The organism is Pseudogulbenkiania sp. FW507-F1 (assembly GCF_058781125.1).
On sequence record NZ_JBYSWM010000029.1, the window covers coordinates 1 to 42,274 of the forward strand.

A 42,274-nucleotide genomic window follows, 5' to 3' on the forward strand; every position below is an offset into this window, starting at 1 on the left:
ACCGCCCACCCAACTCACCCGCCTGCCGCGCCGCTTCCGGCCCGCCGGCACCGCGCTGAAAATGCAAAAAGCCGGCGTTTTCGCCGGCTTTTTCAGGGTGGGTGCCATTTCTGGCGGGTGGGCCGGGCTTCGGCCAACCTGCACCGCGTTCAGCTGCGGTAGTCGGCGTTGATGCGCACGTAGTCGTAGGAGAAGTCGCAGGTCCAGACGGTTGCGCTGGCCTGGCCTTGGGTTGGCTGAGCCGCCCCGTAAGCCCGTTCCCGGACTGTGCGATCGCGAGGGCTTGCCATCGATGCGCGAGGTTCAAATGGTCTGCTTGACCGCCGCCGGGCTCTCCGGGCGATGCCGGTAGCGTTGTGCCAGCACCGCACACACCATCAGCTGCACCTGATGGAACAGCATCAGGGGCAGTACGATTGCGCCTACGGCATGGCCGGCGAACAGCACGTTGGCCATCGGGATACCGCTTGCCAGACTCTTCTTCGAGCCGCAGAAGACGATGGTGATCTCGTCTTCCTTATTGAAACCGAGCTTGCGCGCCGCGGTGCGTGTCGCGAACAGCGCCAGCGCCAGCAACACGCCGTTGACCACCAGCAGCCCGGCCAGCGCCTTCACCGGGGTGTTGTGCCACAGCCCCTGGATGACGGCCTCGCTGAACGCCGTATAGACCACCAGCAGAATCGAGCCCTGATCGACGAAACGCAGCATCGCCTTGTTGCGCTCCACCCAGCCACCGATCCAGCGTCGAGCCACCTGGCCGGCCAGGAAGGGCAGCAGCAATTGCACCATGATGTCGATGATCGAGTGCCACGAGCTGGCGCCGCCGGCGTGCGATACCACCAGCACGCTGACCAGCAGCGGGGTCAGGAAGATGCCGATCAGGCTCGACGCCGATGCGCTGCACACCGCTGCGGGGATATTACCGCGCGCCATCGAGGTGAAGGCGATGGAGGACTGCACCGTGGCCGGCAGCGCGCACAGGAACAGCACGCCCAGATAGAGGTCCGGCGTCACCAGCGGGGACAGGATGGGTTTGAGCGCAAAGCCCATCGCCGGGAACAGGATGAAGGTGCTGGCGAACACCAGCAGGTGCAGCCGCCAGTGCGTTGCCCCGGCGATCACCGCTTCGCGCGACAGCTTCGCTCCATGCAGGAAGAACAGCAGCGCGATCGCCGCATAGGTCACCTTGCCGAAGACCACGGCGGTTTGGCCTTCGCAGGGCAGGAACGTGGCGAGCAGCACGGTGATGACCAGCGCCAGCGTGAAGTTGTCGGGGAGGAAACGGGGTCGTGCCACGGGGTACTCCTGATGATCGCTTGCGAGAGCAAACGCTGCCCTCCATTCATTGGCGTTATTTTTGCTGCCAGCCGATATAGAATTCAAATGGATTTATCTGATCAATTCATTCAATTTCTGCATGAACATCTCTCTGCGCCAATTACGCACCTTCCTTGCCGTTGCTCGGCACCGCAGTTTCAGTCGCGCCGGTGACGCGATCGGCCTGTCGCAACCGGCGGTCAGCCACGCGCTGCGCGAGCTGGAGGGGGAGCTGGGCCTGAAGCTGCTCGACCGTACCACCCGCGACGTGGCATTGACCGAAGCCGGGCAAAACCTGGCCGGCACGCTGGAACGGCTGCTCGACGAACTGGAAGGTTGCCTCGCCGAGACCCGCCAGCTGGGCGAAACCCGCCAGGGACGAGTGCGGGTGGCGGCCAGCCCGACCATTTCGGCCAACCTGATGCCCTCCTGCATCGCCCGCAGCGCCGAACGCTACCCCAAGCTGTCGCTGATGTTGCGCGACCAGGTGCAGCAGCTGGTGCTCGCCAGCGTGCGCAGCGGGGAGGTTGATTTCGGAGTGATCATCGACCCGCTCGGTGCCGACGACCTGTATTGCGAGACCATCCTGCAGGAGCCGTTCTGCCTGGTCTGCCGGGCCGATCACCGCTTCGCCGCCGCCGGGTCGGTCGCCTGGAGCGAACTCGCCGCCGAGCCGCTGGTGCTGCTCGACTACGCCTCGGGCAGCCGGCCGCTCATCGACAAGGCATTCGCCCAGCAGCAGGTGAGCATGCGGGTGGCGCAGGAACTCGGCCATTCCACCACCGTGTACCGCATGATCGAGGCCGGCATCGGCATCAGCGTGCTGCCGATCCTGGCGCTGCCCTTGCCGGAAGCCAGCGATCTGGTGGTGCGGCCGCTCTTCCCCGCCGTCGAGCGCTCGCTGATGCTGGTGCGCCGCAAGAATCGCTCGCTGTCGCCGTTGGCCGAAACGGTATGGGCGCTGATCCGCGAGGTGGCCGCCGAGTTTGCCGCCAGCCGCACCTGGCCGTGAGGCGGCGGGCTCCGTTCTCCGTGCGGATGCAGCCCGTCCCGGGGGACTGGACCCTATTCGTACGGATCCCACAAGCGCTCGGCGGCCCTTTCGCGCCGCGCTACCGCAGCGTGCTCGTCGTCAGCCGAACACCGGCCCGGCTTGATACGGTGGCGCGGAAAGGGCATGCGTGCCCACGGAAAAAACTACACTACAAAACACTTGCCAAATAACTTCACCCCGCGGTTGCAGCTACCGCTTGAATCCGGAGTCCTCTACGTCAATGGCCGCCCCGCCGGAGAGGTGACGCCACGGTCCGCTTTCCCGCCAGGGCGGTGACGGAGGCGTGACCTGGCAACCGACAGGTTTGCCTGCTCCCGGAGCGGCGGGGAGTATTGTGATGATCCACCGGCTCCAGCTTGTGCTTGTCGTACTGATGGTCGCCATCCTCAGTGGCTGCCGTTCGCTGCCACCGGGGTCGGATGTTGCCAAAACCGCCTCCACGGCGCTGGCTCACCCCGAGGAGACCCGGCTTGGCCGGCTGTTTGACCAGGCGGCGCGGGCCCATGCCGGCCACTCCGGTTTTCGCATCATCCCGGTCGGCGCCGACGGCTTTCTGACCCGCATGCAGATGATCAACGCCGCCGAACGCTCTCTCGACCTTCAATACTTCATTTTCCGTGGGGATGAAACGGGCCGGCTGCTGACCGGAGCGGTGCTGCGCGCGGCCGATCGCGGGGTACGCGTACGCGTGCTGATCGACGATGCGGAAACGGAGGCTGGGGACGAGCAGATTACCCGTCTGGCAGCCCATCCTTCGGTCGAGATTCGTCTCTTCAACCCGTTCACGTACCGCGGCCATTCGAAGCTGTTCCGATCCATCGAGTTCATGTTCAACGCCTCCCGCCTCGACTACCGGATGCACAATAAACTGCTGGTCGTGGACAACGCCATGGCGCTGCTTGGCGGGCGCAACATCGGCGATCAATACTTTCAGATCAACCCCGCATCCCAGTTCGCCGACGAGGACGTCTTTGCCGCCGGCCCTATCATCCCCCAGCTCTCGAGGTCTTTCGATGAGTACTGGAACAGCCCGCTGTCGATCCCGGTTGCGGCACTGGCCGGCAAGAAACCCTCGCATGCCGAATTGAATGAGCATCGCGACGCCTTGAACGAGCAGCATCAGGAGTTGAAAGCCAGTGGTGTCGACTACGTCAGGCGGGTCGCCACCGGAGAGCCCTTTGAGGGGATGATCTCCGGCCGCTTGCCGCTGACCTGGGCGCCGGCGCAACTGGTCTACGACAGCCCCGACAAGCGCAAGGTGGTGCAGGGCGCGATGGTAGGGCAGCTGATGCAGCGCCCGGTGGCCAACACGACGCTTGCAGTGCAATCCGAATTGCTGATGGTGACGCCCTACCTGATCCCCGGGAACGAAGGCATGCGCCTGTTCGAACAGCTACGCCAGCGCAACGTCAGGGTGCGGATACTGACCAATTCACTCGAATCGACCACCGTATTGCTGGCTCATTCCGGCTATATGCATTACCGGGTGCCCCTGCTCGAGCAGGGTGTGGAGCTGTACGAGGTGCGATCGTTACTGGGAAACGCCAAAGGCAGCGGCCAGAGCGCGGCGATCTCCCGTTTCGGCAATTATTCGCTGCACGCCAAACTGTTTGTCTTCGACCGCCGGAAGGTGTTCATCGGCTCGATGAATTTCGATCAGCGTTCGATGCATCTCAATACCGAGATAGGCTTGATCATCGACAGCCCCGCCCTCGCCCGGCAGATTGCCCAGCGTTTTGACGCCATGGTGCAGCCGGTCAACTCCTACCGGCTGACACTGCGGCCAAGCGAAACGGGGAAGGCTCCCGGTCTGGTGTGGCACACCGAGGAAAACGGCAAGGCCGTTGAGTACGACGAAGAGCCGGCCCGCAACGCCGAGGAAAGAATCAAGGCCCATACCCTTTCTCTGTTGCCACTGGACAAGGAACTATGAAACCGAGATACGCCGGGGCGGTATTGATGCTGGGGCTGCTATGGCCGCCCGCGGCGCGTGCGGAACCCCCCGCCGCGGTGCAAATGGAAGTGGGTTTTCTGCTCGGCTATATCGAAGGCTCTGGCTGCCAGTTTTATCGCAATGGCTCCTGGCACGACGCCAAAACGGCGCAGGCGCATATACGCGACAAATACCGCTATTTGGTGGCGCGAAACCTGATCGCGACCACCGAGGACTTTATCGAACGGGCCGCCACAGCAAGCAGTCTGAGCGGCCAACCGTACCAGGTGCGGTGCAACGGCGGGGCGACCGTGACAAGCCGGCAATGGTTGCACGAAGAGCTGGTGCGGCTTCGGACCTATCACTAAAACCAAACACTTGCGCTTCGTCAAACAAAGCGGTCCCGCAGCAGGCATCGCCGCCACGTCCACTTCTATAGTGATCTGGACTGCATCGGATTCGGAACCGTTGCTGTCATCCAGAAAATGAGGAGCGCACCTCCATTGGAGCAGTCCATCCAACAGAAAGGAAAAACATGAAGACCAAGAAACTCATGACGACTGCTTTGATCGCCACCGGCCTGGTCTGCACCCTGCCGGCTGTTGCGGCGTCCACGCTGGAAAAGGTGGCCGCGAGCAACAAGATCACCGTGTCATACCGTGAAGCCGCCGTGCCTTTCAGTTATTTGCCGGGCTCGGACAAGGCCGTGGGGTTCTCGGTGGATCTGACCAACGCCATCGTCGACGATGTGCGCAAGAAGCTGAAAAAACCGAACCTCGAAGTGGCCGCCATCCCGGTCACCTCGCAGAACCGCATCCCCTTGCTGGTGGACGGCACCTACGACCTGGAGTGCGGTTCAACCACCAACAACGCGGCGCGCGGCAAGGACGTGGCGTTTGCCATCAGCCACTTCTATGCCGGCACGCGCCTGCTGGCGAAGAAGACCGCCCATATCACGAGCTACGCCGACCTGGCCAAGAAGACCGTGGCCTCGACGGCGGGCAGCACCAACGAGAAGGTCATCCGCCAGTACAGCGCCGACAACCACCTCGACATGCAGTTCGTCCTGGGCAAGGACTACGGCGACGCTTTGCAACTGGTGGAAAACGATCAGGCGGTGGCGCTGGCGCTCGACGATATCTTGCTGTTTGGCCTGAAAGCGAACGCCAAGAACCCGGATTCGCTCGAGGTGGTGGGGGACGCGCTGCAGGTGGAGCCCTACGGCTGCATGCTGCGCAAGGACGATCCCGAGTTCAAGGCGCTGGTGGACGGCACCCTCGCCCGCCTGATGAAATCGGGCGAATTCACGCGGCTCTACCGCAAGTGGTTCGAATCCCCAATCCCCCCCAAAGGCATGAATCTGAACATGCCGATGGGCGCGCAGCTGAAGGCCAACCTCAGCGCGCTCAGCGACAAGCCGGCGCAGTAGCAACGCCCCCGCGACGGGCAAGGCGGCGGGCGGGCACAGCCGGCCACCGCCAGCCCAAACAGCCTGACGTCGCCTCGATCACCCATACACGCGGCCAAGCCGGCCAGCGGAGCAACGACAACTCCTACCATCGCCCTGCCCCGCCACCAAGAGCTGACGGTCAGTCCGACCCCAGTTGCAGCCGGTTGGGCTGGCGCTTTTCGATCGCCCACTTCAACAACGCCGCCGAACGGTAGATGCCGTGCGCGAACTTGCCGTAGGGCAGCGTCGCGAACAGTGCCATCACCACCCCGAGGTGCGCGGCGAGCAGGACCCCCATGGCGCCGCTGTCGCGGCCGGCCAGCACGGCGAGGCCGGTCGCGCTGGTGAGCAGCAGCAAGGCGATGAAGCCGCGGTCCATCGGTTTTTGCGCGGCATCGCCCTGCGCCGGGTGGCGCCGCAAGTTCAGCCACAGCAAGCCGGCCGGACCGATCAGCAAGCCGACCCCGCCGATACTTCCCAGCAACACCGGCAGGCTGGTCAGGGCGTAAGGCGCCGGCATTCCCAGCAGGTAGTGGTAGAGGGTGGCGACGGCGGTGGCGGCAAAACAGGCCAGAAAGCCGTAGAAGGTGAAGTGGTGGAAACGCCGGCGCCACAAAGTGAAGGCATCGTCCGCGTTGTTGCAGCCTTCGCCGTGGCCGCCATCGAGATACTTCAAGCGCAGTACGTCGTGCGTGGCTTCGGCCACGGCCGGGCCGGTGGCCTCTCCCGGCGTAATGCTGCGCCAGAAGCGGCTAACGCCAACGCCGAGCGCGAGTACCGCAAAACCGAACACGGCACCGAACAGCAGTGCGAGCGTGTTGTGCGGGAAGAACGCGTAGAAATCTCCACCCAGGGGCTGGCCCAGCAACTCGGCGCGTGTGCCGAGCAGCAACATCAGGAACAGCGCCAGCCCCCCGGCCAACGCCAGCGCCACGGTCAGCCCGGCACGGCGGTAGAGCGCGCCCAGCGCGGGCGGCCAGGCGTAGTCGCCATAGGTCTGGCCGCGCACCTTGGCCATGGCCTGCGGAACGTTGACGGCGAACTCGTGCGGCGGTGCGTATTGGCAGGCGTGCAGGCAGGCGCCGCAGTTGTGGCACAGGTTGGCGAGGTAATGGATGTCGGCCTTGCCGAACTCGATGCGATGGGTCATGGCCGGGAACACGGCGCAGAATCCCTCGCAATAGCGGCAGGCGTTGCAGATCTGCATGGCGCGGCCGACTTCGTCCTCGTTGTCGGTGAGCGTGGCGCTGGCCGGCGTTGCCTGGTCGAAGCGGCCGGCTTCGCGGATCAAGACATCAAGCTGCTTCATGGTGCGTCCCTTGTCGTGCGGCCCGTGCCGCGTGAGTGCCGGCGATGCGGCCGAAGGCGGTGCCGATGGACATGCCGATACCGGCGAGATAGCCCTGGCCGAGCACGTTGCCGGCCATCATCTCGCCCGCCACGAACAGGTTCGGGCTGGGCCGGCCGCCGAAATGGACCGCGGCGTGCTGGTCGACCTTGAGGCCGAGGTAGGTGAAGGTGATGCCGGGCCGCAGCGCGTAGCCGTAGAACGGCGGGGTGTCGAGCGGCCGCGCCCAGTGCGTCTTGGCCGGGGTGAGGCCGGTGGTGTGGCAGTCGTCGAGCACGGTGTGGTCGAAGCGGCCGACATGGCAGGCGGCGTTGTAGTCGGCCACGGTGCGCACGAAGGCCGTCTCGTCGAGCCCGAGCCGGCGCGCCAGTTCGGGCAGGGTGTCGGCCTTGACGCCGGGGAACACCGGCGGCATGAAGCGGCCGATGGCCTTGGCGTCGATGATGGAGTAGCCGATCTGCCCTGGCTGACGGGCGACCAGGCGTCCCCAGATGGCGTAGCGCTTGGGCCAGAAATCCTCGCCCTCGTCGTAGAAGCGCTCGGCGTGGCGGTTGAGCACGATGCCGAGCGAGACGCAGTCGACGCGGGTGCAGATGCCGCCGTCGTAGAGCGGCGCGCGCGCGTCGATCGCCACGCAGTGCGATTGCGACGGCTCGCCCACGGTGTCGGCGCCGGCGTCGATCATGAACTTGAGCAGCGTGCCCTGGTTGAAGCGCGTGCCGCGGATCAGGAAGTTGTCAGCCGGCCATTCGCCGTTGTCGTTCTGGCCCCAGGCTTCGCGCAGCCATTCGCGGTTGGACTCGAAGCCGCCGGCGGCGAGCACGCAGGCGCGGGCCGGGATGCGTTCCTCCCCGAGGCGGACGGCAACGAAGCGGCCATCCTCAAGCTCCAGCGCATCGACCGCGGCGTCGTAGCGGATCTGCACGCCGAGACGCTCGGCACTGCGGTAGTAGGCGTTCACCAGCGCCTTGCCGCCGCCCATGAAGAAGGCGTTGGTGCGCGCCGTGTGCAGCGCGCCGGACAAGGACGGCTGAAAGTGGACGCCGTGCCGGCGCATCCAGTCGCGGCAGTGGGACGAGGCCTGGATCACCAGCCGCGCCAGCGCCTCATCGGTGAGGCCGCCGGTGACGCGCAGCAGATCCTGCCAGTACTCCTCTTCCGGATAGGCTTCGACCAGCACGTCCTGCGGCGCGTCATGCATGCAGCGCAGATTGCGGGTGTGCTGGGAATTGCCGCCGCGCCATGCGCGCGGGGCGGCTTCGAGCAGCAGCACCGAGGCGCCCGCCTCGCGCGCCATCAGCGCGGCACAGAGGGCGGCGTTACCGCCGCCGATCACAACAACATCGAACATCGATACAGTCTCCCTGGTGATGGAGAGACTGTAGAGAGTGGCGCGAGCGGCCGCCAGACCGGTTGCGGCAAGGGGTGTTTAGCGTTCGTGAAGGGTGGCGCCCGGCCAGCGCCCCTGCTCGACCAGGCCGCGCGCGACCTGCTCCAGCACCACGCGCGCGGCGAGGCCGGCCGGCGACAGCTCGTCGTCGCACAGGCTGACCAGCAGATTGGGGCGGCGCACCGTGGCGTCGTCGATCTCGATCAGGGTCAGCGCTTCGTGCCGCAGCCGGGCGATGGCGGCGCCGGGCTGGAGGGTGGCGCCGTAACCGGCGCGCACCGCGTCCATCAGCAGCGCCAGGCCGTCGATCTCGGCCACGATGTTGAGGTCGAGCCGGCCGTGGGCGGACGCGGCGTCGAGCAGCGCGCGCAGGCCGTGCGGCCCGCTCGGCAGGATCAGCGGCAGCGCGCCCAGCTGGTCGAGCCGCAGCGGGCCGGGCGCCGGCAGGCCCGGCATGTCGGGCGGGGCGATCAGGAACAGGCGCTCCTCGAGCAAGGGCTGCACGCTCCAGCGCTGGGTGCGGTCGACCTGGAACAGGATGGCGAGATCGAGCTGGCGCGCGCCGGTCAGGGTGGCCAGGTTGCCGGACAGGCTCTCGACCAGGTGCAGGCGGATGTCGGGATAACGCTCGCGCATCGCCGCCATGAACGGCAGCCCCAGCAGCGCCGAGGTGCTGGGCGCCATGCCGATGCTGACGTGGCCGGACAGCCGCGCCAGGCGCGCGGCACGCACGGCGTCGTCGGCGTGGCGGATCGCCAGTTGCGCCTGGCGCCAGAAGGCGAGGCCGGCGTCGGTCGGAATCACGCCGGTCGACGTCCGCTGTAGCAGGCGCGTGGCGAGTTCGCCCTCGAGCCGGCTGATCTGCTGGCTCAGCGCCGAGGTGCCGACGCCCAGTTCCAGCGCGGCGCGGCCCATGCTGCCCTGCTCCACCACGCTGACGAAATAACGCAACTGCCGAAGCTCCATCTCTCTCCCATCGCTAAGGTTGGCCGAAGACGGCCGCCTGAAGCATAGGCGCAAAACCGGGGCCAGCGATAGCTCGGCCACGCCGAGCCCCCGGGGCGGGAGCGCGCCGGGGGCATCGTGGCGGCGCGAGCCGGGCATGAGGCCGTAGCAGCGCCGCGGCCACGGCAATGAAAAAGGCCGGCTCCCAGGAGCCGGCCCGCAGACCTCGTATCACTCAGGACTTCAGCGACAGCCCTTCCGCCACCGTGAACCCCTCCAGTTGCGGCTCGGCCTCCTCCGCCACCGCTTCCACCAAGGGGCTTGGCTCGCACAGTTCCGCCAGCAGTTGTTCTCGGTCGCAGGCCTTCTCCCACAGCGCGACCACCAGCGAGCACACGATGTTGCTGATGATGCTGGTCAGCGCGCGGGCTTCGGACATGAAGCGATCGATGCCCAAGAGCAGCGCGATACCGGCCAGGGGGATGTCGTGCACCACCACCAGGGTGGCGGCCAGCGCCACGAAGCCGCTGCCGGTGACGCCGGCCGCGCCCTTGGAGGACAGCAGCATGATGCCGAGCATGATCGCCGTCTGCTGCCAGGAAAGATCGATATTGCAGGCCTGGGCGATGAACAGGCTGGCGAGCGACAGGTAGATCGCGGTGCCGGCCAGGTTGAAGGAGTAGCCGGTGGGCAGGACGAAACCGGCCACGCCCTTGCTGCAGCCCAGTTTCTCCAGCTTCTGCAGCACGCGCGGCAGCACCGGTTCGGTGGAAGACGTCCCCAACACCACCAGCAGTTCCTCACGGAAGTACTTGAGCGTGCGCCACAGGCTGAACCCGCTCAAGCGGCACAGGCCGCCCAACACGACCACCACAAAGCCGATGCAGGCCACGTAGAAGGTCAGGATCAGCTGGCCCAGCGAGGCCAGCGAGTGCACGCCGTACTTGCCGACGGTGAAGGCCATGGCGCCGAAGGCACCGATCGGGGCCACCTTCATCACGAAGTTGAACACGCGGAACAGGATTTGCGACATGTCCTCCAGCCAGGCCAGCAGTCTGTCGCCGCCCTTGCCGCTGGCGGCCGACAGGGCAAAGCCGGTCAGCACCGCCAGCAGCAGCACCGGCAGCACCTCGCCCTGGGTGAAGGCGCCGACGAACGAGTCCGGGATCATGTGCATGAAGAAGTCGACGGCGTTGAGCCCCTTGGCGCTATGGGTGTACTTGGCAATGCCGCTGGTATCGAGCTGGCTGGGGTCGATGTTCATCCCCGCACCCGGACGGATCACGTTCACCGCCGCCAGGCCGAAGCCCAGCGCCAGCAGCGTCAGCACCAGGAACAGGCCGAGCGTCTTGCCCAGGATGCGCCCGAGCTGGCTCTTGTCGCCCAGCGAGGCGATGCCGATGGCGATGGTGCAGAACACCACCGGCGAGATCATCATCTTCACCAGCTTGACGAAGGCGTCGCCCAGCGGCTTGAGCGCGGCGCCCTGGCTCGGGAAGAAGTGACCGAAGGCGATGCCGATCACGACGGCAATGATCACCTGCAGGTACAGGGATTTAAAAATTTTGGCTTGCATGATGTCTCCTCACTCTCTTTCTTGTCGGTTCAGCCGGCTTTTTTCCAGACCGTTCCGGGAATCAGCACCTGGCCGCTGAACAGGGGCCGGGCGGTTCTGACGATGCCGACGCGACGGATCACCGGGGGCTCGCCGGCCGGCGCGGCTTGCAGATCGACCTGCGTTTCCAGCTGGCCGGACGGGTGTTCGATGGCGATGCGGTCGGGCTGATCGGCCCGGCGGCGCACCAGGCGCGAGGCCACCGAGCCGGGGATCAGGCAGGCGGCGGCGACGCACAGGGCGCCGGTCACGGCGTGGGCGGCGTGGCAGGCCCAGGGGGTGAAATAGCGCGAGCTGATGCTGCCGTCACTGGCCGGGGCGGCCAGTACGGCGATCTTCGGCAACACGCTGGCGCTCACATCGCCCAGCCCCATGCGCCGCGCGGCGGCCTGGCGCACGGCTTCGAGGCGGGCCAGCAGTGCGGCGTTGGCATCGAGTTCGGCCTTGCTCTCGTGGCCGCTGATGCCCAGGTCGGCGGCCGCCACCAGCACGATGGGGGTGGAAAAGTCGACGCAGGACACCGCGATGCCATCCACGATGTCGAGCGCCTGCCCGGTGGGCAGCAGCTTGCCGGTCTTGGCGCCGGCGGCGTCCAGGAAGTTGAGCACGATGCCGGCGGCGGCGCCGGGCACGCCGTCGATGTGCACTTCGCCTTCGTAGGTCACTTCGCCGCTCGGCGTCGGCACCAGCGCCTCGATCACCTTGCCGGTGTTGACGTTGAAGATGCGCACCGGCGTCACCGGATCGGCCGCCGGCACCAGCCCCTGCTCGATGGCGAACGGACCGACCCCGGACAGCATGTTGCCGCAGTTGGGGTTGGTATCGACCGCGCGCTGGCTGACCGAGACCTGGGCAAACAGGTAATCGACGTCGATGCCGGGGCGCTGCGAGCGGCTGACGATGGCCACCTTGCTGGTCAGCGAGTCGCCGCCGCCGATGCCGTCGATCTGGCGCAGGTCGGGCGAGCCCATCACCGACAACAGCACGGCGTTGCGCGTCTCCGGATCGGCCGGCAGGTCGTCGGCCAGGAAGAACGGGCCTTTGGAAGTGCCTCCTCGCATCAGGAGGCAGGGAATCGGGGTCAACATGGATTGGCTCCACCACAGGCGTTGAATCAGTGATTGGATTGTGGTGAAAAGCCGCCATAAAGTTAAATGCATTTATTTATTGAATTATTGCATTTTGGTCATTTATTCATTTTAACTGGGTTATCAATACAAATTTTCGCCGTAAAAATCAGAATTTGACGGAAATTGAATGCAGTTACCGGTCTAGCCAACCAGCACGAAGGCCGCATCGCATGCGCAGGCCAACGCCCCGGTCAACCGCTGCAAGGCCTTGCAGCGGTCCCTGAAGCGGGGACGGCCGGCCAGCGCCGGGCGCTCCGCCACGTCACCGCCATCAGGCCGACCTGCTTCGGCCAACCTTGGGCCTTACCTGACCGCCGCGACGAACGCCGCGAACGCCGCCACCAGGCGGTCGACCTCGGCGGGCGTGGTGTCCGGGCACACCAGCATCATGTTGTGGAACGGCGTGATCAGCAGGCCGCGGTTGAGCAGGAACAGGTGCACGATGTGCTCCAGCTCGCTGTCGAGAATCCGCACCGCCTCGCTGCCGTTGCGCGGCGGCACGGCGGCGAACTGGAACTCGGTGCGGGCGCCGATCCGGGTCACGCACCACGGCAGCCGCTGCGCGTCGATGACGCGGCGCAGCCCTTCGGCCAACCTTTCGGCCAGGCCGAACATGTAACGGTAGGCGTCGTCGGTCATCACCTCGGCGAGGTTGGCGCGCATCGCCGCCATCGCCAGCAGGTTGGCGGTGAGCGTGGTGCCGATGCCGCTGTGCCCCGGCGGCGCGTTGCGCTTGGCGGCCTCGGCCTGCCGGGCCAACTCGGCGCTGAAGCCGTACACCGCGCACGGCACCCCGCCCGCCACCGGCTTGCCGACCACCAGCAGGTCCGGCTCAAGGCCGTGGGCGCGGGTGTAGCCGCCGGGGCCGCTGCTGATGGTGTGGGTTTCGTCGATCAGCAGCAGCGTGCCGTAGCGCCGGCACAAGGCCTGCGCCGCCGGCCAGAAGCCCGGTTGCGGCAGCACCATGCCGATGTTGGTCATGGCCGGCTCGGCCAGCAGGCAGGCCACCTCGCCGTCCTGCAGCGCGGCTTCCAGCGCCGCCAGGTCGTTGAATTCCACGCTGCGCGTGTGGCGGGTGATGTCGTAGACCTGGCCCAGCAGGCTGGCGCGCGTCTGCGGCTGGCCGTCCACCAGGTCGACGAACACGTCGTCCACCGTGCCGTGGTAGCAGCCGTTGAAGATCAGCACCTTGCGGCGGCCGCTGATCGCCCGCGCCCAGCGGATGGCGAAGCGGTTGGCGTCCGAGGCCGACAGCGCGAACTGCCAGTACGGCAGGCCGAAGCGGCGCGCCAGCTCCTCGGCCACCCACACCCCGTCCTCGCTCGGCAGCATGGCGGTGTAGCCGCGCTCCGCCTGGCGGGCGATGGCCGCGGCCACCGGTTTGGGGCTGTGGCCGAGCATGGCGCCGGTGTCGCCGAGGCAGAAATCGACGTAGTCGTGGCCGTCCACGTCGCGGAAGCGCGCGCCCTGCGCCGCCGCCACGTACAGCGAGAACGGCGTGGACCAGTCGTCCATCCAGTGCAGCGGCACGCCGAACAGCAGATGATTGGCGGCGGCGGCCGACAGCTCGCAGGAGCGCGGCATGCGGCCGATGAAGGCGTCGCGCTCGGCGGCGTACAGCGCCAGCGCCTTGTCCCAGTTGATGCCGTGACGGGTAGCCATGGGGCCTCCTTGGTCGTGTCTTGAGCGGGTTGCGGCGAACCGTGGCCGCAACCCGAAAATTCATTCGGCGAGGCGGGAGAACCTGTTGACGATCTGGCGAGCGAGAGCGCGCCAAGGCGAAAACCGAGGGGCGCGGAGTTGACATGGAGTCAATGCGCCTCCCTGAATCGAACTCACGCCGTAGCGCCGAAGCGCAGCAAACCGTCAGCAGGTTCTTACACGTGCAGCTGCAGGTGCTCGCGCTCCCAGGCGGTGATGGCGCGGTTGAAGGTTTCGAATTCCTTTTCCTTCACCGCGCAGAACGCCTGCACGAATTCCTCGCCCAGGATCTCGGCCAGCTCCGGGCAGTCCTGCATCCGTTCCACCGCGTCTTCCAGGCTGCGCGGCAGCTCGTAGTCCATGTCGTAGGCGCTGTCGCTCATCGGCGCCGACGGTTCCAGCCGGTGCACCATGCCGAGGTAGCCGCAGGCCAGCGTCGCCGCCATCGCCAGGTAGGGGTTGACGTCCACCCCCGGCAGGCGGTTTTCCAGGCGGCGCGCGGCCGGGCCGGACGGCGGAATGCGGATGCCGCAGGTGCGGTTGTCGTAGCCCCAGCGCACGTTGATCGGCGCCGCGGTGTGGCGGCTCAGGCGGCGGTAGCTGTTGACGTAGGGGGCGAACATCGGCATCGCCTGCGGCAGGTAGTGCTGCATGCCGCCGATGTGCTGGAAGAACAGCGCGCTGGCGCTGCCGTCCGGGTTGGAGAAGAGGTTGTCGCCGCTGTCGCGGTCCACGATGCTCTGGTGGATGTGCATGGCGCTGCCCGGCTCGCCCTCCATCGGCTTGGCCATGAAGGTGGCGAAGATGTTGTGGCGGTAGGCGGTTTCGCGCACCGCGCGCTTGAACAGGAACACCTGGTCGGCCAGTTCCAGAGCGTCGCCGTGGCTGAAGTTGATCTCCATCTGGCAGGCGCCCACTTCGTGGATCAGCGTCTCGACGTTGAGCCTGGCCGCCTGGCAGAACGACGACAGCTCCTGGAAGAACGGGTCGAAATCGTTGACCGCGTCGATGGAGAACGACTGGCGCCCCACCTCGGAGCGGCCGGCGCGCCCCGGCGGCGGCCGCAGCGGCTCGTGCGGGTTGGTGTTCTGGCGGATCAGGTAGAACTCCATCTCCGGTGCCACCACCGGGCGCCAGCCGCGGTTCTCGTACAGCTGCAGCACGCGGCGCAGCACCGCGCGCGGCGAGATGCCCACCGGGCGGCCGTCGAAATCCTCGCAGTCGTGGATCACCACCGCCACCGGCTCGATCGCCCACGGCACCAGGCGGATGGTGGACGGGTCCGGGCGGCACACCATGTCCGGATCGTTGGCGCCGGCAAAGCGCTCGAACTCGGCGAATTCGCCGTTCACGGTGATGGTCAGTACCGCCTTCGACATCTTCATGCTGTCCTCGGCCAGAAACAGGGCCTTGGGCACGATCTTGCCGCGCGCCACGCCGGTCATGTCCGGGATCACGCACTCCACCTCGTGGATGGTGTGCTCGCGGATGAAGCTGGCCAGTGTTTCGTTCATGGTCGTTCTCCTCTGGTACGCGTCCTTTGGTTCCCGTCCTTGCAAACAGAAAACCCCGGCAGAATGCCGTTGGTGCCGCCATCGTAGATTTGATCAAATATCAAAGTCAACATTTGATCAAATTTCCGGTCTCCGTGCCGCACGCTCTGGTATGCTGGCGCGACACAGACCGCCAGCCGCCGACATGAAGACCCGCAACGCCTCCACCCTGCAAGACGAAACCTACGACACGCTGCGCCATTGGCTGATGCTGGGGCGCTGGCTGCCGGGCGAGCGGCTGAAGATCGCGCCGCTGGCCGACGAACTGGGGGTCAGCCCGATGCCGGTGCGCGCCGCGCTGCAGCGCCTGGCGGCGGAAAAGGCGCTGCAGAACGTCCCCAACTGCGGGGTCATGGTGCCGCGGCTGACGGTGACGCAATTCGACGACATCCTGCACAACCGCATCCTGCTGGAAGGCGAGGCGGCGTGGCTGGGGGCGCAAAGGTTGGCCGAAGAACCGCGCCGGGAGCTGGTGGCGCTGTGCCGGGCCATGGACGCGGCGATCGCCGCCGCCGACGTCAAGGCCTATCTCGACGCCAACGAGCGCTTCCATCGGCTGCTCTACGGCGCCGCTGGCTCGCCGCTGCTGCTGTCGCTGATCGAGACGGTATGGCTTTACGTCGGCCCGATCTCCAACCAGCTGCACCAGGACCTGGCGGTGTGGAAGACCATGAACGATGCCCACCACGCCCTGGTCGCGGCGCTGCTGGCGGGCGATGCCGAGGGCGTGCGCGCGGCCATCGCGGAGGATCTGCGCAGCGCCGGCCGCTACCTGCGCCAGCTGTGCGCGGCGGATTCGCCCGCCGGCTGACGCCCGCCGGCGCCGCCGGTTTGGCCCGCGCCCTCCCCCGGCGGCAACTCGAACCGGCGCGACCGCCCTGTCCGCCCCACGTTGCGCTCACCTATACCTACACCATCACGGTGCAATCTGTTTTCGCCCGGCATTGCGCTGCATCAACCCCATGCCGGCCGCGTAGCGCCACAATGAAAAACACCGCCAAGCACATCATCGCGGCCGCCGCCAAGACGCGGCGACCTCCCCTGGCGGCAACCGGATAACAGGTCCAACAGGAGTGCTCACGAGTGGCAAAGTACGGCAACAGGAACCGGCTCTTCATCGCACTCGCCTTGCTGGCGGCCGCGCTCGCCGCCGGCTACGGCTGGGTGAAGCTGCACGGCAACACGCTGCCGGCCGACCTGGCCTCGGGCAACGGCCGCATCGAGGCCACCGAAGTGGACATCGCCACCAAGATTCCCGGGCACCTCACCGAAGTCATGGTCAAGGAAGGCGATCTGGTCAGCGCCAACCAGGTGCTGGCGCGCATGGACACCCAGGAACTGCAGGCCCAGCTACGCCAGGCCCAGGCGCTGGTGCAGCAGGCGCGCGAGGACGCGCGGCAGACCGAGGCGCAGGTGCTCCAGGCCGAGCAGGCCGCGCGACGGATTCAGGCCCAGGTGCGCCAGGCGCAGGAAGCGGCGCGGCGCGCGCAGGCCACCGTCAGCCAGCGCGACAGCGAGCTGGCGTTGTCGCGCCAGACCCTGGCGCGCTCGGTCGAACTGGCCGCCAAAGGCTTCGTCTCCAGCCAGAAACTCGACCAGGACCGCGCCACGCTGCAGAGCGCCGAAGCCGCGCTGCAATCGGCCCGCGCCGGCGCCACCGAAGCCGAGGCCGCCATCGCCGCCACCCAGGCCCAGCAAACCGAGGCCGAGGCCGGCATCGCCGCGGCGCGGGCTCGTGTGACCTCCGCGCAGCAAGCGGTGGCCGTCGCCCAGGCGCGGGTCGAACAGATGCAAGTCAACCTCGACGAGAACACCCTGCGCACCCCCATCGCCGGGCGCGTGCTCTACCGCCTGGTGGAGCCGGGCGCGGTGCTGGCGGCGGGCGGCAAGGTGCTCACCGTGCTCGACCTGACCGACGTCTACATGACCATCTTCCTACCCACCGAACAGGCCGGCCGCGTCACCGTGGGCAGCGACGCCCGCATCGTGCTGGACGCCGCGCCGCAGTACGTCATCCCCGCCAAGGTGTCGTTCGTGGCGCCGCGCTCCCAGTTCACCCCGCGCGAGGTGGAAACCCGCACCGAGCGCGAGAAGCTGATGTTCCGCGTCAAGGTGCGCATCGCCCCGGCCTTGCTGCAGCGCTTCCTGGAGCGGGTCAAGACCGGCCTGCCGGGCGTGGCCTACGTGCCGCTCTCGCCCGAGGCGCAGTGGCCGGAACGGCTGCAGGTCAAGCTGCCGCAATGAACACGCCGTCCAGCGTCGCCCGGGTGGCCGGGCTGACCCACCGCTACGGCAGGACGCTGGCTCTGGACGACGTCGCGCTGGCGATTCCCGAAAACTGCATGGCGGGGCTGATCGGCCCGGACGGCGTCGGCAAATCGACCCTGCTGGCGATCCTGGCCGGCGCGCGCCGCGTCCAGGGCGGCACGGTCGCGGTGCTGGACGCCACCGACATGACGCGCGCGCGCCAGCGCCGCCGGGTGCAGCCGCGCATCGCCTACATGCCGCAGGGGCTCGGCAAGAACCTCTACCCCACCCTGTCGGTGTTCGAGAACGTCGACTACTTCGGCCGCCTGTTCGGCCAGGCGCGCGCGGAACGGGAGGCGCGCATCGACGAGCTGCTGCACAGCACCGGGCTGGCCGAGTTCCGCGACCGCCCGGCGGCCAAGCTCTCCGGCGGCATGAAACAGAAGCTCGGGCTGTGCTGCGCGCTGATCCACGACCCCAGCCTGCTGATCCTGGACGAGCCGACCACCGGGGTCGATCCGCTGTCGCGGCGCCAGTTCTGGCACCTCATCGAGCACATCCGCCGCCGCCGTCCCGGCATGAGCGTGCTGATCGCCACCGCCTACATGGACGAAGCGGAACAGTTCGACTGGCTGGCGGCGATGGACGCCGGGCGGGTGCTGGGCAGCGGACGACCGGACGAGCTGAAAGCCCGGACCGGGCGCGACACGCTGGAAGAAGCCTTCATCGCGCTGCTGCCGGAGGACCGGCGCCGCGCCCACCGCAGCCTGGTCATCCCGCCGCGGCAGCCGCAGGACACCGGCTACGCCATCGAGGCGGAAGGGCTGACGCAGCGCTTCGGCGACTTCACCGCCGTCGACGACGTCAGCTTCCGCATCCGGCGCGGCGAGATTTTCGGCTTCCTCGGCTCCAACGGCTGCGGCAAGACCACCACCATGAAGATGCTGACCGGGCTGCTGCCGCCCAGCGCCGGGGAGGCGCGGCTGTTCGGCAAGCCACTGGATGCGCGCGACCTGGACACGCGCACCCAGGTCGGCTACATGTCGCAGTCGTTCTCGCTGTACAGCGAGCTCACCGTGCAGCAGAACCTGGAACTGCACGCCCGCCTGTTCCAGCTCGCCGCCAGCGCGATTGCGCCGCGCCTCGACGCCCTCTGCCAGCGCTTCGGCCTCGCCCCCTACCTCGCCGAGCGCGCCGGCGCGCTGCCCCTGGGCATCCGCCAGCGCCTGTCGCTGGCAGTGGCGGTGGTGCACGAGCCCGCGCTGCTGATCCTGGACGAGCCGACCTCCGGGGTGGACCCGGTCGCGCGCGACGAATTCTGGCAATTGCTGATCGAACTCGCGCGCGAGCGCGGCGTGACGATTTTCATCTCGACCCACTTCATGAACGAGGCCGAACGCTGCGACCGGGTCTCGCTGATGCACGCCGGCCGGGTGCTAGCGAGCGACACCCCGGCGGCCCTGTGCGCCGCCAGGGGCAGCGCCACGCTGGAAGAGGCCTTCATCGCCTACCTCGAAGAGGCCACGCGCCAGAGCGTGGAGGCCAGCCTGCCGGCGACGGCGGACGAGGCGATGCCGGCCAGCCCGCTGGCGCCCTCCCCGTCCCGTGGCGCCTTCTCGCTCCGACGCATGCTGGGCGTCGCCCTGCGCGAGACGCTGGAGCTGCGCCGCGACCCGATCCGCCTGACCTTCTCCCTGCTCGGCTCGCTGCTGCTGATGTTCGTGCTGGGCTACGGCATCTCGATGGACGTGGAGGGACTGCGTTTCGGCGTGCTGGACCAGGACCAGACGCCGGAGAGCCGCGCCTACGTGCAGAACATCGCCGGCTCGCGCTATTTCGTCGAGCGCCCCGCCGTGCTCGACGCCGCCGACCTCGAGCGGCGCATGCGCTCCGGCGAGCTGTCGCTGGCGCTCGAAATCCCCCCCGGCTTCGGCAAGGATCTGCGCAGTGGCCGCGCCCCGGAGATCGCCGCCTGGGTCGACGGCGCCATGCCCTTCCGCGGCGAAACCATCCGCGGCTACGTGGAAGGGATGCACGCGCACTACCTGCACGATCTGACACAACAGAGCAGCGGCGCCACCGTGACCTCGGCGGCCGACATCCAGGTGCGTTACCGCTACAACCAGGATTACCAGAGCCTGTACGCGATGGTGCCGGCGGTGATGCCGCTGCTGCTGGTGCTGATTCCCTCCATCCTGATGGCGCTGGGCGTGGTGCGCGAGAAGGAGCTGGGCTCCATCACCAACCTCTACGTCACGCCCTTGTCGCGCCTGGAGTTCCTGCTGGGCAAGCAGTTGCCCTACATCGCCCTGGCGATGGGCAGTTTCTTCGGACTGGTGCTGGAGGCGGTGTTCGCCTTCGACGTGCCGCTCAAGGGCAGTTTCCTCGCCTTGAGCAGCGGCGCCCTGCTGTTCGTCAGCGCCACCACCGGGCTCGGCCTGCTCACCTCGACCTTCACCCGCACCCAGATCGCCGCGCTGTTCGGCACCGCCATTCTCACCATGCTGCCGACGGTGCAGTTCTCCGGTTTCACCACCCCGGTGGGCGCGCTGGAAGGGGCCAGCTACTGGATCGGCCAGTGCTTCCCGGCCAGCTATTTCCTCACCATCAGCCGCGGCGTCTTCACCAAGTCGCTGGGTTTTGCCGAGCTGGCGAGCCAGTTCCTCGCGCTGGCGCTGTTCCCGCCGGCGCTCACCACCCTCAGCCTGCTGCTGTTGCGCAAGCAGGAGAAATAGGGTCCGCCATGTCGCTGCGCACGCTCGCCAACATCTACCGCCTGGGGGTCAAGGAACTACGCAGCCTGCTCTCGGACAAGGTGCTGCTGCTACTCATCGTCTGGTCGTTTTCGGGGGCGATCTACGAGGCCGCCACCGGGGTCTCGCAGGAGCTGCACAACGCCCCGGTGGCGGTGGTGGATGGCGACCGCTCGCCGCTGTCGCAGCGCATCGTCGACGCGCTCTATCCGCCCTATTTCAAGAAACCGGCCATAATCACCGAAGCCGAGATCGACCCCGTCATGGACCAGGGCCGCTATTCCTTCGTACTGGTCATTCCACCCGATTTCCAGCGCGACCTGAACGCCGGCCGCCACCCGGAGCTGCAGCTCAACGTCGACGCCACCATCGTCAGCCAGGCCTTCATCGGCTCCAGCTACATCACCAACATCGCCGCCGGCGAGATCGCGGCGTACCTGACGCCCAACCGGCAGAGCGCGCCCGCCATCCGCCTCACCACGCGCGCGCGCTTCAACCCCAACCTCACCGGGGTCTGGTTCGGCGGCGTGATGGAAGCGATCAACAACGTCACCATGCTCACCATCATCCTGGTCGGCGCCGCCTTCCTGCGCGAGCGCGAGCACGGCACGCTCGAGCATCTGCTGGTGATGCCGCTGACGCCGTTCGAGATCATGGCGGCCAAGGTCTGGGCCAACGGGCTGGCGGTGCTGATCGGCGTCACCTTCGCGCTGACGGTGGTGGTGCAACAGGTGCTGCGGGTGCCCATCGCCGGGTCGGTGCCGCTGTTCCTGGCCGGCGCCGCGCTGTACCTGTTCTCGGCGGCCTCGATCGGCATCTTCCTCGGCACGCTGGCGCGCTCGATGCCGCAGCTGGGCCTGCTCATCATCCTCACCATCATCCCGCTGCAACTGCTCTCGGGCGGCGCCACCCCGCGCGAGAGCATGCCGTTGCCGGTGCAGGACATCATGCTGGGCGCGCCGACCACCTACTTCGTCAAGCTGGCCCAGGCCATCCTGTACCGGGGAGCCGGGCTGGACGTGGTGTGGCCGGACCTGCTCGCCATCGCCGCGATCGGCCTGGTGTTTTTCGTCGGTGCGCTGTCCCGCTTTCGCCGGGCCGTCACCCAGACGCAGCGCTGACGGCGCCGTTGTGCCGCGTCACGGCGCCGCCCCGTCGTACAGCAGATAGCGCTCGCGCAACTCGCGGAAACGCTGCAGCGCGGGCTGCCAGTCGGCCTCGATGCGGCGCGGGTCCTCGCCCCGTTGCAGCGCCGCCAGCACCTGGCGCGAACCGACCATGCCCAGCGTCTGGGCGAGTTCGAAGCGTTGCGGGTAGCGCCGCTGCAGCGCGCCGATCAGCTCGATCCCCAGCAGCGGCGCGCGCAGCGCCTGGCGGTCGGTGACGATGAGGCGCACGCCCTGGCAGCGCTCGCCGCGGTAGAGGCTGTCGTCCGGGACGAATTCGGCCGGCTCGAAACGCACCCCGGGGATGGCGCGGGCGTTCAGTTCTTCGGCCAACCCCGCGCCGTCGATCCACGGTGCGCCCAGCCATTCGAAGGGCCGCTCGGTGCCGCGCCCGACGCTGACGTTGGCCCCCTCCAGCAGCGCCACGCCGGGGTAGAGCCGCACCTGGCCCAGCGTGCGCAGGTTGGGCGACGGCGGCAACCACGACAGCCGGGTCTCCTCGAAGCGCATGATGCGGCGGTAGCCCTGCATGGCGATCACCGTGAGCTCGGTGCCCAGCCGTTTCTCGGCGTTGAACAGACGCGCCAGCTCGCCCAGGGTCATGCCATGCTGGATCGGCAGCGGCAAATAGCCGGTGAACGAGGTCAGGTCGTCGTCGAGCAGCGGGCCGTCGACCTGTTCGGCCCCCAGCGGGTTGGGCCGGTCCAGCACGAATACGCGCAGGCCCTGCGCCGCGGCCGCCTCCATGGCGTAGCCCAGGGTGCTGGCGAAGGTGTAGAAGCGCACCCCGGCATCCTGGATGTCGAACACCAGCGCGTCGAGCCCCGCCAGCATGGCGGGCGTCGGGCGCCGCGTCGCACCGTACAGGCTGTACACGGGCAGGCCGGAGAACGGCTCGGTCTGCGACGCGACCTGCCCTTCCTGGTCGCCGTAAACGCCGTGCTCCGGGCTGAAGACCGCCGCCAGCGTCACCCCCGGCGCCCAGCGTAGGCGGTCGAGGGTGCGCCAGCCCCGTCCGTCCACCCCGCTCAGGTTGGTGATCAGGCCGACACGCAGGCCCGCCAGCGGCGCGAACGCCTGCGCTTCGAGCACGTCGATGCCGGTTTCCACCCTGGGGCGCTCGTCGGCCGGAAGGAGCGGCGGCGGCAGCGTGGCGGCAACGGCCAGCACCGGGTCGGCGGCAATGGCGGCGGGCGGCCTGGGCGGCTCCAGGCTGGCCAGCAGCGCCAGCAGCTGGTGCCGCAGCGGCTGGGCGTCGCCGCTGCCCTCCTGATAAACCCGGTTGCTCAGAACGATCAGGAAGCGTTGCGTGACACGGTCGATCCACAGGCCGGTGCCGGTGAAGCCGGTGTGGCCGATCATGCCGACCGGGGCCAGGGCGTCGCGGTTGGCCACCAGCGGCGCCTCCAGCGCCCAGCCGATGCCGCGCCAGTGCGGCGCCTCGGTGGGCGACTGCGGCTGGAACAGCAGCGCCACGCTCTGCGGCCGCAGGATGCGCTGCCAGCCCAAGCGGCCGTCGTTGAGCAGCGCGCGGGCGAAGCGTGCCAGGTCGTCGGCGCTGGAGAACAGGCCGGCGTGCCCGGACACCCCGCCCATGTGCTGCGCCGCCGGATCGTGCACCCGTCCGCGCGCAAGGTTGGCCGAAGCCGGCCGGGTCGGGGCAATGCGCGGCCAGCGCTCCGCCGGCGGCAGAAACCCGGTGTCGCGCATGCCGAGCGGCTGGAAGATATGGCGCTGGCAGTAGACATCCAGCGGCTGGCCGCTGACGCGTTCCACCAGCACGCCCAGCACCTCGAAATTGATGTCGCTGTAGAGCACCTTGCTCCCCGGTTCGGCCACCCGCCGGGTCGCCACGATACGGCGCAGCATCTCCTCCCGGTCCACCCCCTGGCCGCTCAGGTTTAGTCCCACCGGCAGGCCCGAGGTGTGCGCCAGCAACTGCCGCAGCGTGATGGTGTCCTTGCCATGCGAGGCGAACGCCGGCCAGTAGCGGGCGGCCGGGGCATCCAGCGCCAGCCAGTGCCGCTCCACCAGCTGCAGCACCGCGGTGGTGGTGGCGACGGCCTTGGTCAGCGAGGCCAGGTCGAAAATGCTGTCTTCCGTCATGCGCTCGCCTGCCGGCCCGCGCGAGCCGAAGGCCTGGCGGTAGCGCACGCCGCCGGCATCGCCCACCACGACCACCGCCCCCGGCATGCGCCCGGCCAGAATCTGGGCACGCACCGCCGCCTCCAGCGGCGCCCACGACGGCGGCGTCGCCGCGAGCACGGGGGCCAGCCACAGCGCCAGCAGGCACGACAGCCACCACCTCATGGCCGTCCTCCTGGCGCGGGCACCGCTACCGCAGGGGGCGCTGCGGCGCGCAGCTTCAAGCCGGCCTCGCTGTACTGGTTGCGCGGATTCCACAGCATCCAGCCCCCGCTGCCCACCGCCTCGGCGGCGTCGATCTGGGCGCGGATCTCCCTGGCCCCGAAGGGGCGCCGGTCGAAGGCGTAGTCGCGGAAAGACTGCAGCCAGGGACGCAAGCGCACGCCCGGCAAGGCGGTGCGCGCCATCGCCCGGCGCAGCGAGCGCTCGACGATCTCGCCGGGGCTGGCCACCGGGTTGCGGTAGCCGGGGATGCCCCAGGTAAAACCGGACGGGTACAGCATCGGGGAGAGGTAGTCGACCACCGCCCCCAGGCGCTCGATCTGCTGGCCGATGAAGGTATCGTTTTCGTTCCAGCACACGTAGCCGAATACATCGGCCGCCACGAACACGTTGTAGGGCGCCAGGCGCTGGCGCGCCGCCGTCAGGAACCCCTGGATCGCGCCGATCCGGTTGTCGCGGGTGTTGGGACGGGAAAACACCAGCCCGGCCGTATCGGGAAACCGCAGGTAATCGAACTGGATTTCATCGAAGCCGAGGCGGGCCGCGGCCTCGGCGATGTCGAGGTTGTAGCGCCACGCCTCCTGCGAGAACAGGTCGCTCCAGGCCATCCCCTCCCGGTCGTGCCACACGCCGCCCGCCGCATCGTGCACCGCCAGCGCGGGATGCGCCGAGGCGAACGGCTGGTCCTTGAACACCACGATGCGGGCGATCAGGTACACGCCGCGCTGCTGCAGCTGGCGCACCAGCGCCGCCATGTCTCGCACCGGAACCACCTTCTGCGGCCCCAGCCCGGCGCGCTCGGGTATCGGGCTCGGGAACGCGATCTGGCCGCGGTCGCCCTTGACGTCGATAACCAGCGCGTTGAGCTCGGTGCGCTCGATCAGCCGCAGCGCTGCGCCGCGCAGCTTGGTGCTGCCAACGCCGTAAAACGACAGGTAGAGCGCCTTGGGGCGAAAGGGTTGCAGGGCGACTGTCAACGTCGCCGTCCCGGGCGCCACGGCGAGCTGGCGGCGGCGATACCCGGCGGCGCGCAGCGACAGCGAGGCCGCCGGCAGCGCCAGCCGGAAGCGCCCGGCGCCATCGCTCGTCACCACGCCTTGCGCCGTGGTCACGCTCGCCCCCGCCAGCGGCGCCTGGGTGACGGCATCGACCACCACCCCCGCCAGGCCAAGTGCCGGCTCAGCGCCCAGGCAGAGCACGAGCCCCAGCAGCCGGAGCAGGCGCGGCATCATGGCTTTCCCGCGGCGGGAGCCGCTGACGGCGCGGGCTGGCTGTTCTTTTTCAACAGCGCCGCGAAGGTTTTGGCGTCGTAGGCATCCACCATCAGCAGACGAGGCAGCGCCCACAGGGAGTCCCGCCACGTCACCGGCCGCGCCTCGAGCGAGAACGCCGCTAGGTAGCCGGCGGTTCGCGCCTCCTGCATCAACTCGGCGTCGTAGAGGCCGAACGGCCACGCCAGCAGGTCCACCTTGTGCCCCAGCTGCTTTTCTATCACCTGCCTGGGTCGCAGCAGTTGCTGCCGCACCAGTTGCCGATACGCCTCTGGGCTCAGGCGCCGCCGCTCCTGCAGGAAATTCGGATGCCAATAGCTGTGGGACTGGACATCGAACCCGCCGCTTTGCTGCATGCGGCGCAAGTCGTCCCAGGTCAGCGCGTAGCGGGCGTTGGAAATGGCGCTCGGATAGATGAACAGCGTCACCGGCACCCGGTAGCGCTGCACCAGCGGATACATCACCTGATACACCGAGCGATGGCCGTCATCGGCGGTAATCACCACTGCCTTGGCCGGCAAGCCGGCGCGGCGCCCGTAGAGGTAGTCCAGCAGATCATGCAGTGGAATCACCGAGTAGCCCTGGCTGCGCAGCACACGCAGATGGTCCTCGAAGGTGGAGCTGCGCACGGTCATGCTGTCGGTCACGGTGGCGGCGAAACGGTGGTAGACCAGAATCGGCACACGCCATTCCGCCTGGCTCGCCATGGCCGGGCCGGCCAGTGCGGCGAGCACACCGTACCGCCAGACAAGGCGCCGTAGTCGCTGAGTCATGAAAAACCATCCGCATTGTTGGCTCGTCTCGGCGTGCGACAGGCCGACCTGCCGGGTGACGAGCCCGCCGCACAAGCCGACAACCCGCCATGCCCCTGCCCCCTCGGCCGGGACGGCATTTCAGCTATAACGCTTCGCTGCGCAGAAGTACAGCCATGCCCACGCCGCCCCGCACCGGCGGCGGCCACCCCAGCCTATATCAACAGCGCGGGTTTGCGGGTGATCATCTCCCCAGTTCCCCTGCAATGACGTGGCCGTCTCGCCTAAGATTCAGAATGCCCCCGCCCCGATTCACGAGAAAGCCGTTGCCGATGGCGCTAGAAACCGAACTCAAGCTTCGGCTCCCCCCCAACCGGAATGCCGCGTTCCGGCGCTGGATGGCGCAACATGCCGCCGATGCCGCCCCGGTCACCGAGCAGTTGCTCAGCATCTACTACGACACCCCCAGCCTGGCGCTGGCAGAGCGAGATATCGGGCTGCGGCTGCGCCGTGCCGGCGACCGCTGGCTGCAGACGGTGAAGCTGGGCGAACAAGCGGGCGGCGGCCTGCACCGGCGCCAGGAACTGGAAACGGAGGTCAGCGGGGAAGCCCTCGAGCCGGAGCGGATTGCCGAGCGCACGATCCGGCAGCTGTTGACCCGGGAGGACGTCGCCGGCGCGCTCGCGCCGCTGTTCCGAACCGACATCAAGCGCACCCGCTGGATGCTGCGCGACGCCGGGGGCAACATTCTGGAAGTGTGCTTGGACCAGGGCACGATCCGGGGCCAGGCGCGGAGCATGAAACTCAACGAGGTCGAGATCGAGCTGAAACAGGGCCACGTCCAGGCCGTGTTCGATCTGGCGCTGCAGATGGCCGGCACCCTGCCCTTGATCCCCGATCCGCAAAGCAAGGCCGAGCGCGGCTATGCCTTGTGCCGCAACGCCGCGTTGCCGGCCGCGTCGAAGGCGCGGCTGCCGCCCGTGCGGGGCAAACAGACGCCGCATCGCGCCCTCAAGATGATCGTGCAGGAAACCCTGCGCCACCTACAGGCCAACGTGCCAGGCCTGCTCGATCACGACGACATGGAATGCGTCCATCAAGCGCGCGTGGCGTTGCGCCGGCTGCGTTCGGCCCGGAAGGCCTTCGCCCCGCTCACCACCGGCGACGAATGGCAGGGCATCATGACGGACGTGCAGTGGCTGGCCACCCTGTTGGGCCGGGTGCGGGACCTGGACGTGTTCCTGGGCGAGACGCTGCCTGGCATCGAAGCCGCCCTGGCGCCGGATACCGATTTCGCCCCCCTCAAAGCCGCCCTGCAAGGCCAACGCGAACGGTGCCGCCGCGAGGCGCATGCCGCCGTGATCTCGCCCCGCCACGGCCGCTTGCGGCTGCGCCTCCTGGCCTGGCTGAATCAGCCGGCGCCGCGCCCCAAGGGCAAGACGCTGCCACTGCGCGACTTCGCCCGCCGCGCCTTGCAGCAACGCTGGCGGCCGTTTGCCCGCCTCGCCCGCGACTGGGCCGCGCTGAGCCAGGAACAGCGCCACGAGCTGCGCAAGCGCGCCAAGAAACTGCGTTACAGCGCCGAGTTTTTCTCCCCGCTCTACCCACCCAAGCGCGTGGCGCGCTACCTGGAGCGGCTGCAGGCCCTGCAGCAAATCCTCGGCGACATGAACGACAGCGTGGCGGCGCAGGCCCTGCTGGCGCAGACCCTGGCCAAGGATGCCGCACTTCAACATGCCGGCGGACTGGTGGCAGGCTGGCTCGCCCACGGCGCTCACCACGCCGAACAGCGGCTGCCCGGCGTGCTGAAACGGCTGCAAAACACCCCGGTCTTCTGGCGCCGCCCCGACGCCGCCAAGCGGCGGCGCTGACACGGTCCTGCCCCAGCGGACGGCCGCTGCCGACAGGCGCTACGCGGGAGGCTGGCGCAGCGCGTGGCGGGCGTCGTCGCGCAATTGCAGCGAGATACCCACGGCCAGGTCCAGCCGGCGCAGCAGCCACAGGCTGAGGTCATGCACAAACGGATCGGGCAAGGCCGCCGGCTCCGGAAGCAGCGCCTCCGGGATGGTGCTCATGGCCTGGCTGCCCGCCAGGGCATCGCCGATGCTGGCGGCCGCTTGCTGCAAGGCCGGGCGGACCTGCTCCAGGTTGAGGCGCTCGCGCCGCATCAGCAACATGCTCTTGACGGCGGTGAGCTGGGCCAGCAACTGGTAGCTGTGCGCCAGCAAGCGGCCCAGCGGCTCCAGTGCCGGGCGCACCGCGCGCGGTTCGGCGAGCGAGCGCTGGGTGGCCTGAACCAGGGCGGAGAGGCTGTCGTAGGCCTCGCGCCGGGCCAGCCGCCATTCCAGTTCCGGCTCGTTGTCCACCGACTGCAATTGCCCCAGCCCCAGCGCCACGCGGGCGTGGCGCGCCTGGGCCGCCATGGTGCGCGCCACCAGCTTGGGAATCTGGGTACGCTCCCACGAGGGCAGCACGTAGCTGAACGACCAGGCGATGGCGACCCCCAGCAGCGTATCGGCAATGCGCTCGACCACGGCAAACGCCGGGCTGCTACCGGCATTGAGCAGGTGCGCCTGCACCAGGCCCAGCACGGTGGCGGCCACGGCGGTGATGAGATAGCGCTTGATGGCGAAGGCGTGCGCCACCGCCTGCGCCAGCGTCACGACCACCAGCAGCAGCAACGGCGGCGCATGCGTCGCCAGCAAGGCCCCGGCCAGCAGGCACCCGAGCAGGGTTCCCGCCACGCGGCTGTCACGCCGCTCCAGGGTCTGGGCGAAGCTGCCGCGCAGCACCACCACGATGGTGAGCAAAATCCAGTAGTCGTGCGTCCCCCACGGCAGTGCCAGCGACAGCGCGTAGGCGCTGCCGATGGCGAGCGCGGCGCGGATGGCGTGGCGCAGCGGCGGCGCATCCCAGCGCCACAAGGCGGTGAACGGCCGCCACGACCAGGCGGTCGGGCTCACGAACATCCGCCAGGCGGCCCGCACCACGTCGAGGTCGGGCTCGGCCTCGCCGCGCGCCAGCGCGATCAGGCGCAGGGTTTCGTCGTTCATATTGCCGATACGGTTGGCCAGCCCGCGTGCCAGCACCGCCGGCAACGGCGTGGCAACGGCGCCCGGCAACGCCGCCTCCTCCTCCGCCCAATACAGGGCCGCCAGCCGCGGGCGATGGCTGGCAAACAACGCCGGCTGGCGCCGGTAGAGCATGGCATCGGCCAGCGCGTCGATTTCGTCGGCCAGGGCGTTGAGCACCTCGCGCAGCTCGTCCAGCACCAGGGCGTGGCCGGGATGCGTCTTCAGCGTATCGAGATCGAGCTCGCAGGCGAGCAGGTGGTCGCGCATTTCCAGCGCCTGCATCAGCATGCCCGCCAATTGCTGCCGGCGCGCGGTGCGCGGCGATTCGAGCAGGATGTCGCGCGCCGCTTGCAGCTGGTCAGCCAGCGCCGCCTGCTCGCGCAGCAGGCGCCCGATCAGGGGCATGCGTCCGCCCTCCTCGCCACGGCCCGCCGGGGCGAACTGCTGCGCCTGGGTGCGCATCAGCGTGCCCAGCGCCAGCAAGGTTTCGGCCAACATCTGCACGCGGTAGAACGGGTTGAGCAAGGCGTGGGCAAGCGTGGCGTACACCACGTACGCCCCGGCTCCCAGGGCGAAATACAGGGTACTGCTGAGCGCCGTGGCGCTGTGGCTGTGGGCCGGCGCCGCCATCGAGAACACCATCGCGAACATGGCTGAAATCGAGATCGGCAAGCCGCGCTTGCCCCATGCCGCGGCAAGAAAGGCGATGAAGCTGGCCGGCACCAGCAACAGCCCGAGGTAAAGCGGCGAGGTATGCAGCACTTGCACGCCGAAGAACAGCGGCACGCCGATCAGCGCCGCCGGCAACAGATGGAAGAATTTCCCGCGCTTGGGACCGGCCTGGTCGGGCGGAATGCAGACGATGACGCCGACGGACGCGGCGGAGGCGGCAAACGCGCCCAGCGTCAGATGCACCACGCCCGATATCAGCAACAGGCCCAGCGCCGCCGACAAACCGTTGGCCACGTAGTAGCTGAACGCAACGCGCAGGATGGCCTGGTGGCGGCGCAAAAATGATGGAGGGATCTGCATGGTCAATGTCAATCGGCCACCCTGGCGCCGGGTACGACGGCGGAGGACATCCGTCCGGGCAGCGGCAGCGACACCCTCGTCCGGGTTGTTCTTGGTTCGTTGGGTTATACCCTGATTGGATCACGCACAGCAACGGGTCAGGAGAAGGCTGCAAGATCGCCGCCGCGCCCGAGGTCACCCACGGGCGGCGACAAGCATGGGCGACGCCACCTGACGATGCGGTCCGGATGCGGTGCCGGGATGGCGGCCGCGGAGACGTCGTGTCGCGAGGTGGTCGTGAGCAAAGCGAAATGGGGCGTTAAAGAACACCCGCTGCGAGCGAGCGGGTGTTTTCGGCGGGGTTAGCGGTCCTCTTGCCATTTCCCCTTGCCATGGCCGTTGCCGTGCTCGTTACCGGGGTAACGGCGCTCGTCGCGGCGGCCATCGCGGCGGTCGTAGTCGTGCCGGCGGTAGCGTGGCGCGTAGACGTCGTTGTACCACTCATCGCGGACGAAATACACCGGCCGGCCGCAGGCGCGGTATTCGGCGCAGTGCTGGCGCCAGTGCTTGGCATGGCCGGGGGGAACGCGCAGGTAGATCGGTTCGTACACCACGGGCGAGCGCCGGATGATGACGGGTTCCGCATAGATGACGGCAGGCCGCGGGAAGTTGCCGATGTCGATCTGGCCGTAGAAATTAGGATCGCCGATGCTGATCGATACCCCGACATCGGCAGCCAGCGCCGAGGAGGTTGCCGCGGCGAATAGCGAGGCTAGCAAGAGCTTTTTCATCAAAGTCCTTTCCTTGAGCTGTGGTGCAAAACGCCGGGTGACGGACATCTCCAATCCATCCCAGTCTAAGACTTAGCTGACGGCATCGCTACTTGCATAGATTGTGATCGGCGCATAACGTTCCCGGCGCGCCGGCGCTGCCGCCTGGCAAGGCACGCGCCAAGCGGCACCCTCCCGGACGGGTTCGGCAGCGAAGTCGAACTCACGGTTGCGCTGCCCGGCCTGCCGTGCGACGAGGCGCAGCGCCGGGCCACAGCTTGGGCGCGGCGCAACACATCTAAAAATCAGATCAAATAGCCGTATTTTTTGCGTTATTCAATCGAAAAAATAACACCCATACTGACAGCCATGATGAATCGGGGCCGATACCGCCCCACCAACAGGAGCCGATCATGCTGAACGTCAGGAAAGCGAACGAACGGGGACATGCCAACCACGGCTGGCTGAATAGCTACCATACCTTCTCCTTTGCCAGCTATTTCGACCCCAACCACATGGGCTGGGGGCCGCTGCGGGTCATCAACGACGACACCGTGGCCGGCGGCAGCGGCTTTCCCACCCACGGCCACCGCGACATGGAGATCATCTCGTATGTGCTGGAAGGTGCGCTGGAGCACAAGGACACCCTGGGCACCGGCTCGGTGATCGTGCCGGGCGACGTGCAGCTGATGAGTGCCGGCACCGGCATCGCCCATAGCGAATTCAACCATTCGCACCAGGAGCCGGTGCATTTCCTACAGATCTGGGTGATGCCGGAGCAAAACGGCCTGCGTCCGAGCTACCAGCAACGCCGCTTCGAGACCGAGGAAAAGCGCGGCAAGCTGCGCCTGCTGGTATCGCCGGACGGCCGCGACGGCTCGCTGAGCATTCGTCAGGACGTGGCGCTCTACAGCGCGCTGATCGACGGCGAGGAGCAGGTCGAGTGGGTGCAGACGGCGCCGCGTCTGGGCTATATCCACGTGGCGCGCGGCAGCGTGAAACTGGACGGCTATCCCTTGCAGGCCGGCGATGGCGTCAAGGTACAGGGTGACTCGCGCTTGCTGCTAAGCGAGGGCGCAGCGGCCGAGGTGCTGTTCTTCGACATGGTGCCGTAAGCGCCAGGCGGGAAGCACCGCCCCGCCCCGCTGCTTTGGGCACCAAACCGCCGGATGCGGCGCCACGTGGCGCCGCATCCGGCAAATCCTGTCGCAGCACGCCCGGCCATGTCGCCGGCAAGCTGGGCAATATCAACCCGCGCTGTCCTGATGGTCCGGCGCGACGTCCCCGATGGCAAAACGCACCGCGTCCTCGACCCGGTCGAGCAAGACGAATTGCAGCTTCGCGCGCGCCTCGGCGGGCACGTCCTCCAGATCCTTCTGATTGCGGCGCGGCAGCATCACGGTGTGGATGCCGGCGCGCAAGGCGGCCAGCGTCTTCTCCTTCACGCCGCCGATCGGCAGCACCAGCCCGCGCAGGCTCACCTCGCCGGTCATCGCCACGTCGGAGCGTACCGGCTTGTCGGTCAACAGCGACACCAGGGCGAGGAACATCGCCACCCCGGCGCTGGGCCCGTCCTTGGGCGTCGCTCCAGCCGGCACGTGCACATGCACGTCGATGCCGGCGAGCGAATCGCCGGTCCAGAGCTTGGCCAGGGTCAGCGCCGCCTGCGCCGATTCCTTCATGACCTCGCCCAGTTGCCCGGTCAGGATCAGGCGCCCGCTGCCCGGCACCTTGCTGGCCTCGATGAACAGGATGTCGCCGCCCACCGGCGTCCAGGCGAGCCCCGTCGCCACGCCGGGCAGGCTGGTGCGCAGCGCCACCTCGCTCTCATAGCGCTGCGGGCCGAGGATATCGGCCAGGTCCGGGGCATCCACCGTGACGCGCTCGGCCTGTCCTTCGGCGATGCGCATCGCCACGCGGCGCAGCACCGAACCCAGCTCGCGCTCCAGGTTGCGCACCCCGGCCTCGCGCGTGTAGTCGCGCACGATCGCGCTCAGCGCCGCATCCGTCAGCCCAGCCTGTTCGGTCGTCAGGCCGTTGGCCTCGAGCTGGCGCCGCACCAGGTAACGACGCGCGATCTCGATCTTTTCCTCCTCGGTGTAACCGGGGAGCTGGATGATCTCCATGCGGTCGCGCAAGGGTCCGGGGATGGTGTCGAGCACGTTCGCGGTGCAGACGAACATGACCCGCGACAGGTCGAAATCCACCCCCAGGTAGTTGTCGCGGAACGTGCGGTTCTGCTCCGGATCGAGCACTTCCAATAGCGCGCTGCCCGGGTCGCCATGGAAGCCGCCGGCGCCGAGCTTGTCGATCTCGTCGAGCATCAGCACGGTGTGGGTGGTGCCGGCGCGGCGCAGCGCCTGGATGATGTTGCCGGGCAAGGCGCCGATGTAGGTGCGCCGGTGCCCGCGGATTTCTGCCTCGTCGTGCAGACCGCCCAAGGCGACGCGCTGGAAGGCGCGGCCGGTGGCGCGCGCGATGGACTGGCCGAGCGAGGTCTTGCCCACGCCGGGCGGGCCGGAGAAGCACAGGATCGGGCTCTTGCCGTCCGGGTTGAGCTTGCGCACCGCGAGGTACTCCAGTATGCGCCGCTTGATCTTGTCCAGCCCGAAATGATCCTCGTCCAGCACGCGCCGCGCGGCGGCGATGTCGATCGGCTGCGGCGCCTCCGCTTTCCACGGCAGCTCGGTCAGCCACTCAAGGTAGGTGCGCAGCATGGCGTACTCGGTGCCGCCCTCGCCCACGCGCTGCAGCCGCTTCAGTTCCTTCTCGGCATGCTTCTGCACCTCGGGCGGCATCCCGGCCGTGGCGACGGCCTGCTTCAGTTCCTCGATTTCGACCGCGCTCTCCTCGTCCTCGCCGAGTTCCTTCTGGATCTGCCGCATCTGCTCGCGCAGCATGTGCTCGCGCTGGCGCTCGTCGAACTGGGCGCGCGTCTTCTCGCCGATCTCGCGCGAGAGCTTGAGCACCTCGACCCGCGCCGACAGCAGCGCCAGCACCTTGTCGAGGCGGCGCAAGAGGTCGAAGGTTTCCAGGATGTCCTGCTTTTCCTCGACCTTGACGTCGATGAGGTTGGCCACCATGTCGGCCAGGGCCGCCGGCGAGTCGATGCCGCGCACCACGTCGCTCAGCTCGTCCGGCATATGGGGCAGCAGGCCGATCGCCTCGATCGCGCGCTCCTTGAGCTGCAGGAAACGCGCCTCGATCTCGGGCGTCATCATCTCCGGCTGGGCAATCAGCGCCACCCGCGCCACGAGGAAGGGCCAGCCATCGAGGAATTCCAGCACCTGGAAGCGCGATACCCCCTGTACCACGAGGTGATCGGCCCCTTCCTTGCCGGTGATGTAGCGCGCGATCAGTCCGGCGGTGCCCACCCAGTACAAGTCGGAAGGCCCGACCTCGGTTTTCTGCGGGTCGCGCTGCAGCAGGAATCCCACCTGCAGCTCGGTCTTCGCGGCCTCCTGCGCCGCCGCGATGGAGGCAGCGCGTCCGACCGTCACCGGCGACAGCACGCCGGGAAACAGCACCGCGCTGCGCAGCGGGATGAGGATCATCGCGTCCTCCGGCAGACGCTTGCTGCCGACGGCAAGCGGCGCCGCGGCCGGCGGTTGGGCCCCGGCGGACGCCCCGGGGGTCTCGTCGGTGCGCATGTGCTGCTGCTTGGACCAGTGCTTCATCGTGGAACCTCCCTTACTTTTCTGAAGGTCAATACCAGGCAACCATCCGCCAGTTCCGGCGGGGCCGGCTCGAGGATGTGCAGGGGCAGAGGGATGTGGCGCTCGAAGCGTCCGTAGGGAATTTCGATGCGGTGGATATGGGCCGCCCGGGAGGCGGGGAAGCGCCGCTCCGCCGCCACCGTGACCCCGCCCGGCTCGAACGCCACGACGATGGCCGCCGCGGGCACCCCCGGCAGGGCGACGTAGACGATCATGGCGTCCTCGCTCTCCACCACGTCGATCGGCGGCTCGAGGCAGGGTGTGCGCGCCGGGCCGCTGCGAAAGAACTGGCAGTGCAGCCGCTCGGCCTGCTCCAGCAGGGACAGGGCGTCGCCCCACATCCAGGACATCAGGTCGCGTGATCTCATGGTGTTCATGCCTCCCATGGGGGGTAAATGGCGTTCACGGCGCCGCTTTCAAGCCGGCGCCCGCGTCAGGAAAAATCCGCCAGCATCGGGGGGACGTGGCGCCGCAACAGCGCGTTGTGGGCGCTCCATTGCTCCTGCGCGTCCAGGGTTTCGAGGTAACGCACCTCGCCGGCGGCGAACACGGCGACCGGCAGGCCGTCGCGGAACAGCACGCGGTTGCCGGTGAGCGCCGCGAGCTTGGGCCCGGGCGTCAGGATGCCGACCAGGTTGAGCGGGTCGGCGCCGGACAGCGACAGCCACTCGCCAGTGGGCGGCTTGCGCCGCACCTCGCGCAGCAGCCCCACCGCCTCGGGCAGCGCGAACTGCTCGCCGGAGAAACCGGCGACGAAGCGGCCGCCGCGGATGTCGCCGCGCGCTTCGAGCCGGCGGTAGACGCACAACAGGTCGCGCCACGGCGGCAGCCAGTCGGCCTCGCGCTCCAGCACGCGCCAGAACACCACGCCGTAGCGGCGCAGCAGGGTACGCGCGACGTGCTCGAGCGCCTCGTCAAGGTTGGCCGAAGCCGCGCCGCGCCGCGCCAGCGCCCAGCGCCCGGCGTCCTCCATGCCGAACATCACGGTGCGGTGGTGGCGCCGGCGCGTGCTGCCGCCGCTGGGGCGGCGCCGCTCGGACGGCACCAGTAGCGCGCGCAGGCCGCCGAAGCTGTCGGCATTCACCAGCCCGACCGCCACCAGCTCGGCCAGCGCCTCTTCCACCTGCACCCCCAGCAAGTGCGTGCCGTCGCGCAGTTCGTCGAAGAACGAGGCGCCGTGCTGGCGAATGCAGTCGGCCACCGCCTGGGCCCGCCCGCTGAGCGGCGGCGCGTCCGGGGTGGCGGCGAGTTGCGTCCAGAGCTGGGCGTTGCGCCGGGCGAACAGCGTGATCGGCGTGGTGCGCACCGGCGTCACGCCCTTGCCGGCCTTGTCGGGCTGAACGCTGCGCGGCGTCAGGCGCGCCCACGACAGGCGCCCGGCCAGGCACAGGTCGTCCAGCCAGGCCGGCTCATAGGCCGGGATGCGCGCCGGCAACAGCTCGGTTTCCCAGGCGCCGGCCGGGGCCTCGTAGCCTTCCAGCTGGGTGGCCACCGCCGCCACCGCGTCCGGTCCTTCCATGCGCGAGTCCGCGGCCACGTGCTGCCAGTCGAACAGGAAGCGCAGGAAATCGCGCGCGGCCACCGGTTCGATCTCGGCGCGCAGCTGCTTGACGGTGTAGCGATGGATGCGCGCCAGCAGCCTCCGCTCGCACCATTCGTCGTCCGCCGCCTCGGCGGTGAAGCGCCCGCGCAGCGCGAAGCCCTCGTTTTCCAGCGCCAGCAGTGCGCCTTGTACCCGGCCCGGGTCTTCGCCCAGCGCATCGGCGCACGCTGGCCAGGTCATCGGCCCCAGGCCTTCGAGCCGGCCGCGCACGATCTCGACCAGGGCGGTGTCCGGCGTCCAATCGCGCTGGGGCTCGCCTTCCGGAGGGGAAATCGCCGGCTGCGGCTCAAGGTGCGGCCACAGCGCCCGGAAGGCGCTCAGCCGCTCGGCGGCGATCCACAGCGCCGCGCCGTCGTGCTGCACGCGCGCCACGCGCCGCTGTTTCGCCAGTTCCGCCAGCCACTCGCCCCAGCCCGGCTGCGCCGCCACTTCCGCCGCGGTGACGAAACTCAGCCACACCAGCGCGTCGTGCAGTTCGTCGGCGTTGGCGGGGTCCGGCCAGGCTTCCTCGCGCACCCGGGCGATGGCGGCCGGGTCGAGCCGGCCGAGATCGGCGGCGGTGTCCGGGTCGAGCCAGCGCCGGCTCATCACCGCCTGGGTGCGGCGCTCTTCCAGCGGCGCGTCGTCGAGGAAGGCGTAGGGCTTGGCGGTGAGCACCTCGAGCGCCAGCGGCGAGGGCTCGGTGAGGTCGCGCGCCTCGACGCGGATGGCGCCGGATTCGATGCCGGCCAGCAGGCGCTCGAAGCCGGCCACGTCCATGGCGTCGGTGAGGCAATCGGCCAGGGTCTGGCGCACCAGCGGGTGGTCGGGGATTTCGCGCTCGCCGACCAGGTTTTCGGCGCAGGCGAGCTGGTCCGGGAAGATCGCCGTGATCAGGTCTTCGGCGTTCATGCGCATCAGCTGCGGCGGCACCTTCTTGCCGCCGCGAAAACGTGGCAGCGCCAGGGCGATGCAGGCCACCCAGCGCCAGCGCGTGATGAACATCGGCGCGTCGAGCAGCGCCTGGATCAGCACCAGGCGCGCGCTGGCCGAGTGCAGATAGCGTGCCACCTCGGCCAGATCGAAGCTGTGCGCGGTGGTGAGCGACAGCACGATGTTGTCCTCGGTGGCGGCGGCCTGCAGCTCGAAGTTGAACTTGCGGCAGAAGCGCTTGCGCAGGGCGAGCCCCCAGGCGCGGTTGACGCGGCTGCCGTACGGCGAGTGAATTACCAGCTGCATGCCGCCCACGGCGTCGAAGAAGCGTTCGAACACCAGGGTGTCCAGCGTCGGCAGGCAGCCCAGCGCGGCGTGCGCCGCCGCCAGGTAATCGACCAGCTGGCGCGCGACCGGCGCGCCAAGGCCCATGTCGTCGAGCAGCCAGCGCAGCGCAGCGCCGCCTTGCGGGTCGTGCCGCAAGCGCTCGGCGGCCTCGGCGCGCAGCCGCGCCACCGCCTGCGACAGCTCGTCGCTGCGCCCCGGGGCTTCGCCGAACCAGAATGGGATCGACGGCGGCTGACCGTGTGCGTCCTCCACTCGTACCGTGCCGCGCTCGATGCGCAGGATGCGGTAGGAGTTGTTGCCGAGCTGGAACACGTCGCCAGCCGCGCTTTCCACCGCGAAGTCCTCATTCACGGTGCCGATGATGTGGTTCTCCGGCTCCAGCAGCACCTGGTAGTCGGCGGTGTCCGGGATGGTGCCGCCGCTAGTCAGCGCGGTGAGCCGGGCACCGCGCCGGCCGCGCAGCACGCGGTTGATCGCGTCGTGGTGGATCAGCGCGCCGTGGCGGCCGCGCCGGGTGCTGTAGCCTTCGGCCAACATGGCGAGCACGGCGGCGTAATCCTCCGCCGCCAGGGTGCGGTAGGGCCAAGCGCGGCGCAGGCGCTGGTACAGCGCGTCCTCGTCCCAGTCCTGCGCCGCCACCTCGGCGACGATCTGCTGCGCCAGCACGTCGAGCGGCTGCGGCGGGATGACGAGCTGGTCGAGCTCGCCGCGCCGCACGCTGTCGAGCAGCGCCGCGCACTCCACTAGGTCGTCGCGCGACAGCGGGAACAACCGACCCTTCGGGGTGCCGCTCACGGCGTGGCCGGAGCGGCCGACACGCTGCAGAAACGCCGAGATCGAGCGCGGCGAGCCGAGCTGGCACACCAGGTCGACGTCGCCGATATCGATGCCGAGTTCCAGCGAAGCGGTGGCCACCAGCGCGCGTAGTTCGCCGCGCTTGAGGCGCTGCTCGGCGTCCAGTCGCGCCTCGCGCGCCAGGCTGCCGTGGTGCGCCGCCACCAACGTCTCGCCCAGGCGCTCCGACAGGTGGCGCGTGACGCGTTCGGCCAAGCGGCGCGTGTTGACGAACACCAGCGTGGTGCGATGCTCATCGATCAGCGTGGCGAGCCGGTCGTACACCTGCTGCCACACCTCGCCCGACATCACCGCCTCGAGCGGCGAGAGCGGCACCTCCAGCGCCAGGTCGCGCCGCCGCGCGTGGCCGGTATCGATGATGGTGCAGTCCGCCGCACGGCCGCCATCCGCTGCGGCCCCGACCAGGAAGCGCGCCACCTCCTCGATCGGCTTCTGCGTGGCCGACAGGCCGACTCGCACCAGCCGGTCGCCGGTCAGCGCCGCCAGCCGCTCCAGCGACAGCGCCAGGTGCGAGCCGCGCTTGTTCGGCGCCAGCGCGTGGATCTCGTCGACGATCACGGTGCGGGTGGTGGCGAGCATCTTGCGGCCCGATTCGGACCCCAACAGCACGTAGAGCGATTCCGGGGTGGTGACCACGATATGCGGCGGGCGGTGGCGCATCTTCTCGCGCTCCGCCTGCGGGGTGTCGCCGGTGCGCACCAGGGTGCGGATCTCCACCTCGGGCAGGCCGCAGGCCGCGAGCTCGTCGCGGATGCCGGCCAGCGGCGTTTCCAGGTTCTTCTGGATATCGTTCGATAGCGCCTTGAGCGGCGAGACGTAGACCACCTGCGTCTCGTCCGGCAGCCCGCCGGAGAGCCCCTCGCGCACCAGCGCGTCGATGGCGGCGAGAAACGCGGCCAGCGTCTTGCCGGAGCCGGTCGGCGCGGCGATCAGCACGTGGCGGCCAGACTGTATCACCGGCCAGGCCTGCGCCTGGGCGGCGGTGGGCGTGGCGAAGGTAGCGACGAACCAGCGCGCCACGGCGGGATGGAAGAAGGGAAGCGGATTCACGCGTCACATCGCGGCAAAGGGGGACGCTTTCATGGTAGTGCAGCCGGCAAGGAGGAAGGGGCGATGCTTGGCGCCGCCCTCCCGCCAGTCCGCGCCGGCAACGCCTCGGCCCGTCCGCCCCGCCCCCTATGCTTCGCCGCGCAGCTGGCGCCGGTAGCGCTCCGGCGAGAACCCCATCTGCTTGCGGAACATCGCGATGAACGCCGAGGCGGTGCCATAGCTCAGGCGCGCGGCGATCTCCTGCACCGGCCAGCCCTCCTTCAGCCACGCCAGCGCCTGCAGCAGACGCACGCGGTTGCGCCACTGCACGAAGCTCATGCCCAGCTCGCTCTGGAAGCGCCGCGCCAGGGTGCGCTCGGTGCAGTACACCTGCTCGGCCCACTGCGCCAGCGTGGTGGCATCGGCCGGATCGAGCCGGATGGCGTGCAGGATTGGCGCCAATTGGCGGTCGGCACTCTCCGGCAGATAGCTGTCCTCGGCCCCCGCCCGTACCAGGTGCTCCACCAAAAGCTCCGCCTGGCGCACGTCCCAGTCGCCCGCCATGGCGGTCACGCGGCGCTGGCAGAAATCCTCCAGCAAGGCGCGCACCACCGGGGTCTGTGGAATCAGGCACGGCCCGGCCGGCAGGCGTGCCGCCAGCGCGGCGTGGACGTAGACCGAGGCGTACGCCATCGCCAGCCGCACGTAAGCCTCGTGCGGCAGGTCGGCCGGCACCCACACCAGGTAGTCGGCCGGCGCGGTCAGTTTGCGCCCTTCCAGCTCCAGCTCGATCAGGCCCAGGCTGATGCGGTTGAGCTGCCCCCAGGGATGGCGGTGCAGCTCGAAGCCGGTGTGCGGCATCCTGCTCAAGCGCTGGGCGCCGCCGTTCGGACCGTGGCTCAACCTGTACGTGCAAGTGCTGCTGGCGGTGGCGATGCTGGCGGCCTACTTCTGGATGCGCGGCATCGAACGGCTGGGCAGCGAACGCACCGCCATCTTCATGAACCTGCTGCCGCTGTTCACCGCCCTGATCGCCAGCGCCCTGCTCGGCAAAACCATCCACGCCCACCACTGGCTGGGCGGCGGGCTGATCCTGCTCGGGGTGAGCCTGACCCAGGGCGGCTTCGGCAGCGTGCTCAAGCGCGGGCGACTGCAGGCGGGGGGAGACCGGGCGCGGCGACGGGCAAGCCCGGCACCATGGCCTACACTGTGAAGATGTCCGTCGCCACCGCGTTTTGCCATGCCCCACATCACCTTCGCCGCCGCCATCCAGCGTCATATCGTCTGCCCAGAACGGGAGGTTGTCGCGCCGACCGTCGGGGCGGCGCTGGAGGCGGTGTTTGCACTACAGCCGGAGCTGCGCGGCTACCTCCTCGACGACCAGGGGCAGTTGCGCCGCCACATGGCCATCTTCGTCGACGGCCACGCCATCCGCGACCGCCAGCGCCTGGGCGACCACGTTGCTCCCGACAGCCGCATCTACGTGGTGCAGGCGCTCTCCGGCGGCTGATACAGGACTCCCGCCATGAACGACCGACTCCTCGTTGCCACGCGCAAAGGGCTGTTCATCCTGCACCACCGCGATGGCCGGTGGCAGACCACAGAGACCCATTTCCTCGGCGAACCGGTCAGCATGACGCTGGCCGACCCGCGCGACGACACGCTGTACGCCGCCCTCAACCTCGGCCATTTCGGCGTCAAGCTGTGGCGGCGCCGCGCCGGCGCCACAGACTGGGAGCCGTGCGCGGTGCCGCTGTACCCGCCGCAGCCCGACCCGCTGCCCGAGCCCTTGCCGGATCACCCGCCCGCCGCGCCCTGGTCGCTGCAGCAGATTTGGGCGCTGGAACCCGGCGGCCCCGACCAGCCGGGCGTCCTGTGGGCCGGCACCATCCCGGGCGGCCTGTTCCGCTCCGACGACGGCGGCGACAGCTGGGTGCTGAACCGCCCGCTGTGGGACAGCCCGGAGCGCGCGGAATGGTTCGGCGGCGGCTATGACGCCCCCGGCATCCACTCCATCTGCGTCGACCCGCGCGACAGCCGCCACCTCACCCTCGCCGTCTCCTGCGGCGGCGTGTGGCAGAGCCATGACGACGGCGCCAGTTGGAGCTGCACCAGCGCCGGCCTGGAGGCCGACTACATGCCGCCGGAACGGCGCGAAGACCCCAACATCCAGGACCCGCACCGCATGGTGCAATGCGCGGGCGCGCCCGAGGCGCTGTGGGTACAGCATCACAACGGCATCTTCCGCTCCCGCGACGGCGGCGCGCAGTGGCAGCGGCTCTTCGCCCAACCCTCCAGCTTCGGCTTCGCCGTCGCCGTGCACCCGCTGGAGCCCGACACCGCCTGGTTCGTCCCGGCCGTCAAGGACGCATGCCGTGTCCCGGTGGACGCCCGCTTCGTCGTCACGCGCACCCAGGACGGCGGCGCCAGCTTCGAGCCCCTGGACGACGGCCTGCCGCCGCCCCCGGCCTACGATCTGGTCTACCGCCACGGCCTGGCGGTGGACGCCACGGGCCTACGCCTGGCCATGGGCTCCACCACCGGCGGGTTGTGGCTGAGCGAAAACGGCGGGGAGCACTGGCAGTGCCTGTCGGCGCACCTGCCGCCGATCTATTGCGTGCGCTTCGGCTGAGCGTGTGGCCACGTCCATGGCCTTGCCGCCCATCGAAGCGGACACCCCCTGCCCCCGGTCCCGGCGGATGACCCCGTCTCGCCGGCTGCCGATGCGGGCCGGTACGAGCGCCCACCGGCTGGCTGCACGCCGATTTTATCGGCCCGGCCAGGATGATTTTTGTTGCGTCGACCCCGACAGCTATACTCAATCATCGCAGCAACAAGTAACAAGAATGGTCGTGGCGTGAGACATGCCGTGCGAAACTCCCCCATGCGTTTACCCGCCTCCCACCGTGGCAATCGGCCGGTGGGAGGCTTTCACGTTGCCGCCGCCTCCAGGGCGGCGTACCC

31 protein-coding genes are annotated in these 42,274 nt (G+C 68.7%); 13 read left to right on the plus strand and 18 right to left on the minus strand.

Annotated features, from left to right (window positions below; translation table 11 throughout):
* Nucleotides 1-149: 149 nt before the first annotated feature.
* Entirely contained in the window at nucleotides 150-290 is a 141-nt protein-coding gene (locus tag AC3WG5_RS15905; RefSeq protein WP_492569510.1) for a bifunctional ornithine acetyltransferase/N-acetylglutamate synthase, read from the minus strand.
* Nucleotides 291-303: 13 nt separating this feature from the next.
* Nucleotides 304-1,296, minus strand: coding sequence for a bile acid:sodium symporter family protein (locus AC3WG5_RS15910; RefSeq protein WP_492569512.1), 993 nt, complete (start codon nucleotides 1,294-1,296; stop codon nucleotides 304-306).
* Nucleotides 1,297-1,417: 121 nt separating this feature from the next.
* On the opposite strand from AC3WG5_RS15910, the gene AC3WG5_RS15915 reads away from it, so the two are divergent.
* From AC3WG5_RS15915 to AC3WG5_RS15930, 4 genes are all read left to right on the plus strand, one after another.
* Nucleotides 1,418-2,329, plus strand: coding sequence for a LysR family transcriptional regulator (locus AC3WG5_RS15915; protein WP_492569513.1), 912 nt, complete (start codon nucleotides 1,418-1,420; stop codon nucleotides 2,327-2,329).
* A gap of 379 nt (nucleotides 2,330-2,708) precedes the next feature.
* Nucleotides 2,709-4,304, plus strand: coding sequence for a phospholipase D family protein (locus AC3WG5_RS15920; protein WP_492569515.1), 1,596 nt, complete (start codon nucleotides 2,709-2,711; stop codon nucleotides 4,302-4,304).
* Nucleotides 4,301-4,672 (plus strand): YfeK family protein, encoded by a 372-nt coding sequence (locus AC3WG5_RS15925; protein ID WP_492569517.1) that lies wholly within the window; start codon nucleotides 4,301-4,303, stop codon nucleotides 4,670-4,672. Before AC3WG5_RS15920 ends, AC3WG5_RS15925 begins: the two co-directional genes overlap by 4 nt.
* Before the next feature lie 167 nt (nucleotides 4,673-4,839).
* Nucleotides 4,840-5,733 (plus strand): transporter substrate-binding domain-containing protein, encoded by an 894-nt coding sequence (locus tag AC3WG5_RS15930; RefSeq protein ID WP_492569519.1) that lies wholly within the window; start codon nucleotides 4,840-4,842, stop codon nucleotides 5,731-5,733.
* 160 nt (nucleotides 5,734-5,893) lie between these two features.
* On the opposite strand, the gene tcuB is transcribed toward AC3WG5_RS15930, so the two are convergent.
* From tcuB to AC3WG5_RS15965, 7 genes are all read right to left on the minus strand, one after another.
* Nucleotides 5,894-7,063: a tricarballylate utilization 4Fe-4S protein TcuB gene (gene tcuB, locus AC3WG5_RS15935; protein ID WP_492569521.1), complete on the minus strand. Its 1,170-nt coding sequence runs from the start codon at nucleotides 7,061-7,063 to the stop codon at nucleotides 5,894-5,896.
* Nucleotides 7,050-8,453 (minus strand): FAD-dependent tricarballylate dehydrogenase TcuA, encoded by a 1,404-nt coding sequence (tcuA, locus tag AC3WG5_RS15940; RefSeq protein WP_492569523.1) that lies wholly within the window; start codon nucleotides 8,451-8,453, stop codon nucleotides 7,050-7,052. Before tcuA ends, tcuB begins: the two co-directional genes overlap by 14 nt.
* 78 nt (nucleotides 8,454-8,531) lie before the next feature.
* Nucleotides 8,532-9,458: a LysR family transcriptional regulator gene (locus AC3WG5_RS15945; RefSeq protein WP_008954562.1), complete on the minus strand. Its 927-nt coding sequence runs from the start codon at nucleotides 9,456-9,458 to the stop codon at nucleotides 8,532-8,534.
* Nucleotides 9,459-9,672: 214 nt separating this feature from the next.
* A complete protein-coding gene (gene dctA / locus AC3WG5_RS15950) occupies nucleotides 9,673-11,013 on the minus strand; it encodes a C4-dicarboxylate transporter DctA (RefSeq protein ID WP_008954561.1) in 1,341 nt (446 codons plus the stop codon).
* Nucleotides 11,014-11,042: 29 nt separating this feature from the next.
* Nucleotides 11,043-12,140 (minus strand): 4-oxalomesaconate tautomerase, encoded by a 1,098-nt coding sequence (locus tag AC3WG5_RS15955; RefSeq protein WP_492569526.1) that lies wholly within the window; start codon nucleotides 12,138-12,140, stop codon nucleotides 11,043-11,045.
* Nucleotides 12,141-12,485: 345 nt separating this feature from the next.
* The gene (locus tag AC3WG5_RS15960) at nucleotides 12,486-13,844 is read right to left on the minus strand and encodes an aspartate aminotransferase family protein (protein WP_492569528.1); all 1,359 of its coding nucleotides are present in this window, start codon (nucleotides 13,842-13,844) and stop codon (nucleotides 12,486-12,488) included.
* A gap of 215 nt (nucleotides 13,845-14,059) precedes the next feature.
* Nucleotides 14,060-15,397, minus strand: a complete 1,338-nt coding sequence (locus AC3WG5_RS15965; RefSeq protein ID WP_008954558.1) for a glutamine synthetase family protein — start codon at nucleotides 15,395-15,397, stop codon at nucleotides 14,060-14,062.
* A gap of 184 nt (nucleotides 15,398-15,581) precedes the next feature.
* On the opposite strand from AC3WG5_RS15965, the gene AC3WG5_RS15970 reads away from it, so the two are divergent.
* The 4 genes from AC3WG5_RS15970 (at nucleotide 15,582) to AC3WG5_RS15985 (ending at nucleotide 21,557) form a co-directional block, all read left to right on the plus strand.
* Nucleotides 15,582-16,247 carry a GntR family transcriptional regulator gene (locus AC3WG5_RS15970; RefSeq protein WP_492569531.1) on the plus strand — a complete coding sequence of 222 codons (666 nt, stop codon included), beginning with the start codon at nucleotides 15,582-15,584 and terminating at the stop codon, nucleotides 16,245-16,247.
* A 272-nt stretch (nucleotides 16,248-16,519) separates the two neighbouring features.
* Entirely contained in the window at nucleotides 16,520-17,680 is a 1,161-nt protein-coding gene (locus tag AC3WG5_RS15975) for an HlyD family secretion protein (protein WP_492569532.1), read from the plus strand.
* Nucleotides 17,677-20,418, plus strand: coding sequence for a ribosome-associated ATPase/putative transporter RbbA (gene rbbA, locus AC3WG5_RS15980; protein WP_492569534.1), 2,742 nt, complete (start codon nucleotides 17,677-17,679; stop codon nucleotides 20,416-20,418). Before AC3WG5_RS15975 ends, rbbA begins: the two co-directional genes overlap by 4 nt.
* Nucleotides 20,419-20,426: 8 nt before the next feature.
* Nucleotides 20,427-21,557, plus strand: a complete 1,131-nt coding sequence (locus AC3WG5_RS15985) for an ABC transporter permease (RefSeq protein WP_492569535.1) — start codon at nucleotides 20,427-20,429, stop codon at nucleotides 21,555-21,557.
* An 18-nt stretch (nucleotides 21,558-21,575) separates the two neighbouring features.
* On the opposite strand, the gene AC3WG5_RS15990 is transcribed toward AC3WG5_RS15985, so the two are convergent.
* The 3 genes from AC3WG5_RS15990 to AC3WG5_RS16000 are packed head-to-tail and all read right to left on the minus strand — an operon-like array spanning nucleotide 21,576 to nucleotide 26,013.
* The gene (locus AC3WG5_RS15990) at nucleotides 21,576-23,912 is read right to left on the minus strand and encodes an exo-beta-N-acetylmuramidase NamZ domain-containing protein (protein ID WP_492569537.1); all 2,337 of its coding nucleotides are present in this window, start codon (nucleotides 23,910-23,912) and stop codon (nucleotides 21,576-21,578) included.
* Entirely contained in the window at nucleotides 23,909-25,201 is a 1,293-nt protein-coding gene (locus AC3WG5_RS15995; RefSeq protein ID WP_492569539.1) for a putative glycoside hydrolase, read from the minus strand. Before AC3WG5_RS15995 ends, AC3WG5_RS15990 begins: the two co-directional genes overlap by 4 nt.
* Nucleotides 25,198-26,013: a polysaccharide deacetylase family protein gene (locus tag AC3WG5_RS16000; protein WP_492569541.1), complete on the minus strand. Its 816-nt coding sequence runs from the start codon at nucleotides 26,011-26,013 to the stop codon at nucleotides 25,198-25,200. The genes AC3WG5_RS15995 and AC3WG5_RS16000 overlap by 4 nt, the downstream gene beginning before the upstream one ends.
* 311 nt (nucleotides 26,014-26,324) lie before the next feature.
* Between AC3WG5_RS16000 and AC3WG5_RS16005 the strand changes: the two genes are divergently transcribed.
* Nucleotides 26,325-27,863 (plus strand): CYTH and CHAD domain-containing protein, encoded by a 1,539-nt coding sequence (locus tag AC3WG5_RS16005; RefSeq protein ID WP_492569542.1) that lies wholly within the window; start codon nucleotides 26,325-26,327, stop codon nucleotides 27,861-27,863.
* 39 nt (nucleotides 27,864-27,902) lie between these two features.
* Here the strand turns inward: AC3WG5_RS16005 and AC3WG5_RS16010 are convergent, their stop codons facing one another.
* On the minus strand, nucleotides 27,903-30,098 hold the full coding sequence (locus tag AC3WG5_RS16010; protein WP_492569543.1) for an FUSC family protein: 2,196 nt from the start codon (nucleotides 30,096-30,098) through the stop codon (nucleotides 27,903-27,905).
* A gap of 341 nt (nucleotides 30,099-30,439) precedes the next feature.
* Entirely contained in the window at nucleotides 30,440-30,868 is a 429-nt protein-coding gene (locus AC3WG5_RS16015; RefSeq protein ID WP_482580872.1) for a hypothetical protein, read from the minus strand.
* Between the two features lie 392 nt (nucleotides 30,869-31,260).
* Between AC3WG5_RS16015 and AC3WG5_RS16020 the strand changes: the two genes are divergently transcribed.
* Nucleotides 31,261-31,962, plus strand: coding sequence for a pirin family protein (locus AC3WG5_RS16020; protein ID WP_492569545.1), 702 nt, complete (start codon nucleotides 31,261-31,263; stop codon nucleotides 31,960-31,962).
* A gap of 132 nt (nucleotides 31,963-32,094) precedes the next feature.
* On the opposite strand, the gene lon is transcribed toward AC3WG5_RS16020, so the two are convergent.
* From lon to AC3WG5_RS16040, 4 genes are all read right to left on the minus strand, one after another.
* Nucleotides 32,095-34,524: an endopeptidase La gene (gene lon, locus AC3WG5_RS16025; protein WP_492569547.1), complete on the minus strand. Its 2,430-nt coding sequence runs from the start codon at nucleotides 34,522-34,524 to the stop codon at nucleotides 32,095-32,097.
* On the minus strand, nucleotides 34,521-34,940 hold the full coding sequence (locus AC3WG5_RS16030; protein WP_492569549.1) for an Hsp20/alpha crystallin family protein: 420 nt from the start codon (nucleotides 34,938-34,940) through the stop codon (nucleotides 34,521-34,523). The genes lon and AC3WG5_RS16030 overlap by 4 nt, the downstream gene beginning before the upstream one ends.
* A 56-nt stretch (nucleotides 34,941-34,996) precedes the next feature.
* Entirely contained in the window at nucleotides 34,997-39,331 is a 4,335-nt protein-coding gene (locus AC3WG5_RS16035) for a DEAD/DEAH box helicase (RefSeq protein WP_492569550.1), read from the minus strand.
* Between the two features lie 126 nt (nucleotides 39,332-39,457).
* Nucleotides 39,458-40,171, minus strand: a complete 714-nt coding sequence (locus AC3WG5_RS16040; RefSeq protein ID WP_492569551.1) for an AraC family transcriptional regulator — start codon at nucleotides 40,169-40,171, stop codon at nucleotides 39,458-39,460.
* Here AC3WG5_RS16040 and AC3WG5_RS16045 point away from each other — a divergent pair.
* From AC3WG5_RS16045 to AC3WG5_RS16055, 3 genes are read left to right on the plus strand one after another with little or no spacing between them, the layout of a single operon-like run.
* Nucleotides 40,161-40,523 (plus strand): EamA family transporter, encoded by a 363-nt coding sequence (locus tag AC3WG5_RS16045; protein WP_492569553.1) that lies wholly within the window; start codon nucleotides 40,161-40,163, stop codon nucleotides 40,521-40,523. The genes AC3WG5_RS16040 and AC3WG5_RS16045 overlap by 11 nt on opposite strands.
* 27 nt (nucleotides 40,524-40,550) lie before the next feature.
* Nucleotides 40,551-40,820, plus strand: a complete 270-nt coding sequence (locus tag AC3WG5_RS16050) for a MoaD/ThiS family protein (protein ID WP_008954541.1) — start codon at nucleotides 40,551-40,553, stop codon at nucleotides 40,818-40,820.
* 15 nt (nucleotides 40,821-40,835) lie between these two features.
* Nucleotides 40,836-41,942, plus strand: coding sequence for a WD40/YVTN/BNR-like repeat-containing protein (locus AC3WG5_RS16055; protein WP_492569555.1), 1,107 nt, complete (start codon nucleotides 40,836-40,838; stop codon nucleotides 41,940-41,942).
* Nucleotides 41,943-42,274: the final 332 nt, after the last annotated feature.

Excerpts from the sequence above, each read along its gene's own strand:
- AC3WG5_RS16005 (WP_492569542.1), top strand. The coding sequence starts at position 26,325 with ATGGCGCTAGAAACCGAACTCAAGCTTCGGCTCCCCCCCAACCGGAAT.
- AC3WG5_RS15965 (WP_008954558.1), bottom strand. The coding sequence starts at position 15,397 with ATGAACGAAACACTGGCCAGCTTCATCCGCGAGCACACCATCCACGAG.
- rbbA (WP_492569534.1), top strand. The coding sequence starts at position 17,677 with ATGAACACGCCGTCCAGCGTCGCCCGGGTGGCCGGGCTGACCCACCGC.
- AC3WG5_RS16000 (WP_492569541.1), bottom strand. The coding sequence starts at position 26,013 with ATGACTCAGCGACTACGGCGCCTTGTCTGGCGGTACGGTGTGCTCGCC.
- AC3WG5_RS15955 (WP_492569526.1), bottom strand. The coding sequence starts at position 12,140 with ATGTTGACCCCGATTCCCTGCCTCCTGATGCGAGGAGGCACTTCCAAA.
- AC3WG5_RS16050 (WP_008954541.1), top strand. The coding sequence starts at position 40,551 with ATGCCCCACATCACCTTCGCCGCCGCCATCCAGCGTCATATCGTCTGC.
- AC3WG5_RS15990 (WP_492569537.1), bottom strand. The coding sequence starts at position 23,912 with ATGAGGTGGTGGCTGTCGTGCCTGCTGGCGCTGTGGCTGGCCCCCGTG.
- AC3WG5_RS15985 (WP_492569535.1), top strand. The coding sequence starts at position 20,427 with ATGTCGCTGCGCACGCTCGCCAACATCTACCGCCTGGGGGTCAAGGAA.
- AC3WG5_RS15920 (WP_492569515.1), top strand. The coding sequence starts at position 2,709 with ATGATCCACCGGCTCCAGCTTGTGCTTGTCGTACTGATGGTCGCCATC.
- tcuB (WP_492569521.1), bottom strand. The coding sequence starts at position 7,063 with ATGAAGCAGCTTGATGTCTTGATCCGCGAAGCCGGCCGCTTCGACCAG.
- tcuA (WP_492569523.1), bottom strand. The coding sequence starts at position 8,453 with ATGTTCGATGTTGTTGTGATCGGCGGCGGTAACGCCGCCCTCTGTGCC.
- dctA (WP_008954561.1), bottom strand. The coding sequence starts at position 11,013 with ATGCAAGCCAAAATTTTTAAATCCCTGTACCTGCAGGTGATCATTGCC.
- AC3WG5_RS16015 (WP_482580872.1), bottom strand. The coding sequence starts at position 30,868 with ATGAAAAAGCTCTTGCTAGCCTCGCTATTCGCCGCGGCAACCTCCTCG.
- AC3WG5_RS16055 (WP_492569555.1), top strand. The coding sequence starts at position 40,836 with ATGAACGACCGACTCCTCGTTGCCACGCGCAAAGGGCTGTTCATCCTG.
- AC3WG5_RS15915 (WP_492569513.1), top strand. The coding sequence starts at position 1,418 with ATGAACATCTCTCTGCGCCAATTACGCACCTTCCTTGCCGTTGCTCGG.
- AC3WG5_RS15925 (WP_492569517.1), top strand. The coding sequence starts at position 4,301 with ATGAAACCGAGATACGCCGGGGCGGTATTGATGCTGGGGCTGCTATGG.
- AC3WG5_RS16010 (WP_492569543.1), bottom strand. The coding sequence starts at position 30,098 with ATGCAGATCCCTCCATCATTTTTGCGCCGCCACCAGGCCATCCTGCGC.
- AC3WG5_RS16040 (WP_492569551.1), bottom strand. The coding sequence starts at position 40,171 with ATGCCGCACACCGGCTTCGAGCTGCACCGCCATCCCTGGGGGCAGCTC.
- AC3WG5_RS15930 (WP_492569519.1), top strand. The coding sequence starts at position 4,840 with ATGAAGACCAAGAAACTCATGACGACTGCTTTGATCGCCACCGGCCTG.
- AC3WG5_RS15960 (WP_492569528.1), bottom strand. The coding sequence starts at position 13,844 with ATGGCTACCCGTCACGGCATCAACTGGGACAAGGCGCTGGCGCTGTAC.
- AC3WG5_RS15945 (WP_008954562.1), bottom strand. The coding sequence starts at position 9,458 with ATGGAGCTTCGGCAGTTGCGTTATTTCGTCAGCGTGGTGGAGCAGGGC.
- AC3WG5_RS15970 (WP_492569531.1), top strand. The coding sequence starts at position 15,582 with ATGAAGACCCGCAACGCCTCCACCCTGCAAGACGAAACCTACGACACG.
- AC3WG5_RS16030 (WP_492569549.1), bottom strand. The coding sequence starts at position 34,940 with ATGAACACCATGAGATCACGCGACCTGATGTCCTGGATGTGGGGCGAC.
- AC3WG5_RS16020 (WP_492569545.1), top strand. The coding sequence starts at position 31,261 with ATGCTGAACGTCAGGAAAGCGAACGAACGGGGACATGCCAACCACGGC.
- AC3WG5_RS15905 (WP_492569510.1), bottom strand. The coding sequence starts at position 290 with ATGGCAAGCCCTCGCGATCGCACAGTCCGGGAACGGGCTTACGGGGCG.
- AC3WG5_RS15995 (WP_492569539.1), bottom strand. The coding sequence starts at position 25,201 with ATGATGCCGCGCCTGCTCCGGCTGCTGGGGCTCGTGCTCTGCCTGGGC.
- lon (WP_492569547.1), bottom strand. The coding sequence starts at position 34,524 with ATGAAGCACTGGTCCAAGCAGCAGCACATGCGCACCGACGAGACCCCC.